The organism is Chryseobacterium sp. MEBOG07 (assembly GCF_021869745.1).
GTDB classification, from domain to species: domain Bacteria; phylum Bacteroidota; class Bacteroidia; order Flavobacteriales; family Weeksellaceae; genus Chryseobacterium; species Chryseobacterium viscerum.
Genome location: NZ_CP084579.1, coordinates 1,153,430 through 1,211,100 on the forward strand (window position 1 = coordinate 1,153,430; position 57,671 = coordinate 1,211,100).

The following is a 57,671-nucleotide window of genomic DNA, read 5'->3' on the forward strand; positions in this document are numbered from 1 at the left end:
TTCATCTTTATCCTCAATGACCAGGGCTTTAAAAAGTCCGTTTGCACTGATGTTGCTTTCCACGGCAACCACTTCACCTGCAAATGTTCCGTAGCTGGAGTTGGGCCATCCCGAAAATACAATAGCCGGAAAACCGTCAAAGATACACATGACGCGCTGCCCTTCTTTAACAAGCGGAAGGTCTACCGGTTTTATAAAAATCTCTACGGCATAATCTAGTGTGGTAGGGACTATGGTTCCTATGTTTTCACCCTCTTTTAAAACTTCGCCAATCCCTGTTTTGTTGAGTTGTATAACCTGACCGTCCTGCGAAGCAATGATGAAATATAGGCCCTGTCTTGCTTTATAGTTGGCTACCTGGTTTTCAAGTTTGGCGATATCTCCCTCACTGCCTTCAATTTGTCCCATGTTTTGAAAGCGGTCTCCTTCTATTTTACTGAGCTTCTCCGTATAATCCTGAATCACAGCATTCTGTTCAATTCCTATATTGATAATTTCTTGGCGGGTTTGGGCTGTTTTATTTTCTGAAGCTGTTTTTTTGGCGATGGCATTCTGATAGGAGATATTTCTCTGTTGAAACTGGGTAAGGGAAACTAAACCTTCATCATACATTTTTTTCTGCCGGGTAAACTGATCCTCGGAGAGTTTAAGCTCATTGGTAGCTGCTTCCAGTTCAGCCTCTTCACCGGTAAGTTTGTTGTTTAGCTGGCTGATTTTGATCTTTAGCTGGCTAAGCTTTAGCTCTCTTGCTGAGTGTAATGCCTGAAGCTGGCTTTTAACAGTTCCTACTTTAGCTTCATAGAAATTCCTGACTCCTTTTTTAGCATTTACCTGCTCTTGTGTTCTCTGTACTAAAAGAGGATCCAAATAATCTTCTTTAATCTCTGAAAGTTGCAGCAAAGTATCTCCTTTTTTTACATAATCTCCATTTTTCACATTCCATCTGATAATTTTTCCTGGAATAGGAGAGTGGAGTTGTTGCGGACGCTGTTCCTGATAAAGAGACGTTACATTTCCTTTTACTTTTATGTTCTGGGTCCAGGGAAGGAATAAAGTAATAATTCCCCCAATGAAGATAAAAAAGAACCATCTTTTTACCCTTGATTTCTTATGGATATGATATATTTTGTCAAATGACTGTAATTCCATTTTACTGTTATTTTTGATATGTTTTTAAAGTGCCGTTTTCCAGATGAATATGCTGATCGGCATATTGCAGAAGTTCAGGATCCTGTGACACAATAATTATTGTCGTTTTTTCTTTTATCTGTTGGAGATATTGTATCATTTTATCCTGATATTCTTCATGGATTCCCACAAAAGGATTTTCGAGAATAATGAGCCTTTTTTCTCCAAGAAGAGCGCGCAGAAGCAGTATTTTTTTCTTTGAACTGAAAGTGATTTCAGAATCAGTCTCGCTTACCTCAGTGAAGAATCCACTGCTGAACATACTGGAAATATTTTCTATTCCTATATTTTCTGAGAGTTCAAGAATATCTTCCGTATGGCTTTTGGAGTTGCCCAATATGATATTCTCTTTCACCGTTCCCTGAATGATTTTCATATTTTCAAGGTACAAGCCTATATTATTTCTAAATTTCTGCTTATCAATGTTTTTTAAAGGAATTCTGTCCAATAGTATTGTTCCTGAGCTGGGCTCGAAAAATCCTGTGATCATATTGAGAAGCAGTGTTTTTCCAGCTCCCAACTTACCTGTTAAAACCGTAATGCTGTTTTCCCGAATTTTAAAATTCAAATCTGAAAGGATAGAGCTACTTTCATTAAATGAAAAACTAACATTTTTAAATTCTATCTCTGTCCCCTTTTCTTTCTGAGATAATACAATTTCACCGTTAGGCTCTTCTTTAAGCTCTGTGATTTTTGAAAGTTTGGCAAAAGAGGCAATAAGATCATAGTAACTCTCAAGACTTACAATCAGTTTTTCTACCGCAGACATAATGCTTAAAACAACAATCTCTGTGGCAATAAAGGCTCCGATATTCAGTTTCTGATTGATCAGAAGATTGGTCCCAATAGCTAGCATGGCTAATGTAATAATCACTTTAAAAGCGATAATGGTCTTGTACTGGAATACAAGAATTTTAAAATGAGAAGTTCGGTGCTTCAGATATTCTACCACTCTCTCATCGGTTCCTTTTAAGTGGGGGTAATTCTCAGAATGCATTTTGAAGGTCTTCACAGATCCTGCAATATCTTCTATCCAGGCGGCGGTATCATATTTTTTGTTGCTCTCTTCAATACTTGATTTGATCCCGTTTTCCATAGTATAGCGGAAGATAATCACCACAGAAATAATCACCAGTGCTCCGAAGACCAAAAACCAGAGGTGATAAAAAGAAAGCAAAAGAATTCCGAAAACAATCTGGATCAAAGCAGTGGGAATTTCCAACAGAATTTTTGAAATTCCTTTCTGCAGATTTTGAATGTCAAAAAAGCGGTTGACCAGCTCCGGGAGATAATATTTTCTGGTATAAGAAAGATCTGCTTTGGGTATTTTATCTGCGATAGCGATAGAAAATTCTACAAATATTTTCTGCTGGATTTTTTCAATAATCTGTATTACCTTTAACCTGAAATATCCGGCAAGCCATGTTCCTGCAACGACAAAAAAGATGAGAATGTAAATAGACGTTGCCATAGTAGCTCCAATCACAAAACTTACAATGGATTGTATTCCCAAGGGAACACTCAATAAGACAAGACCGTTGAGGATTGCATAAAAATAAATATTTGTGACATCCTTTTTTTCTTTTGTAATGTAACGGATCAGTCGTTTACCCTGTTCATTTGCTGTTATTTCCATTTTTCTTATTTAGTAGAGTTTTATGTTTACCCGCTTTGTATCTTTCAATAAAAAGAGTAATATTATTTTATAAAATATAGAATAGGAGGCCTTTTTTAGATCGCTTACATAAGATATCTGATATCAAAGATTCTCTGACACAGATAAAAATGATTGATAAATAAATACTTTTTTTAAGCCAGACTTAATGATCTGTTTTGATTTTTTACTATCAATTCTGCGAGGTCTTATTTTTTCTGAATTCTGAAAATCAAGGTTTCCGTGTATTGTGAATTTTATCTGAAAACTCATGTCATATATCTCTGTTATTTCGGGGTTTCAAAGATAATAGATGGGATTTGTTAATATTCTTATCTACATTAGAATGGGATTAAAATGTTATTAGAATATGGGGCTCGGATTTCATTTTTTTATGATCATTATCATATTATTCATAGATTCACCGCTTTGAATCTGAGAAGATCGTCCCTAAAGTTGCAGAATGAATTAAAAGTTCGACAAATTTCTTTTTAACCTTGTTCATTTTTAGTAAATTTGTCAACCTTTAAATTTTTAAATAAAATAATAAAAATAATATGAATCTTCACGAGTATCAATCAAAAGAGATTTTATCAAAGTATGGAGTAGCTATCCAACGTGGTTTCGTTGCAAACAACGTAGATGAAGCTGTAGCAGCTGCTGAGAAATTGACTGCTGAAACTGGAGCGCAGGCTTGGGTTGTAAAAGCACAGATTCACGCAGGTGGACGTGGTAAAGGTGGGGGTGTTAAGTTCTCTCCAAACATGGATAAACTTAAAGAAAACGCTCAGAACATCATCGGAATGCAGTTGATCACTCCACAAACTTCTGCTGAAGGTAAATTGGTAAATTCTGTATTGGTGGCAGAGGATGTTTATTATCCTGGAGAATCTGAAACTAAAGAATTTTATGTTTCTATTCTTTTAGACAGAGCTGAAGGTAAAAATACAATCGTATATTCTACTGAAGGTGGTATGGATATTGAGCACGTTGCTGAAGTAACTCCTCATTTGATCCACAATGAATTGATTGATCCTACTTTAGGACTTCAAGGTTTCCAGGCTAGAAAAATTGCTTTCAACTTAGGTCTTGAAGGGAATGCTTTCAAAGAATTCACAAAATTCATTACTTCTCTATATAACGCTTATGTAGGAATTGATGCTTCTCTTTTCGAAATCAACCCAGTTTTGAAAACTTCTGATAACAAAATTATCGCTGTAGATGCTAAAGTAACTTTGGATGGTAACTCATTGTTCCGTCACAAAGATCTTGAAGCTCTTAGAGATACAAGAGAAGAAGATCCTATCGATGTTGAAGCTGGTGAAGCTGGTCTTAACTTCGTAAAACTAGACGGTAACGTTGCTTGTATGGTAAACGGAGCTGGTCTTGCAATGGCAACTATGGATATCATCAAATTGTCAGGTGGTAACCCTGCTAACTTCCTTGACGTAGGAGGTACTGCAGATGCTCAGAGAGTACAGACTGCTTTTGGAATCATCTTAAGAGATCCAAACGTAAAAGCAATCTTGATCAACATCTTCGGAGGTATCGTAAGATGTGACAGAGTAGCGCAGGGAGTTGTAGATGCTTACAAAGCTATGGGTAGCCTTCCGGTTCCATTGATCGTAAGATTACAAGGAACTAATGCTGTAGAAGCTAAAAAACTAATTGACGAGTCTGGTCTTCCGGTACACTCTGCAATTACTTTAGAAGAAGCTGCAAACAAAGTAAAAGAAGTTTTAGCATAATCTAAAATTTTCAAATAAATAAGAAACCGTTCCATTTTTGGAGCGGTTTTTTTATTGGATAAACACATATCGGCGCAAAATTTTATCATTATAATTTTCTCGCAGACCACACGGATTACGTAGATTTTTATGTATCTGCGTAATCTGCAAAATCAGCGTGAAAAATGAAGTATACAATTTTATCGGAGATAAAATCTTTGCGTCTTAAAACCTTAAAAAGTAGTGTGGAAGAATTAATTGCGCCTTTGCGATATCCAACTTTTATTAATAGTCTAAAAAAAGACCACTTCAAAATTTGAAATGGTCTTAATGTTTTTATAAATAATCTTACTTATCCTGATGACTTTCAGATAGAATATTATCTCCACTTGTAATACTGATGCTCGTAGGAGTTACCAACAGAATTTTATCTGCATCAAAGCGTTCTTTAATGCCTAAATATGCTTTACTTCTAACCTGCGCAAGATTGGCCCCTATTTTTATCCAGAACTTCACCTGAAGATTAAATGCACCTTGTTTCAGATCTGTGAAGATCACTTCTACTGTATCTAACTTATCTACATTATCAAGATTTTTAACGACATCAAGAATTCCTTTCTGTGCTTTGCTGATATCTTCATCGGCAGGGATTTCAAAATTTAAAATAATCCTGCGTTGTGGCGAAGCTGTAATATTATAGAAAGGAGCATTGAAAACGACCTGGTTGGGGATATATGCTTTCTTCCCATCATCGGTAAGAATTTTGGTGGTTAAAAAACCAATTTCCTGTACCGTACCGGAATGCGCTCCGATGGTAATATAATCTCCCACTTTATAGGCTTTGTCAATACCGATCAGCATACCGGAGAATATACTTGAAACAAGATCTTTTAAAGCGACTCCGGCAATAACCCCTGCTACTCCTAAACTTCCGATAAACTTCCAAAGAAAACCACTGAAACCCATTATTTCAAGGGCTATAAAGGTTCCCATCAGCATGATCAGAAATCGAAATATGCTGATTAAAGTAACCAGAGAACTTTCTTTTTGGCTTTTAGGGAAAAATTTGTGAAATAGTTTTACGGCGGCCTGACTTAGATATTTACTGGTAATCAAAAAGAACGTAAATACTAAAATGCCGACAATTAGTTTTGGGGTAAGTTTTGCAAAAGTTACATACCAATTCTCTAATACCTTGTACACCAAGTCAATATAGGTGAGTCCGGTTTTCTCCATGAATAAAAATTTAGTTAAATATATAAATTTTCAGCAAAAAATTTGCCAGTTCCAAAAAGTCTACTAAATTTGTAGACTATAAAAGAGGAATATTATGTCGATCAAACTAGGAGATACAGCACCCAACTTTCAGGCAGAATCATCTTTAGGTGATATCAATTTCTATAATTATTTAGGAAATTCATGGGGAATTTTATTTTCGCACCCGGCAGATTATACTCCGGTATGCACTACAGAATTGGGCTATACAGCAAAATTGCAGCCTGAGTTTGATGCCAGAGGAACAAAGGTGATAGCGTTAAGCGTAGATGGAGTAGAAGACCACCAAAACTGGGTGAAAGATATTAATGAAACGCAGAATACAAATGTATTGTTTCCTATTATCGCAGATAAGGATAGAAAGATTTCTGAACTCTACGATTTTATTCACCCGAACGCATCAGCTACCGCTACTGTTCGCTCTTTATTGATTATTGATCCAGACAAAAAAGTAAGACTGATTATTACCTATCCGGCCTCTACAGGGAGAAATTTTAATGAGATCCTTAGAGTGCTGGATTCTTTACAGTTGGTAGATAATTATCGCGTGGCTACACCTGTTAATTGGAAAAATGGTGAGGATGTTATTATTCCGCCCACCATTTCTACAGAGGAAGCCCGGAAAATATTCCCAAAAGGGGTAACGGAAATAAAGCTGTACTTAAGATATACCCCGCAACCTAATACATGATTTATTTGATTTTTTATAGTTTAGTTTTAATTTGTACGAAAATCGCCTCGAAAAATTTTTCGAGGCGATTTCAATGTATACTTATGTATGTATAGTAAAGTGTTTGATTACTTTACTTCATTAACAACTTGCTTAGCTTTAGAGGTAGGTAAATAAATACTAAACCCTAGGTTAAAAGTAATGTTTGATGTTAAACCTTGATTTCCAAAACCTGTAACACCAGCATATTTTACTAAACCTTCTAGACCAATATTTGGAGTGATAAAGTAAGAATACCCTGGTCCTGCACCAAAGTCAAGACCTGTTGTAGAGTTACCTCCTTTGCTGATAGAATAACCACCAACACCTAAGTTACCTTCGAAAAACCATCTTCCGTGGTGTAATAAGTTATTTACTCCTTGTTCTCCAGGAGAAAGATAATAACGTCCTAAAGCTCCTACGCCATAATCAAACCTAGTATTAGAGGTATTAGAAGATTTGCCAATGCCTAAATTAACATATCCCCAACAGCTACGTTATCTTCGATAAAATAAGCTCCTTTGGGTTGTAGGTTAATTTGGTATCCACCACCTGTATTCAGTCCAAAATTACTTGTTGCCAAGCTGCTTCCTACCATCCAATTACCTTTCTGAATCTGAGCGTTTGCAGTTGCTGTTAAGCCTGCTACGGCTAATATCCCTGTTAAAATAAGTTTTTTCATAATTTATTATTTTAATAATTAAATGTTTATTATTCACGAATTATAGAAAAGACAATAAATGTGCCATACTCTTAATTTTACGTAATTTTTCTAAATAAACGTTAATATTGTAAGGTGGATTTATTTTATTTTTTTAACATATTTAATGGTAATATCGTAACGATAAATATTCTTTGAAATAAAAATGATAAAATTTTATGATAAAAATTTAGTAATGAAAATGCTTGCTTTTTCCTTCTTTTGGCTTTCTAATATTGTTATATAAATAAAAGAATGATAGAAATAATAAGACCGGCAATAGTAAATTTGATTCCACGCTTGAATGCTTTGGTCTTAGGATTGAACATCCAGAAACTTGAAATTACAAAAAAGAAAAGAGAAACTCCGAAGAACACACTTAACGGGGAGATCGCATCTTTAGACTGAGATTTGTGAAGAGAAACCATTTTATCTAGTACGAAAGGTAATTCCTTCTTAGTATACTTTGCCTTTCCGGTTGCGCTGTCATACGTTCCCTGCTTAAAATAAAGAACACTTCCTTCTGTTTTCTCTACTTCAAGACCTTTCATCTTCAGCTCTTTTTTCAGTTCTTTCTCTGAAAGGTTGGCAGCGATGTTTTTTTCATATTTCTTTTCATTCTTAAGAAAATCTGTGTCTCTGTAAACCAGAAGAATTCCGCTTAATGCATACACAGCCATAATACCTGCAAGGAAATATCCCAGATAACGGTGGGTGATTCTCATAAAGCTTCTTGTGTCTTTAATCTTGTCCATATCTTATTGTTTGTTTTTGTTTTTAAATTTCAAAAGTGGAAACTGCAAAAATGCAATTTCCACTTTTAATGAAAGAATTATTATATAAAGAATTCTAAAGTTTGTACGTCAAAGTAAAATAATAGTTTCTCGGAGTGATTGGGTTCACAGAATAATTTTCGTGAACATTGTAGTTCACAACATCAAACAGGTTCCCCACTCTTCCTTGGATAGAGAACTTCTTCCACTCGTAGCCAACTGATACAGAAACTGTTGTGTAGTCTTTTAGATCAAACATTCTACTCACATTGTTTCTACTAGTGTTTGTAGATTTTGTGTCATTCCATCCAGCGATTCTGTCTCCAATGAAGTAAACTCCAGCTCCAACTTTTAATCCTTTTACATAGTTTGTAAATTTATAGAAAACGGAAGCATTCGCTGTTGTAGCAGGTGTTCTTACCAATCTTTGGTTTTCAACATATCCCTTTTCAGGAGTGTCAGTATAAACGGAATTGTTATAAGAGAAACCTCCGATTATAGATAAGTTTTCTGTCGGATTTCCTGTAATATCTAATTCAACACCACGGCTTCTCATATTTCCTGCAAATTCTTTAAGATTCGTATCTGTTGAATTTACCGGAGCTCCGTTTGGAGTAGAAGCGAACCAATAGGTTTGATAATAATTATTGTACATAATCTGGTAAGCCGTTAAGTTAACAGCTAAAGCATTGTTCCAGAAATTCTTTTTAACACCAATTTCGTATTGATCAACTGTTGATGGTTTTATGCTTTGTCTTGATAAAGTAGCTAACTGATTTTGAACTTGCGCAGCTGGTTGATTGGTATTTACTGTATTAAATTGATCTGAAGTATATCCTGCATTTGAAGCAAATGAGTTAGTATACGTTGCAAACACTGAAAGGTTTTCATTAGGAGCATACACCAACCCTACTTTTGGAGAAAATGCATTGTCCGCAGTTGAGGAATTGGATACTTCAAATTTTTCATTTGCCGTAAAACGAGTAGTCAATGTAGGCATATTTTCTACATAAGACCATCTTAAACCTGCAATAACTTTAAGTTGTTTTGTTAAGCTAATGAAATCTTGTGCATATACCCCGATTCTTCTTGTGTTAATTCTGTTTCTTGTATTAAGGGTAGAACTTGGCATGTCAACACTTCCCCATGTTGAAGGATCATCTAAGAATAAAACATTAGAAGTAGCACCTAAAGTATAGGTATAAGCATCTGCCTGGCTGTAATCTGCATCAGCACCAATCAAAACTTTATGGTTGATTTTTCCTGTATTGAATTCACCGTTTAAGTTTACTTGTGCAGAAGTATAGTTTTGTTCATTGTACGTTTTACCAAAAGGTCTGTTCCATGAAAGTCTGGTAGCAGTAGGCGAGCTGTAGCCCCATTGTACTCTTTCAGAAGAAAAATAATCCTTAGTATAGTTTTGGTAAGAAGCATTAGCATTCAAAGACCATCTTTCGTTAAATTGATGATTAAAAGTTACATTCGTAGAAGCTTGCTGTACGTTTTGATATTGCCAGTCAGTTCCGAAGAAAGCATTTCTGGAAACAACATCATTCAACCTATAGCTTTGGTCTTTTTCAGTAATAGATCCAGTCCCGAAATCCGGGGTGAAATTATTTTTAAGATAATCTGCCTCAACAATTAATTGAGATTTTTCACTTAAATTAAATAAGAATGAAGGATTGAAGTAGTATTTTTCAGATTGTACAACATCTCTGAAACTTTCAGCATATTCGTAAGTTCCATTTATTCTGAAAGCAACATTCTTAGATAGTGGTCCGTAAATATCAACTGTTGGTTTGTAAGAATTCCAGCTTCCACCATTTAATCCTACACTTCCGCCAAAATTGAATTTAGGCTTTTTCGTAATCATATTAATAATACCTCCGGCAGCAGTATTTCCATAAAGCATTGCGTTGGCTCCTTTTAATACTTCCACTCTTTCAAGACCACTTACTTCAGGGAAAACTCCACTGTTTATCCTTGCTCCATTCTTGAAAATATTGTCATTTCCTAAGATAAAACCACGTCCACCAAAACTGTCCTGAGAATTACCTCGGGATGAAGTAATGTACATTCCGTTTATATTCTGAAGAACATCACTCAACTGTTTTGCCTGCTGCTGCTCAATAATTTCATGAGTAACAATGGCAATAGGTTGAGGGGTTTCCATTACCGTCAAATTAGATTTTGTTGAAAATGGCTTTGCCTGGTTTGGATTTCCTGTTTTATGAAGATTAATATCCTCAATGGTCTGAGTTCTGATGGTATCTGCTTCAGCATTTTTCATCTGCGAACTCGCTGAAACAGCGATAAATAGAAGACCTAAAGAAAGTAATTGTCTTTTCATATTATTTTTATGTAGAACAGTTTTAAATAAGGCGCAAATGTAAGTATTTGTTTAGAATAGATAAAAATAATTTTATGATTTAAATCATATTCTGTTAATAATGGCATGGATTATTTCTATAGTTACTTTATACGAAGGGATAGAGAATTTTTTATGAATATATTTGTTAAAAATTATAATATGCAATTGGTAAAAGCAGGGCTTTGTGCCTTTGGAATGAGTGGGAAAGTTTTCCATGCACCCTTTTTAAAGGAGCATCCGGGATTTTCTATTTCTGCAGTGGTAGAAAGAAGTAAAGAAGAGTCAAAAGAAAAATATCCTGAAGCAACCATTTACCGCTCTGTTGAGGAAATGCTTCAGCAAGCAGATATAGAGTTGGTCATTATCAACACTCCGGTTCAGACACACTATGAATATGCAAAAAAAGCATTGGAAGCAGGGAAAAATATCATTGTAGAAAAACCTTTTACAGTCAATGTTTCCGAGGCTGAAGAACTTGTGCAGCTGGCCGAAGAAAAAGGATTGTTCTTAAGTGTATACCAAAACCGAAGATTTGACCGTGATTTTTTACAGGTACAAAAGATATTAAATGATCAGAAAATAGGGAATATTAAAGAAGCTGAAATCCGTTTCGACAGATTCCGAACGACACCTAGTGGAAAACAGCATAAGGAAAGCCCGGATCAGGTAGGTTCAGGATCGCTTCATGATCTGGGATCGCATCTTGTAGATCAGGCGGTACAGTATTTCGGATATCCTGAAAAATTGTTTGCCGATGTATTTTCTATGAAGGGAAAGGAGTTTGCGAATGACTATTTCGAGATCCTGCTATTCTATAAAAATGATCTGAGAGTAAGACTAAAATCTTCGGTTTTCAGTAAAGAAGCACACTATGCTTATACTATTCATGGTGACAAAGGAACTTTCTTACAGGAAAGAACCGATAATCAGGAAAACGAATTGGTAGCAGGAGCTATTCCCGAATATGGTAAAGAGTGGGCTGAGCCGTTAAAAGGAACAGACGGAATTTTAAATGTCTTACATGAAAATTCTGAAACAGAAAGAATACTGACCGTCAGTGAAGCTGGAAATTATATGAATTATTACCAGCAGATTTATGAACACATCGTTTTTGGATATGCGCTGCCATCTCCGGGGAAAGAAGTTATTCAGAATATGAAAATCATTGATGCTTCCCTGAAAAGTGCAAATGAAGAAAGAGTAATTGAATTATAAATTATGATTTATGAATTATGAGTTGGAGAATAATAGCGGTTGTCAACTTTATACCAACTCATAATTCATAATTTTTAATTCATTATTACTAAAGGATTTCCTGAAGTTCCAGCCACTTCATTTCATACTCTTCTAGCTTTTCAGAAATAGTTTCCAGCTCGGCAGATAGTTTTGCAACTTTTTCATATTCCGTTTCATTATTAAGCTGATCCATTATTTTAGCACGCTTTTTTTCAAGTTCTGGCATTTCTTTTTCTATGGTTTCCAGTTCACGTTGTTCCTTAAAAGACATTTTTCTTTTTTAGAAACAGGTTCAGAAACCTCTTTTACTGCTACTATTTCTTTTACAGGTTCTGGCTGCTTTGATACTGTATTTTTTTCTAAGGCATCCTCACGGCTTTTAGCTTCTCTGTATTCTGAGAAAGTTCCAACAAAATTTCTGATTTTTCCATCTCCTTCAAATGCAAGAACATGGCCTACGATTCTGTCCATGAAATATCTGTCGTGGGAAACAATAATCAAACTACCCTGAAAGTTGAGCAAGAAATTTTCCAGAACAGTCAAAGTTGGAAGATCCAAATCATTGGTAGGTTCATCAAATATCAGAAAGTTGGGATTCTGATACAAAATATACATCAGGTGGAGCCTTCTTTTTTCACCTCCTGAAAGTTTGGAAATAGGTGAGTATTGCGTTTGGTCATCAAATAAGAATAGCCTCAAAAATTGCGATGCAGAGATCGTTCTTCCGTTAGCTAAAGGGAAGTTTTCGGAAATTTCTTTGATAAAGTCAATTACTCTTTCCTCTTCTTTATATTTCAGTCCTTTTTGTGAAAAATATCCGAATTTGATCGTTTCTCCGGTTTCAATTTCTCCGGAATCCTTTGGCTCAAGACCTTGGATAATATTCAGTAATGTAGATTTTCCAGCACCATTTTTTCCTACAATTCCTACTTTCTCACCTCTTTGAAACTGATAACTGAAATCTTTTATTAATAATTTCTCGTCATAACTTTTAGAAATATCTCGAAGTTCCAAAATTTTATTTCCGAGTCTTTTCATTTCAAAGTCGAGTTCCAGAGATTCTTTTCGGGTATCGGTTTTAGCTATTTTTTCAGTTTCGTAAAAGTCTTCTTGTCTAGACTTTGATTTTGTAGTTCTGGCCTTAGGCTGTCTTCGCATCCATTCCAGTTCTTTTCTGTAAAGATTATTCGCCTTGTCGATTGTGGAATTCATATTGTCCTCACGAATCATTTTGTTCTCAAGATAAGTCGCATACGAACCATTGTGGAAGTATAGATTTTTATCTTCCATTTCCCAGATAATGTCACAAACGCTGTCAAGGAAATACCTGTCGTGAGTAACCAGAATTAATGTTATTTTGGCTTTGCTTAGATAGCTTTCAAGCCATTCTACCATTTCTACATCAAGGTGGTTGGTTGGCTCATCCATGATCAAAAGAGTGTGACGGTGCTCGGCTCTTGTTTCAGTTAACAATTTTGCTAAAGCCACACGTTTGATCTGTCCTCCGGAAAGTGTTCCCATTTTAGCTTCCAGATCTGTGATTTTCAACTGAGAGAGAATTTGTTTCATATCATTCTCCAGGTCCCAAGCTTTATGAATTTCCATTTCAGCCAGAGCTTTTTCAATGAAATCATAATCTGTTGAAAGTAATGATTTATGATAATTTTTTAAGGCCTGAATGGGCGCAGAATCAAGTGTCATCATAAATTCGTCAATAGTGAGATGAGAATCAAAATCGATTTCCTGGTCAAATAAGACTACCTGAATATCCTTATTGATCATCACATTGCCACTGTCTGCAATTTCTTTCCCCATTAATATTTTAAGAAGGGTAGATTTTCCGCTTCCGTTTTTGGCAACAATGGCTATTTTATCACCTTCATTGACATGAAAAGAGATATTTTCGAACAAAAATTTGATGCCATAAGATTTAGTAAGGTTTTCTACAGAAACGTAATTCATTGGAATGTAATGGTTTGATATTGATTTTGAATTGAACTGCAAAAGTACGAAAATGTAGCCTAAAATTTTCCTGAACCTCTTTTATAAAATGAATATTTATAATTTTTTAATAGACTGTGTCCATTGTCTGAAAAAACTATTCAGTAAATTTGATAGCCTATAATTTAATTAACACAGTAAAAATATTAATATAAAAATCTGATTGAAGTAATGAAAAAAGTAATTGTCGACATGGACGGGGTAATGGCAGATGTATATCATCAGCTGGTGCAATTTGAAAAAAGAGATACAGGAAGAGAAATTCCAATCAGCGATTTGACGGGTAAACCTGAAATAGAGTCTTTTCCCAATGGAAAAAAACACGTTAATGAAGTTGGGTTTTTCAGAACCTTACCTGTAATGAAAGGAAGCCGCGAAGCGATGGAATATCTGAATAACAAATACGATCTCTATATTGTATCTGCAGGAATGGAGTTTCCCAATAGCTTAAGGGAAAAATACGACTGGCTGGCAGAGCATTTTCCATTCATCACCTGGGAACAGATTGTTCTTTGCGGAAGTAAAAAAGTGGTTTCCGGAGATGTAATGATTGATGATTATCCAAAAAATCTGGATCATTTTTCAGGGGAAAGATTAATATTCACCCAGCCTCATAATGAGCTGATAGAAAATGATACTTATAAAAGAGTGCATTCCTGGGAAGAGGTGATGAATATCCTTTAAAATTATCAAAGAGATAGTTAAAAGCTGGAAGTGCAAAGATGGAGGCTGGAAGTTATATAAGACAGATTATTTCTGAAAGCCGATATGAATTATGCGGTCAGTATTAATTCCCATCTTCCTGCTTCTAGCTTCCTTTGGTATTTTTAATCCAGTGTCAGTCTTTTTAACGACCAGGAATTTCCATTATAAATATCAATATCCACTTTGGCGTTGATGCCATGAACGATACCGTTTTCTGTGAACTGCCAGAAATCCCACTCATCATCCGGAGAAGGAGAGGGGACATCATTGTAATTGGCCAGCCATAAAGGATACCCTTCGAACTCACCTTTCAGAAAATCTTTATAATAATGATAATACGTATAAATGATAGGTTTTTGACCATACGTATCTTCCACGATTTTACACCATACTTTCAGGTCTTCAATCAATTTTTTATTGGTCTTACGCTTTGGGATTTTTTCAATATCTAAAATAGGAGGCAGGTCGCCGCTTTCCAGTTTTACATTGTTTAAAAAGTTATTAGCCTGAATAACGGGATCTTCATCAGCTCTGTAAAAATGATAGGCACCACGGATAAGCTCATGTTTTTTGGCACTTTCCCAAAATTCATCAAAATGTTTATCAGCACTTCGGTTTCCCATTGTAGCACGCATTACGACAAACTCTAATGGAATTGTTTTATTGCCAATACTGAGACTGTCCCATTTGATATCTTCCCTGTTTTGATAATGAGAAACATCAAAACCATACGTCTTATCCAGATTACTGCTTAGTATTCTCTGAATTCTTGCCGCTTCCTTTTCACTGTTGTGAAGTTTTTTGTGCTTAAACTTATTAAAGTACAACGCATAATAATAGCTTACAGACTGCTTTAAATAAAATCCGGTTCCTATCAATGCTACGATCAATATTCCCAATATTACCCATCTTCGGAAAAAATACTTCTTCCGTCTTGATTTATGGACCTGTTTGGCAGTTTTTTTGGTGTACTTTTTTGGTGTCATAAAGTTTTGCAAAACTAACTTTTTTCACTGCTAAATGCTAAAATAAAATCAGTAAATTTGTGTATTATGGAAACACGCGAAAAAATCATCATTATAGGAGGAGGATTTGCGGGGCTGCAGCTTGCAAAAACATTGAATAACAAGAACAAAAAGGTTATTGTTCTGGATCGGATGAACCACCATATGTTTCAGCCGCTTTTTTATCAGGTAGCCTCAGGAAGGATAGAACCTTCCAACATTTCTTTCCCCTTCAGAAAGATTTTTCAGCAATCCAGAAACACACAGTTTCGGATGACAGAGGTGAAAGAAATAGACCCTGCCAGCAATAAAGTCATTACCGACGAAGCCGAATTTACATATGATAAACTCATCATTGCAACGGGCTGTAAAACCAATTTTTTCGGAAACAAAGAATTAGAAGGAAGAGCTTTTGGGATGAAAAATACCCAGGAGGCCATCAGTATCAGAAATCATGTACTGATGACCTTTGAAAAACTTATCATTGAAAAAAGCAGAAGCGATGACGGAAACTGGAATATCGTGATTGTAGGAAGTGGGCCCACCGGAGTGGAGCTGGCGGGAGCTTTTGCTGAGATGAAAAAAGATATTCTTCCCAGAGATTACCCTTATATGAACTTTGACCATCTGAAGATTATTCTGGTGAGCTCTACCGAAAAACCACTTGCTGTAATGAGCAGTGAAGCACAAGAAAAATCGGAAAAGTATCTTAAAGATCTTGGAGTAACTTTTCTGAGTGGAGAAGTGGTAACAGATTATGATGGGGATAAAGTACACCTTAAAAGTGGAAAAGAAATTTCGTCCAACAATGTAATCTGGGCTGCTGGAGTTACCGGAAATGTTGTAGGAGGTTTCCCGGAAGAAAACTTAATGCGAAACAGATATATTGTAGATCGATATAATAGAATCAAAGGGTACGACAATATTTATGCTATCGGAGATATTGCCTATATGGAAACACCAAAGTATCCACAAGGGCACCCTCAGGTGGCTAATGTAGCCATTAATCAGGCAAAAAATTTAGGTAAAAATCTATTAAAGAAACATCAGGACGAATGGAAAGAATATGAGTATGATGATAAAGGCTCTCTGGCGACCATAGGGAAGCATAGAGCCGTTGTAGATCTGCCATTTGTCAAGTTTCAGGGATTTCTGGCTTGGTATTTCTGGATGTTTCTCCATTTAATGCTAATTTTGAGCGTTCGAAATAAACTGGCCATATTCTTCAACTGGATGTGGAGCTATATCAACAAAGATTCTTCTTTAAGATTAATTATTATACCTACTAAGAAAAACGGAACATTACAATGAGAATTGACATAATAAGCGTACTTCCTGAACTGATGGAAAGTCCGTTTAAAACCTCTATTTTGAAAAGAGCGATGGATAAAGGGCTGGCGGAAGTACATTTTCATCAACTGAGAGACTGGGCAATCAATAAACACAGGCAGATTGATGATGAACCTTACGGAGGTGGAGCAGGAATGGTCATGATGATTGAACCGCTGGATAAATGCATTTCAGAACTTAAATCTCAAAGAAATTATGATGAAGTGATATACCTTACCCCAGATGGAGTTACTTTGAATCAAAAAATAGCCAATACGCTTTCTATAAAAGAAAATCTAATCTTTCTTTGCGGACATTACAAAGGGATAGATCAAAGAGTAAGAGACCTTCATATTACAAAAGAAATTTCAATTGGTGACTACGTTCTTACAGGAGGAGAACTGGCAGCATGCGTTCTTGCAGATTCCATCATAAGATTGCTTCCCGGCGTTTTGAATGATGAGCAGAGTGCTTTGACAGACAGCTTTCAGGATGATCTTCTTTCACCACCAATTTATACCAGACCCGAAAGTTATAAAGGACTGGATGTTCCTAAAATTTTACTGAGCGGGAATTCTGGAAAAATTGAGGAATGGCGTCATGATGAAGCTGTAAGAATTACCACAGAAAAACGTCCCGATTTACTTTAAATCAAATTTGCCGGGATTTATTTGATTCTGGCTAACCTATTTAATCCCGTGTGCTATTAAGGCAAGTGGAATAATATTTGTTGCAAATATGATAGGTATGAAAAATATTAATATTTCTAATTTTAAATTAATATTTTATTTCTCTTATTCTTGATTTAGTATATTGTTTCAATTTTGACTAATATAGCAAAACTCTCGAATGATTGAAAAATTAATTTATTTTGGCTTATTTCATTGGTATTTTTATTATATTTGAATTGTTTTTTTATTGAAATTTATTTATTCTTATAGACGTTTGAATCAACGGGATTTGAAAAAATAATGGATTTATATCTTGAAATAAAAAGAACATAATAAATTAAAAAGTATAGAAATTAGTGTAGATGGAGTTGTTCTCTTTTTATAATGTTGAAAATTTATTTTTACCCGATCCGAAACCTGTCCACAAATTAGATCCTACCCGGTCAGGATTAAGGAATTGGGATGAAAAGAGATATAATAACAAGCTTTTCAAAATCTCCCATGTATTTCAGCTGATGAAGGAGGATAATGGGGTAATGCCATTTGTAATAGGATTGTCTGAAGTTTCCGGAAGGAAAGTTCTGGAAGATCTCGTGGAGATGGAACCCTTTAATTCGCAATATGGAATTGTACATTACAATTCTATGGACGAAAGAAAAGTGGATGTAGCCATGTTATATGATAAAAATAAAGTAGAGGTAATAGATTCAGAGACCATTACTTTCTTTTTTGAGATAGTGAATAAAAACACAGAATATTACGACACAACCAGAGACGTACTTTTTTCGAAAATTAAATATAAAGGAGAAATTATTAATGTCTTTATCGCGCATCTTCCCTCTAAACGCGAAAAAGATGTCAATAAACCGAAAAGAACTTTTATATTGAATGAAGTCCGGGAACGGATTATGAAATTAGTAAATGCTGATAAAGAGCATGTCATATTGTGTGGTGATTTTAACGAAAACCCGGATGATGAAAATTTAGTGCAGATTCTTTATGACAATCAGCATGAGAAGGTTTTAATGAATCCTTTTCAGCAATTGTTTTCTTCTAGAAATTATTCTACTTTTCATTATAAATCTGGATTGCTGTATGATCAGATCATTATGTCAAGATCTTTACTTGATAATAAGACGCTGGCTTTTCAGGATGCCCATATATTTAATTCTGAAAACATAAGCAGCAAGGCCAGAAATTTTGAAGGACGTCCTTTCCGAACTTATGCCGGTACACGGTATTTGGGAGGATATAGTGACCACTTTCCGGTTTTTGTAAAATTTAAGAATTTACAGTAAAAAACATAAATAATAAAAAAGTAGAAAATGAAAAATTCGAGCAACACAAGCTACCATTTGGATTCTATTGACAAAGAGATTATCTACATGTTGATGGATAATGCCAAAACTTCCTTAGCCCACATTTCAAAACATGTTGGGATTTCAACTACTGCGGTACATCAAAGAATCAAGAAACTTGAACATGCAGGAGTTATTGAAAATTCAATATCATTCCTTAATCCTAAAAAAATTGGATATAAGGTGACTTCCTACATTGGTGTATTTCTGGATCAGCCAAGTCATTATCCAGATGTGGTAAAATCTTTACATGATGTGAATGAAGTAGTAGAAGCTCACTATACAACAGGAAATTACACAATATTTCTAAAAGTTCTTTGTAAAGATAATGATCACTTGATGCAGATTCTTAGCAAAATTCAAAAACTAAAAGGAGTAACACGAACAGAAACTTTTATATCTTTGGAACAAGGTATTTACAGACAATTGAAAGTATAACGATATGAACATAGCCCAATATTTGGATTCAACTTACTTGAAAACACCAGAACAATCAGGTATTTCCCATGAAGAAACACTTCAAAAAGACAAAGAACTCACCCAGGAAGCTATTGAGAATGATATTTTTGCCGTGATGATTCGTCCGGATTATGTATCTGAGATCAAGAAATATATTCAGGAAAGAAATTCAAATGTTGCAGTAGGAACTGTGATAGGCTTTCACGAAGGCACGTATTCAATTGATGAAAAGCTTGCAGAAGCCTCAAAAGCAATTGAAGATGGTGCAGATGAATTGGATTTTGTAATTAATTATACTGCTTATCTGCACGGAAATATAGAATTGGTAAAAGAGGAATTTGTAAAATGTACGGCATTATCCCTTGAACATCATAAAGTTGTAAAATGGATTATTGAAATTGCAGCACTGACTGATGAGCAAATTGCTGATCTTACTAAAAATATATCTACCTGGGCAGAAGAGAACTTCTCCGAAAATGACTGGTCAAAAATTTTTGTTAAATCTTCGACAGGATTTTTCAAAACTACCGATGGGAAACCTAATGGAGCAACCTTTGAAGGGGTTACCATTATGCTTAATAATGCAGGGAAACTTCCTGTAAAAGCAGCAGGAGGTGTAAGAACTCCTGAAGATGCTGAGAAAATGATCAGTATGGGAGTTAAAAGGATAGGTACCTCTTCGGCTTTAGCATTAATTAAAGATGAAGCTTCATCAGAAGGATATTAAATATAAAATTCAAAATATAAAAAAACCATCAGTTTAACTGATGGTTTTTGTTTTATATCTGTGCCTGATATTCTTCGTAGAACTGTTGGGTTTCTTTGATTAGGCTGTTCATTTCTTCCAATGTGAAAACTTCCAGGAACTTTTTTCTGAAATCCTTGAAATGAGGAATTCCTCTGAAATAATTGCTGTAATGCTGTCTCATTTCAATCAATCCTAATTTTTCTCCTTTCCATTCTGCACTCCACTCCGCATGTTGGCGGACTGCCAGTAATCGGTCTGATATAGTAGGAGCGGGTAAGTGTTCTCCTGTTTTAAAGAAATGTTTGATTTCATTAAATATCCATGGATAGCCAATAGCAGCACGTCCGATCATAATACCGTCACATGCGTACTTTTGCTTATATGCTAATGCTTTTTCAGCAGAATCTATATCACCATTTCCAAAAATTGGAATTTCAATATTAGGATTTTGTTTAATTCTTGAAATATGTTCCCAATCTGCTTCACCCTTGTACATTTGACCACGGGTTCTGGCATGTATGGTAAGAGCTTTGATTCCTGTTTCCTGAAGACGTTCTGCTACTTCATCAATATTGATGCTGGTGCTGTCCCATCCTAAACGGGTTTTAACAGTTACAGGCAGGTGGGTAGAGCTTACAACGGCTTTCGTAAGACGAACCATAAGGTCAATATCTTTCAAAACTCCAGCTCCAGCTCCCTTGCAGACAACTTTTTTTACAGGACACCCAAAATTGATATCTACCAGATCCGGATTTACCGTTTCAACAATTCTGGCAGACATGGCCATAGCTTCTTCATCTCCACCAAAAATTTGTATACCAACGGGTCTTTCATAATCGAAGATATCCAGCTTTTTACGGCTTTTAATAGCGTCACGAATCAATCCTTCGGAAGAAATAAATTCCGAATACATTAGATCTGCACCGTGCATTTTACACAAACGTCTGAACGGAGGATCACTTACGTCTTCCATCGGAGCCAGCAAAAGTGGAAATTCCGGCAGTTCTATGTTGCCTATTTTTATCATGATGCAAATTTACGAAATTCTGAAAAAACAATATTTTGCTATTTATTATATTGTTTGTTGTTTTACGTTTGTTTGTTTATTTAAGGAACTTTAAGATATTTTGTTTAAATTTTATTATATATATTTATCTGATTTTCAATGTTTTTGTTGATTTATTGAAAATTATTTTTTATATTTAGTGTAATAAAAATTAATGATATGAAAAAATTCTATTTTATTTGATGGCAATTTTAGCTTCATCAAATTTTTATTCACAAGTGAACGTTTCTGCTACAGCAGGAACAGCTACAGGAACCTATACTACGTTAAAGGGAGCATTTGACGCTATTAATGCGGGAACACATCAGGGAGCAATTTCAATCAGTATCACAGCTAGTACAACAGAAACAGCAACTGCCAGTTTGAATGCCAGTGGTGGAGCAACCATCTACACCTCAGTTGCGATAAAACCTGCTGTAGGAGTTACGGCTACAATTTCTGGTGATCTTGCCAGTGCCCCTTTAGTGAGAATCCAGGGTAGTAATATTACTTTGGATGGAAGCAATGTTGCTTCAGGAACAACAAGAAACCTTACCCTTACTAATACCTCTGTTACTGCACCGCAGGTACTTACATTTATTGCAGCTTCTGCGGCGGTGGCTAATAGCAATATTATGGTTAAAAACCTGAATATTATAAATGGTATCAATAGCTCTTCAGCTTTAGTCATGTATGACGGAGCTACAACCCCTGTTGGAGGCTTCTTTAATAATGTTACCATCCAGAATAATTCTATAAAGAAAGCTTATATGGGAATTTATTTATTTGCAGCCACAGCAGTAGGAAACGGAGCAAATACATTGGTTACCGGTAATGATATAAGTGCTTCCGGAGCAGATGCCAATCGTCTTGGAGGAGTGTATGTACAGGGTGCAGACGGAGTGACCGTCAGCAATAATATTATTGGTAATTTTGAAACTGCCAGTACCGAAATCAAAAGAGGGGTCTGGTTTGCTACTGCTACTGTAAACTCTTCAATTATTTCAAATACTATTACCAATCTCGGATATACCGGAACATCTACGGGTGGAGCTTCCGGGATTACCGTTACCTCCGGTAATACAGGAGCATCTGCGGTAGCCAATATTATCATAAGGGGAAATACTATTTCCAATTTTACTTCTAGTGGAACAGGAACTCTGTTTGCGGGAATTTATGCGGGGGGTGCGCTAACAGCCGGACTGACCATTGATAATAATAAGATAAATGGTATAAAAAATACCAATATTGGCGGATATGGAGCTCAGGGAATTTATCTGGCAACAACAAGTCTTATAGCTAATACGTTGGTTTCTAATAATGTAGTGAATGGTATAGCTGGTTATGGATATGCAACGACTGGTGGAGTCAATGATAACGGAAACGGAATTGTTATTGCCGCAGGGGGAGGATATAAAGTATATTATAATACAGTTGTCATGGATGTTAACCAGACTGTTGCAGGAAGACCTTCTGCGTTTAATATTACCAGCGGAGTAACCGGTTTAGGAGGTATTGATGTGAGAAATAATCTTTTTGTAAATACCCAAACCCAGGCAGGGGATAGATATACGATTTATGCAGGAGCGCTCAGTAACGTTTTTTCTACTATTAATTATAATAATTTCTATTCTTCCGGGACAAATCTGGGATATATTGGAGGTCTTGCAAAAGCGACACTTGCTGATATTCAGTTAGGATTTGGTGGCAATGCAAACTCTCTGAACGTTCTGCCTGTGTTTGTATCTGCTACTGATTTCCATGTGTCTGCTACCGGAAATGCAGCTCTTGATAATAAAGGAACTCCTGTGGTAGAAGTAACATTAGATGCAGATGGGAATGTACGAAATGCTCTCACTCCGGATCTTGGAAGTTTTGAATTTACAGTTGCTGTACTAGCGGTAAATGATGCTGCTAAAAAGAATACTGTAAGCTTCTATCCGAATCCAGTGGTAGATTATCTTTATATCAATAATGACAGTAGAATCAAAGATGTTGAAGTATATAATGTTTCAGGACAGAGAATTCTTAGTGAAACAATCAATGCTGAAAAAGGTTCTGTAGATATGAGACGTGCTCCTGCTGGAGTTTATATCTTAAAAGTAAATGCAGAAAAAGGTTCGCAATCACTGAAAGTTATTAAAAAATAAAATATAACTCATAACAAAAGAGAATCCCCAATAGTGATATTGGGGATTTTTTATTTAAAAAGTAACCATTAATGCTAGAAACTTGCCTTTACCTGCATACTTCCAATGTGAATTGTTCGTTCACCTGAATTTCTTCCTTCGTAATTAAGATTCAATTGGATAAACGAGTTGATGGCTTGTTGAATAAATACACTCCATACCTGGTTTTTCCCAGGCTTCAGACCATCCAGCATCTGGTTTCCTACAATACTGAAATTATTTCCTGTAAAATTATTGCTGATGAATGAGAAGTTTCCACGGATGGAAGTCTTTCTACGCTCCCATTGGATAGTTCCTGTAACATCAAAAGCTTTAAGAAGCTCTTCACCATCTAATCTTTGTTTCTGACGGAAAGCAGAAGACAATTCTGCCTGAATAGCATCCGTAAATTTATATGTCGCCTTAGGTTTGGTTTCAAAATTATTAAGACGATAATCTCTTGTCGCAAATAATTGTGAAGAGTTTTTGATATCATGAACAGAATTTTCCCAATCGACCCTGAATTCTTTATTGAACCAATATCCAACATTCAGAAAATGAGAAACCTGCTCACGCTCTTCATTACTGAAATTAGCATTAATAAGGTTATCATTCGTGATGAGTCTGTAGTTTCCGTTCCATCCTGATTTATCAGTCGGATTGAACTGTACGGAAGCAAGGATATTCTGATTTTTAAGGATTTGATCGCTGTTCTTTTCAAAAGGATTCAACACAAGAACTTTATCTTTTTTATAGAATGAGTTTTGAGAATTTAATGAAATATTGAAATTCCAGCGTTTTAGAAATCCATTTTCTGAATTGAAAACAATAGCCGGATTTACAAATAAAGCTAACTGTATTTTATTTTTATTGGAAGGAATATACCTTACAGAATTGGTGTAGACACGGATATATTGTGCAAGATCGGAATATTCGGCAATTTCAAATTCGTCCAGCTGCTGAATACCATCTCCGTTATAATCCGTCCATTTATAAACTCCCTGTCCGTCTGTAACTTTGATGTACTGGAATTCCCTTTGTGCTTCCTGTCCGTTTCCAAGCTCGTAGAAAGCCTGAAGACGCATACCGTTTCTGAAAAGCTGTTGATTGTAAAGGATATTTCCAACAACGAAGTCATTATTTCGGGTTACATTACCTTCCGGACCGGAGTAGAAGAATTTTCTGTAATGGATTAAAGCATTTAAAGTAGTTCTTTCTGTTTTGATGATCTGGCTCTCCGCCATGATCCCCAAAATATTGTTCATATTCTGAAGTCTGTTGTCACGCACAGAGTCGTTATCTCGCATGTATACTTTTGCCAATAACTTTGTTCTTGTACTGTCACCGATTTTCTTTTGTAAAAAGAGCTCTTTCCAACTAAAACTCGTGACATCCATAAGTTGGGTGTCATTGTATTTTTTCTCGTTATGCTCCATACTTCCGCCGATAGTCCAGCTTCCTTTTTTACCGGTAAACTCAGTTGAAGCCCCTCCACGGATGAATTTAGTGTCCTGTAAGGTTGCATTGGTATTCAAGTAAGATAGATTCCCTTTGGTAAAGAATTTTCCTGTAATCCAGCCGAAGTCCAGGTCATTTTTAAGTCCTTTGTAAGAATTTTGCTCGTTCAAATAATTGACACGATAATTTAAAGTAGATTTATTATTCCATTTATTCAGGAAGCTGAAAATAAACCTGTTTTGAGTCTTTTTGTTAAATTCTTGTGCAAGGTTAAAATCTCTGGAGAATTCCACATCGTTGATACGGTCCAGAATATGAAACTGTTTGTCGATGTATTGATATTCAAAACTTGGAGTACCTTTCCATGTGTTTTTTGTAAAACTTTTATTCCCGAAGATACGCCATGCATATCCCATATTCTGATCAGAATCTTTTGACGAAAATAAATTGACATCATAATTACTCAGGGAAATATCAGCGCCTATCTTACCTTCATTCAATAAATACTCAGAATTCACTGAATATACCTGTGATTTCTGAGGGGAAGGAAGTTTTCTTACCGCTCTGTAGTCTCCCGCATTGGGTCCTACATATTGGAAAACACGTCCGTTATTGGTAGTCTGTGCTATTTTGTAATCTCCAAGATTAGCCCCAAAATAAGTAAAAGAGACCTGATAAAGTGTTAAATTAGGATCAGTGGAAAACTCGTAGAAATTTCCGGCTGTGTTTAATTTATATAAAATTTTATTGACGTCATACTCGGTGACCACTCCCGATGGTGCATACATGAGATCAGGATTGTTTCCTGCATCAGCAAGGATCTGCTCATCTTCTTTGGAAAGACTTAAAGAAAGCGGTGCATTTTTGTTGTCATTTTCCATGAACCAGTTAAGTCCCACTTTGAATCTTTCTCTCTGATGTTCAAGCTTTCCTGTAAATAAATATCTTGAATAATTTCTATTGGCGTAGTTATAAGAAATCGTAATGAAATTCTGCTGGAAAATAGGACGGAAACTGGTAAAGGTAACTTCACCCGTATTATAGTTGATGATATAATCCTGGTTTTCTCCACGTTTCATTAAGATCCCGTCAATGAAAACCTGTTCGGAACCTGAAATCAAAGTAATAAACTGTTCTCCGTTTTTACCCGTCATACGATAAGGTCCCTGGTTACCTTCAACCCCTTGAAAACGAATTCGGTGGAATTCACTTCGTGCAACACCGGCAGAAATATCTACAAATGTTTTATTTTCTTTCCCAAATTCTGTCTGAAACTGAAGTCCCATACTCCTTCTCTGGTATTTCGCGAAATAATTTTTAGCTTCTACAAGATCAAGATGCCCGGCTCTGAGGATAGATTTTTCCTTAATATTAAGCTGCATATAGATCTTGTCAAACTCTTCCAAAGTTTGGGTATACCCGTCAGCCTGAATGGGAAGGTTATGATCTGAAATACTGGCTAAAATGGTAACATCTTTTGATAATCGCCCTGAGATCTGAAGATCCATGGAACTCTGTACAGACTGTCCCTGATTATTCCCAAAAGTGATCCCACGGATAATAGAACCTTTTGAATTAAGTTCTCCTAAAAATCTCTTTTTATCATTTTTTGCTAATACAGCTTCATCAATAATGATCTTGTTGTGAGTTCTTATGAAATCAAGAGTATCTTTTGCAAAGATGTCCTGTTCCAGCCTTGCAGCGAGAATACTGTCTCTTTTAATGCTGTCTTCAGGAATGTTGGGATTTTTCCATGAAAATACCTGAGCATTTCCTAAAAATATGCCTAAAAAAAATAAAACGAATAGAAGAATAAAATTCCGCAAGTCCTGAAAATAATTGGTAAAAATAGCTAAAAAATGTTAATACTAAGATGTTTAGAATTATTAACAGAAATTTAATCCAAATATTGTGAAGTCGTGAAAAATCAACGTAATTTAGCCCCCGAAATTATTAATAACAGAAAATTTTTAAATCATGAAAAAACTTTATTCGTTTGTAGCGGCTGCTATGTTTGCTGCTACTGCCTTTGGACAAACCACTCTTTTATCAGAAGATTTTGGAACTACCAATACATTACCAGCTGGCTGGGTAAGCACAAGTACCACTAATGGATGGAATGGAAATACAACTAATCAATCAAATAATTCAGGAGCTTCAGGAGGAACGAACGCTGTATTCGTTGGAAATGGTTCTAACGGAATTACCCATACACTAACTTACTCTTTATCTACAGTTGGATACAGCAATGTTAATATTATCTGGGCTGGCAAGGGAACTAGTACTTTTGCTCAGAATATTACTTTTCAATGGAGTACAGATGGTACTACTTGGAATAATGTAACCTATACGTATACCAAAAATGCTAATAGCTGGGCTCTTGTAAATGGTGGGGTAGCGATTCAGTTACCAGTACAGACAGAGAATGCAGCTAGCTTAAGCCTTAGATGGTCTTCTGTTACCAATAATAACGGAAACTACAGAATTGATGATGTAAAAGTAGTAGGTACTGCTGCTTCATTAGCAACACATGAAATTAAAGGAAACAAAAATTCATTTGTTAAAAATACGGTTGTAAATAATGATATTACTTTCGGAACTAAATCTGATGTTAAAATCTTCAACATTGCTGGCCAGGTTGTAAAAACAGCTGTTGTTTCTGAAAACCAATCTTTGAATGTTTCTGACCTTAAAGAAGGAACTTACATTGTAACGGGAACTGTAAACGGTAATTTTGTTTCAGAGAAAATTATTAAAAAATAATTCGTTAATTAACTAATTGTTAAATATATAGCGCTATTCAAATTGAATAGCGTTTTTTTTGTAGTTTTACGAAGTATTAAAAAAAATTATTTTCATGAAAAAGATCTTTACTATTTTAGGATTAATTTCCGCGACTGCATTTATGAATGCTCAGATTGTGATTAATGAAGTCTACGGAGGTGGAGGAAACTCTGGAGCAACATTAAAAAATGATTTTGTTGAATTGATTAATAGAGGAGCATCGTCAGTTACGATTACAGGTGCATATTTACAGTATACTTCGGCTGCAGGGGCTTTTGGACCAAGTGGGAGTAATACCAATCCTCTTAATAATAAGTTGGCATTACCATCAATTACTTTAAATCCGGGACAAAAATATCTGATTCAGTTAGCTGTTGGGAATGGAGGGACTCAAAATTTACCTAATCCTGATTTTGCTCCAAGTGGAACTAGCTTTCCTGATCAACCTTTAGCCCTATCCGGGACGGGTGGAAAAATTGCATTGACAAGTGATAGTACAAGCCCTACCGCAGCAAATGGATCAAATGTTATTGATTTTGTTGGTTGGGGAACTGGTGTAAGCTTATTTGAAGGTACTGCAGCAGCTCCTGCAACTACCAATACAACATCTATTTCTAGAACTAATGGTATCGACACTAATAATAATAATGTTGATTTTACTGCTGGTACTCCAACTCCAGAAAATTCGTCTTCAGGAACGCTAGCTGTTATAGATACTAAAAACGCGAAATCAGGAAGTTTCGTAAAGAACTCTTTTGTTAAAAACAACGAGATCGTTTTCGGATCTGATGTAAAAGACGTAAAAGTTTTCAATATGTTCGGACAGCTTGTAAAAGAAGCTTCTGTAAAACAAAACGGAACTGTAAGCGTTGCTGAGCTGGCAAAAGGAAACTATGTCGTAACAGGTACAGTAAATAACCAACCGATATCTCAAAAAGTTCTTAAAGACTAATCTCTTTTAGATAAAAATATAAGGAGCCGCTTCATAGAAGCGGTTTTTTTTATGTAATTATTTGTTGATTTTAAATTTTTGTATGGCCTTTATTTCTTAATTTGGTGGTATTGTTTTTGATATTTTTATCACAAATCCATTTCTAAAATTAATACGATGAAAAAAATCTTTACTCTTGCCGGACTTCTTTTGTTAACCTCTTTTTCAAATGCACAGATTGTGATCAATGAGATCTATGGTGGTAATGCCAATTCAGGGGCTGTGTTGAAAAATAATTATATTGTCCTTAAAAATATCGGAACCAATTTGGTTTCTTTGACAGGGGCGAGCATACAATATGCACCAGCGATAGGTGCTTTTACCGAATATCATACGTTACCAGACTTTACTCTGGGACCTGAAGAAACATATTTGATTCAGGAGTCAGCAATTGATGGAGGTACCGAAAATCTACCTACACCAGATTTTATTGCGACGACAATAACTAATTTTGACGGAACACCTAACAAATCTTCCGGATTAAGAATCTCCAGTATATCAGGAAAAATAGCTTTAGCCGGAAATATAGTGCAGGTAGCAGGACCTTCTGCATCCAATGTCTTGGACTTTGTGGGATACGGATCCAATGCTGATCAATTTAAAGGAGATGGACCAGCTCCTTCTCCAACTACCACCACCGCTATAAAAAGAACATTAGTAGGGAGTGATAATAATATGGCTGACTTTTCTCTGGAAGGCAGTGTGAAATCCGGGTTTGTACAAAATCCCTTTATCAAAGACAGTAGAATTGTCTTCGGAACCGAGGTGAAAGATGTGAAAGTATATGATACATACAGACAGGTTGTCAAAAAATCACCTACAAAACTAGCCTCAAGTCTTGATATTGCCGAGCTTCCCAAAGGAACTTATATTGTAACCGGAACGATCAATAATATTCCGATTTCACAGAAAATTATAAAAGATTAGTTTTTAATAATAAAGAACAGCCTGTATTCACAAGCTGTTCTTTTATTTTAATATAAGATATTAATCGTTGAAATTTAATCCACAAAGATATCCACAATAGTCTTTTTACTTTTAATAAAGCTTAATACCAGCCTCTTCTTGCTGCATTGATAATTGACCCAAGATTAAGAATCAGGGTATATCTGATCCGTTTTCCATAATCTTTAAAGGAAGGTTCAAATCCTAAAGAAGACTGTATTGGGAAATAAACTTCCAGGAAATCCGGGATAATTCTTACTTTAACTCCAGTATCCCATATGAATTTGGCAGGAAGATCTTTATTTTTATACACTCCGGCATCAGCATACACATGGAATATTTTCCAGATACTTGAATCTACATTTGCAGAAGTAATCCATTGGTTGACGGTTCCCGGGAGAAAAGATTTGAAACCACCATCTGCTAATATAAACTGTTGTGAAAGAAGTCCGCTGCTGGCACTTTCTCCCAAAAGGGTATAAGAGAATGAGTAGTTTGAAACCCTGGAAATACCATAATCGAAAAGATTGTTTCGGGTATCGTTTCTCATGAAATATCCGGCAAATAAACGTAAGCTCAGCTTTTGTTTAGGTGCAAATTCCCATCTGTAGAAGCCTTCAGCAGTTATTTTATTGAAGTCTTCCATTCCCTGAGCGCTCAGACTGAAACTTTTTTCATGGATCATCTGACTGTCACTGTAGCCATACCCAATACTCCAGAGATTATATTTGCTGTAATCGTTATTGGCAATCATCAAAGGGCTCAGGTCTCTTTCAAAATAATTATATGAAATACCTACGCTTCTACTTACTGTACTTCTCGGATTTTTTCTGAAATTGATACTTGACGCAATAGAACTTTTTCTGTAGGCCAACCCATAATCATAATGGAAATAAGAACCGGAAACACCAAATGTTAAGCTTCTGATAATACTTTCAGCGGGAAGAAAAGAGTAGGAAACTGCTCCTGAACCCGTCAGCTTTCCTGTTCCTGTACTATAAGTCGGTGTAACCGAATACAGGAATTTTTGGTCAAAGAAAGATTGGTTTTTTAAATTAACTCCCAAGAGAAATTTATCATACGTATTGTTGAAACGTACTCTTGGACTGATATAAATTTCATTGTATTCCGGATTCGGAATATCTTTTATTAATTTAAGTTTAATTTTTTTTGCATTGGAAAATATTCCTTTCGCATACAAAAAGTTGTCCCTGTAATTGGATTCAGGGAAAATGTAACCACTGTTTAGTGTGACTTTATAAATATTATCTGAAGCAGGAAGAGATACAGTGGTGATATGCTGATTTTCTTCAGTATCTATCCAATACGCTTTCTTTTCTCCTTCTTTAGTTTCCGTTTCCAATTTTACAGGAATGGAAACATCGGTATTTTTAGCAATTCTTATCTGAAGAGAATCATTTTCTTTTCTAATATTCTTTAGCCTAAAATCAACCCTGTTTTTCTGTTTGAAAAAGTTGGAAAGATAAGCCGTTGATTTATTCTTTTCAGAAAGAGACGTCAGAAATTCATCAGGATTAATTTTTTTTCCGGAATTCTGAGAAATATAATTTTTTACAATATCATTGAAGTGGTCATATCCCATTTTATCTGCTGAATAATTAAAAAGGCTTCCTGTTTCAAAGCTGCTGATAGCCATGTCATTGAAATTACTCAAAACAGGAAAGTGCTCGTCAATCTTCTGATCGAGGTTCTGCAGCATGATATACTGATAGGAGAGTCCATAGCGGTCCAACAGCTTTACTTTGGATGCGTGGAATAATTTTAGAGGCTTGAGCCCGAATATTTTAGTCTCAGGAAGTGTACCTAAAAGTTTGCTGTCGGCATAGAATTTTTTCAGATACTGAATTTCCAGGTAGGATTTTAAACCATTTTTGAACCAATGATCTTTTTCCTTATCGGCGATAACGTTTTCATCAAGAATTTTCTTGGCAATGATTCCAAAATAATCCAGATCGGTCTTTTCAGCATTCGTAAATAGCTGGAATCTGAATTTCAGGAACGTAATATCATTATTTCCGAAAAAGTCTTCTTTAGCCCTGAATTTATCAGAAATAAAAATACTCTTCGGAAGAAAACCGAGTCTTTCTTTGAGGAACTTTAAGTGTAAAGGAAGATAAAATTCCAGATTTTGTTTTTCCTCTGGCTTCAGATTGTATCCAAACTTAATTTCAGTTTCAGATCCGTCAACATTGGTTTTTATGGAAGGATAGCCAGTAGGCGAAATCAAAAACTCAGGATCCGAATCAAGAGAACCCCTGAATGAATTCATCTGAGTCTGTGGAAGATTACCTTCAACAAAATTATTGACAGGAACATCAAAGTTTATGGTCCAGAAAGTATTGAAACTTACCTGTTCTTCAATGTCATGGTAGTTTCTTTTGGAAATATTGTCCGGATCAAAATGATCCGGAACAATAAAGAAATATTTTAATACAGTATTCTGAGCGGATGTGCCGTATCCCGTAAATGTTTTATCGGGAAGCTGCATCCGGTATTGCAACTGTAAAGTGACGCTTTCGCCAGGTTTTAATACATTTTTCAGAGGAATAAAAAGATTTTCGTCTGAGAGGGTATTAACAGGAATAGCTTCGTTTTCAGAATTTTTAATATTCAGTTCAAGAAGTTTTCCCAATTGATCACTTTTTGCAAAGTGCAAATCGTTATTTCGGTCTTCCAGTTTTCTGTAGACTAAAGAAGTTCCGCGTTTATTGTAAGCGGAAACCCAATTCAAGAGTTTTATGGTCTGCAGGTCTTTTTCAGAATGATTGTAATAAACAATTTCCTGACTGACATCAAGGTTCTTTTTGTCAGGAGACAGTTTAGCTTCAATATATATACTGTCTGTCTGTGCAGAAACCTGTACAACTCCCCAGAACAAAATAAGGCAAATGCTGATCTTTTTCAAATATCCGTGATAAAGACCAAATATAACTTATTTTGTATACACTTTATAGGATTTTAACCCTGAATTGCTTTTTTTTCCAAAGAATTAATATAAGCATTCCATCCCTCTGTCTTGTAAGTGATTGCAGAAGCTTCTGGATTATCAGATTTATAGATTCCTCTTCCTACGATAATAAAATCTGTATGAAGTGTTTTGAAAACATGTTCCGGTGTATTGTACTGCTGTCCTTTACCATCTCCGGAATCTGCTATGTTTACCCCTGGAGTGAATAATAAAAGCTCTTCAGGAATTTTATTCTGAGATACACCGCCAATTACATTAGGGTGAGATAAAGCTATTTTTAAAGCTTCCTCACGATAGCTTGCAGTTGTTAATGCTCCTTTAGAAGACATTCCAACGATGGCTACTACTCCTACATTATTGAAACAGTCTAACGATTCAAAACCTCCGATCACCTGAGACGTTACGAAATCTGCCCAATCTGTAATTTTGAAAACCCCGCTTGTGAACTGAAGTTCCTGAGTGTTTCCAATATCAGCAAATTTTCTGTCTTCCATTAATAAGAACTGGTGTTTTGCGGCAATTGCTTTTAAAGGAGTGATTGTTTTTTCGTATTCAAAATCAGAAATAATATCAATATGTGTTTTTAAAGCAACGATATGCGGACCTACTTTTTCAGCCAGTTCCAACAACTCGTGAGTAGTGGTTACATCTGCAGAAGCAATAAGGTTTGATTTTTTTGCTAATGCTGCTTCCAGTAACTTCTTTGAAACGGAGTGCTGTGCATTCTGAAGTTTTTGCTCATAAGAAGATCTGGTTTCTTCTTCAAACTGAATATGATTCCCCTGAAGGAAATCCTGGATTCTTTTTACTTCTTCATCCGACAATTCACCGGTTTCCTGAAGAATATCACACACTTCCGAAATATTGAAAAGAGTGTGTACTCTATAACCTTTGCTTTCTAACAACTGTTTTCCACCTTGCTCTCTGTCCAATACCACCACAATGTCAGAAACTTTAAGGTCTTCCTGTTCTATTTCAGGAATGGTTTCCAGCAAAGACTTTCCTGATGTGATCACATCTTCTACCAAAAGACAGTTCTGCCCTTTCTGGTAAATTCCTTCAATCAGTTTTTTCGTACCGTAGCTTTTCGCTTCTTTTCTTTTAATAATTAATGGAATGTAGCTTTCCAGAGACATGGCAGTAGCCATAGGAAGAGCAGCATAAGGAACTCCACAGATTAAATCAAAATTATCCAATGGAAGCATTTCCAATAAATAATTAGCAAGATTTTTTAAAATTTTAGGATCTGAAGCCAAAGGTCTTAAGTCTACATAAAAAGGACTTTCGATACCACTTTTTAAGGTGAACCTTCCAAATTTGATGATGCCTAGTTTGTAGCACTCTAAAAAGAATTCTTTTTTACTTTCCATTATTTTTTATTAGATATTGCAAATTTAAGGAATTGAAATAAGGCTTAAAAATTTATCGTTCATTTGTAAATAAAAAACCACCCCGGATTTACCAGGATGGTGTGAAAAATATAATAAACTGTTATTTTACGATTTCTGCATCAATGACTTGAGCACCGCTGTATCTTCGTTCGGCTTCCCATAATAAAAACTTGTCAACCTCTTTGATGAGCTTAGGAATCGTCAGTGACAATACTGCCAGGTCGTCCATGACTCCAAGTACGGGAATGACAAATTCAGGAAGCAGGTCAATAGGGGAGAGTACATATAAAATTCCCAGTAAAGGAAGAATAATGTCTATGGATTTCATTGGATAAACTCCTTTTCTCCACATTTTGACCATTCTGAAAATATCAGGGATCTTTTTTATAAAGCCCTTGTGATTGATGGCTTCTTTTGCAAGATTTAATTTTGAATATTTCATTTTGTGTTTGGATTTAATAAACTTTTCAACGCTATTAATTTCACAAATCCTGTACCAACAAATTATAAAATTTAGTTAAAATATTATTTGATGATATTGTCAATGAACTGATGCACAGTCTCTGTGTTCCAATCTTTTGTAGCATCTTCTTTAATGAGGATTCTGCCGTGCTTATCCAAAAGGAAAGTCGTAGGAAATACTTTGGGAAGAATCTTCTCAGAAATCGGACTTTGAGCAATATATACAGGAACGCTGTAATTATTCTCCTTCAAGAATTTTCTTACATCCTCTTCCTTATCATTCATAGCAATCAGGACAAAATCTACATTGTCTTTTCGGGAATCATACAGTTTCTGAATAGATGGCCATTCTTTTCTGCACGGAGGGCACCAGGTTCCCCAGAAGTTAAGAAAAACTCCTTTATCCTTAAAGTTTTTAAGATTCGTACTGGGAACATTGATTCCTTTAAGCTCTATATTGTAATCCTCTTCACTGATATGAACAGCATTTTCAATAGTTGCGACCGGTAAAAATGTATCCTTCAGAAAATTCCTTATTCCCGGAACAAAAGCAACGATACCGATAACAACAATTAATACAAGATAAATGATATTTTTTTTCATATCTCTTTTTTATAGCAGATCTAAAATTTCCTGAACAGCATCTTTCCCTCTGTTTTTGGCATAATATATCTGCAGATCATTATAGAACATATCTTTTGGATAAGCTTCAGGGTCTGCTTTATATTTCATCAGGAGCTCATATCCATATTTCGGACGTGGACCCCATGAATTTTTTACATTCAGGTCTTTGTCGAGAATAAGTACTTTAGGAATAGATTCCGTACCATTGGTCAAAAACTGATTGATTAAACTTTTATCGCTGTCTCTCAGGAAAACTCTTACTTCATTATTTCCTTCAAAAAATCTGAAAAGAGCAGGCACTGTTGCGCTTGCATCTCCACACCATGCTTCAGAAATGATTAAAATCTTTCCGTCAAAATTTTTGGCAGCAAGTTCTTTCAGCTGATCTTCATCCGGAACGTATTTTTTTACCGTTCTGTCCATTCTCTGAAGACCCAGTTCATAATATTGTTTATAATCAGCCTCCTGCTGGTTGGCAGGGGTCTCTAATCTTTTTTTTGCGATTTGAAGATATTCTTCAAAGGAAATTCCTTTATCCCAGTAATTTTTCATTACCAAAAATATTTATGTTAAAAATTATTGATATTTCTTGTTTTGTTGATCAAAAACAGGTCTGCCAATACAAATGCAGCAAGACTTTCCACTACAGGAACTGCTCTTGGAACCACACAAGGGTCATGACGTCCTTTTCCTTCTACGATCACAGGATTTCCCTCCTTGTCAATACTGTCCTGAGGTCTCAGAATAGTGGCCACAGGCTTGAAAGCTACACGGAAATAGATGTCCATTCCGTTGGAAATTCCACCCTGTATACCTCCTGAAAGATTAGATTTTGTGGTAAAATCTGTATTGAAAGCATCATTGTGCTCTTTTCCTGTCATTTTGGCACCACAGAAACCGCTTCCATATTCAAAACCTTTGCAGGCATTGATATTCAGCATTGCTTTTGCCAGTTCGGCCTGAAGTTTTGAAAATATAGGTTCACCAATTCCCACAGGAACATTTTTAATCACACAGGTGATTGTTCCTCCGATCGTATTCCCTTCTTTTTTGATCTCCTTGATTCTTGAAATCATCTTTTCAGCTGTTTCAGCATCAGGACAACGCACGTCATTGCTTTCTGTTTGAGAAAAATCTAAAGCCTGATAAGGTTTTTCACAGAAAATATCACCTACAGAAGAAACGTAAGCATTGATCTCAATATCTGATAAAAGCTGTTTTGCAAGAGCTCCTGCCACTACCCAGTTCATTGTTTCTCTTGCAGAAGATTTTCCGCCACCGCGATGATCTCTGAAACCAAACTTCTGGTCATAAGTAAAATCAGCATGACTCGGACGATACGCTCCTGCAATATGGTCATAATCTTTTGATTTCTGATTTTCGTTTTCAATGATAAAACCGATTGGGGTACCCGTTGTTTTTCCCTCAAAGATTCCGGAAAGAAACTTTACTGTGTCGCTTTCTTTTCTTTGTGTAACGATTGCCGACTGGCCAGGCTTTCTTCGGTTCAGTTCATATTGAACCTTATCGAGATCTACCGTTAAACCTGCCGGAAAATTATTGATGATACCGCCGTAAGCCACTCCGTGACTTTCTCCAAATGTTGTAAGACTAAGAAGATTACCTAATGTGTTGAACATAATACAAAATTACCTATTTTTCTTCAGATAATAAAGTTTCTGGATTTGTTCTATTTATCAGTGTTTTTGATATTATTAATAACTTTTTCCGCTTCCTTTTTTTCATCAAAAGTCATTTTTTTCCAGATAAATCCTTTTTTGATATCCTTTTTGTCAAAAAGCTGTGGGAAAATACCTGCTTTAGCATCATCGAAAATATAGAAAGGGGTGATAGCGGGAAGGGGAGTATCAAAACTATAAGGGTAATTATGGGAAACATTAAATTTAAAGTTTCCGACTTTGAATGTGTCGAACTGTTGATATTTGTATGTTGAAGGCTTGTAAAGCTGTTCTTTTTCAAATCCTGTCATAAAACTTCCCACTCGGAAACTTGGAATATATTTTTGGATAAGTCCAGGAAAAGATATCATTGAAATGAAAAATACACTGAGCGCCGAAAAAACAAGAATAGATCTTTTTTGATTAAAATATTCGTGAAACAGGACAAAGAATATCACGAAAAAGACATCTATAAAAAATCTGTACTGGGCTGAAAAAGCAAGGATCAATATACTTTTTATCAACAATGAAATACAGATGAGGGTAATGAGCTTTCTTTTTTTGATCCATGCGAATATTGAAAAAATACCTAAGCTCAGAACAAAAAGAATATTGATTTTTGATTTGATCCCTTCAAGAAAGAACCAGTTTTTAATATGATCGGCAGTTGAAAATTTCTGAATTTCCTCATAAGAATATTGCATGTCATATGTTTTCATGATTGCAAATTGTGAAGACGTTTCTAAAGCTTCATGGTTGGGCTTCCAGAACATTCCTAGATCACCTATTGCTACAGGAAAGACAGGATAACCGAATGTCCAAATGTTTTTCATGAAGAACAATAATAAAATTGAAATCCCAAAAAGCAATTGTTTAAAACTTACTTTTAAAATAAAAATGGCGTTTAGGAAAACCAATATGGGCAGCCAAATCATGGTGGGCTTTATGGTAAAAACGAAAATTGAGAAAGCAAAAAGAAGTGGTGTTTTCTTATTTCCGGCTATAATTTCATTTAAAATAATTAGGGAGAAGATAATGACGGGAAGGTCGGGACTTGGTGATTGTGAAAACAATAGTAATATTGGAAGGAAACAAAGGTGTATCCAATTTTTTCTTTCAATACTATAAAAAGTATAGATAATCAGTAATACAGCATTGATTCTTAAAAATGGGTCTGAAAAATTTGAAAACCCGGCCTGAAAAATATGCCAGATAGACATCTGCCCTAAGGTGAGATCTACATTAGAAATTCCTCTTATGAGTCCGTATTCTGTAAGCCATTGAATAGTGGGGATATAGTATCCGAAATGATCTAATATATAAGGGTAAAATGAACCTGCAAATATGATAATAAGACTTATACCACTCATTAATATGAAATCTCTCTTTGAAAAAGTATAGAATTCCTGATAGAGTTTATTTTTAAAGAAAAAGAATAATCCCAATATTATAGAAGGTATTTCAACATAGATATTTAAAGGAATGAAAAAAGAGATAATAGTCCATACCAGGCCTATTCCCAGGATTCCTGATAGGATTTTTCCAGTGATTCCTTTATATAGTATTCCGGAAAAATTTCCCATGATTTCTCCCCAGCCCATTAAGACTGGAATGATGAAAATGGAAGAAAGCAGAATCAATAGCATAAAAAAAGATTGCTTAAAAATAAGCAATCTTTATATTGTATTGGGAAAATATTTATTAACGAGGTTGTACCCTTCCGTCTTTTCTATCCTGTGATCTACCAATGGTATAACCGGTTGCACCGCCTACAACACCACCAATTACAGCTCCAAGACCTCTGTTTTTCTTAGCGATAAGCGCTCCGGCAGCAGCCCCACCTACGGTACCAATGACGGTTCCTTTGGCAGCTTTACTCCATCCTTTTTTCTTAGTGGTTCCTTGTGAAGTACCGCTTCCGTTATTGGCATAAGTTCCATTGCTGCTTCCTCCTGAATTGGAATTGGAGCTTCTGTCTCTGTATACTGTTCGTGTCTCTCTGATCACCTGTGGTTTTGAATTATTTTCAGCAGTAGCTTTTGCTTTTTTGCTTTCTGATAGGCTATCTGCTTTTTTCTGGGCTTCATATACCAGTTTTTCTTTTTCAATGGCTAGTTTTTGTTTCTCCATTTCAAGTTGTTTAGCTTGAAATTCAAGTTTCTGTACTTCCAGTGATTTCTCGGCAGTTCTGTCATCTTTCTTGCAGGCTGTCATTAATAAGACGGATAAAAATCCTGCTAATACTATCTTTCTCATAATTCAAATTTTAATAAGATAAAGCCAAAACGACTTTGATTTTAGTTGTATTTCCAATTATGAAGCCAAATTTTAGTTAATGAGTGTTAAATTTGGTAAAGGAAAAGTGAATTAATTTTAAATACTGGTCAATTTTGTATTGTTGGTGGGGATTCTATGTGTTTCGTATTGAAATTTGGTTTTATGCTAAATAATTCGTCAGAGAGGAAAAATTGATTCTTTAAGCAAAATCTTTCATCGGTTTTTAAACTGTTCAGGAAATTTATCAGGAACATTTGTAAATTTTAATTCATGAATAATTTTTATCGAATTCATATAAGTTGATTAATTTTGAGTACCAAATACTTTTAATATGAAAAAAACAATTTTTACAGTATCAGCATTTATTGGATTGCTGGCTGTTGCAACATCGTTTTCCTCAAAGGAAGTTGTAGCCTGTTCAGGAATATCTGATATTACACCAAAAGCTCAGACTTATAAGATCCGTTATGGACTTCTTTCAAAAAGTGGAACAAAAATTCTTTCAGGAAATTATGATGTGGGAAGTTTTCTTGCTGAAAACATGGCTACGGGAGAAGTGTATGATACTTATTACAGTGGTGGATTTCAATCTGTTCCGCAATATTATGATGGTCTTCCGGCAGGAACTTACACTTTTTCTGCTATGCAGGGGCAGGGAGGCTGGGTAGGTTATGGAACAGTAGTTGCTACAGTTTCTGACGCGCAGGTAGATTCTGATGGATATATTACCGTGTATATTCCGATCATTTGGGAGGAATAGACTTGTGAGCCCAAAAATATTTAGCTACATTTACGCTTTCCAAAAATGAAGATTTTTAGTCAATAGATGATTTTTTGTGTTTTTTATTTTTATTAAATATTTTTTATATTAAATAAAAACTAATACTTCAATGTATTAATTAAAATTATTCACATTAATTTAATCTTCAGTATGCGGCTTTATTCTTATGAAGAATATTCATTCTTTTGTTCCGATAATGTACCGTGTTTCTACTTAAAGAAATAGGACAATAAAGGTCATATTGAATGATTCTACAATATTCTGTTTAGATTTTTCTAAATAGATTTTTTCATCATTTGTGTTTTTTAGGCCTCCGTTAGGAGGCCGTTTCTTTTACTTCAAGATTTATGAATCTATACCTATAGTAAATGTTTGGATACTGGTAGTTTTGATGCTAAGGACATTTTCCTTCCCTATTTTATCAAAAAGACTTCCCGTTATGAGAAGCCTTTTGTTATATATTATTTAATGTCGCCTTTATTTTACTGATTATACGGTGTTTTCTGTCGATTTGGTAATTAAGAAGTTCATAAATCTCATCTGAGCTGGTAAAAACCTTTGGAACAATCTGGTTATTGATTTTTTTGATTCCCCGCCTTCTCATTGTATCATGTATCACTCTGGCAAATGATTCTTTTGCACTTTGTTTTGCTGTTTGCTGAGAAATTCCATTAGAATGAAGTCTGTATAAATATAAAGGTTCTTTGATGTATTTTATCTCTCCCTGCTCCAGTATTTTTAAATATAGATCCTGGTCTACTGCATTTTTCAAATCAGGATTAATTCCCGAAGTTCTTATATAAGTTTCTTTCTTAAATATAAAAAAATGAGCAAACTGGGTAGGGCAGTTGAAGAAATATCGATTATTATAAATCTGCTTGGTGCCGGCATACACTCTTTCAGGATCAAGGTTTTCATCACAAAGCATCATCTGGGAATAAGCGGCTACAAGATCATCTCTGCTGATGAATTCCTGAGTTGCTTTTTCCAGAGCTTCTGGATAAAGAGCATCATCCGGATCCAGAAAAGCGCACAAATCTCCCTGAGCATAGCTCATGCATGCAGCTTTGGTAAAGCCGCAGCCTTTATTGCTTGTATTATGATAGAGTTTAAAACGGGAATCATTTTTGATCAAAGATTCTATAATCTCCACTGAATTATCTGTAGAAGCATCATCAATAATAATCACCTCCCAGTTTTCATAGGATTGATTGATTAAAGAATGATAACATTCCTTAAAGTACTTTCCATTATTATAGTTGGCTATAAGTACCGAAAAATTTATCACGTTGTTTTGAATTAATTATGTAAAATTATAAAATAAAATACGTGAAAAACATATCCTTGATCATCGTGTATCTGATATTTTTTTATTATATTTTGGAAGTTATGAGTATGAACTGTGTATTAATTATCGTTTATTGATGTTAAATGGGTAATATATTGGTAAATAATTATATAGTTAATGATTTGTGGATGCTGTTTATTGTCTTTTTTTGAGAATTAGCGTCAATAGGCTGAAAGATCTTCATTGAAAAGAAATAATAATTTTATGATTATACTCATAAAATAAGAAGAAAGAGTGGTATATATTTGGGTAGAAATTAATAGATAAAATAATTTTTATCTCTGATATAAAATTTTTTTCATCATTTGTGTTTTTTGAGGCCTCCATTTATTGGAGGCTTTTTTTAATATTGAATCTTAAAAATAATTTCATACATCAAAGAGTAGTCTGACATCAGATAGTTGTTTCAAATTTATTTATTTTTTATTCCGGCTGATATTCCTTTTCATTGCTGACAGGATGTTTAATTTAATGGATCAATATAAGTAAGAAAGTATGCCAATTTGTAGTTTATCCTATTTCTTATTGGCAGAGTGAATATTTGAAAAACTTTATACTTTGAATATTAATTTTATTTTATTAAAATGTAAATTAATTTATTTTTAATACTTTTGCCGGAGTGTTAGATTTATCTGAAACTATTATAGGTAATTATGAAGGGGTTTTTAAAGTATCAGTAAAATCGGTTTAAAATACTGAATTGATGAAATTGTTGCTGCAAGAATAAATTAATTTTTTTTCCAAAAATTAATATTCTTGGCACGATTTTTCAATATAGAAATGTAACTCATGTTTAATTTGAGTTTTCATGGTTATTAGTTTTTATCCTCGGAATTTCCGAGGATTTTTTTTTGTCTTAACATGATGTAGCTTGTAAATGTAAACTGATCAATCCAATTTTTGAATAAAATAGTTTTCTAGCTTATCGCATTCTGTAGTAGGTATTCATGTCTTTTTGGAATAGAAGATCTTATTTAAAGAATGTTTTTGCAAGAGTTCGAGTGAGATCTTTGACGATAGATGTATATTAAAAATAAAAATCCCCACCGGATAGTGAGGATGTTGATTATGGTAAGTTGGATAAATCGTCTAATTTGATTTCTAAAGCCCGGACTTCACCGCTGTTATATTGATCTTTTTTATCAAGTAAGGATCCTAAATAAATGATGAGTGAGTCAATTTGTCTTCTTGAAATAAAAACATTTTCTCTTTGAATTTCCTCTTCTATTTCTTCTACATATTCAAGTTCTTCATCATCTGACCTGTCTTGTATTTCTTTTTCATATTGCATTGCTGCTAATAATAAGCTTTTTTCTTCAGGGGTAAAGTGTATCATCAATATTTGATTTTAGTCCTACTAATATACAATTATTTTAAAGGGGGATTATTTAAAAATCCGGCGGTGACTATTATTTTTCTTTGGATTCTTTAATCCCTTTTTTAACTGCGTACTTTATTAACATGTAAAAGCCATAAATGCTACCTAAGGCAATTAATAGTAATATGATTGCCGAAATTATAATATGAGTTGAGGATAATGATAAAAACATGGTTATATTTTATTAGATATGAATGTGATTTTTCGCAAATATAAAAATATACAGGTGATTAGCTTATAGTAATCTAAAAAAAGAAATAAATGGCTGCACTTTTTGTCGATTATTGGAAAAATAGAAAACAAAGAAACCTCTAAATAAATTAGAGGTTTCTTGTGAGGTACCTAGCGGATTCGAACCGCTGTAGATGGTGTTGCAGACCACTGCCTAGCCGCTCGGCCAAAGTACCATTTTTACCATTTTTGAGGTGTGCAAATATAGCAAAATTTCTTTATGAACAAAAGTTTTTAAGCAATTTCTTTCCTTCCAAGAGCTTCTATTTCGCTTTTTGCTTGAATTTCAGCCTGATAATTTTTGATGTTAATTACTCTAGTATCACTCCAGCTGTCATGCCAGCCATTTACCCCAAGAAATGATAGGCCATCAAAAGGAACAATTCTGGAAAGGCTTCTGTAAATAATTTGCTTGGTGGTTGGTTTCGTTCCATCTGTACTGATTACTTTGGATCCTGTAATATACTTTGCAACGGTTCTCCCATCTAAATAGTTTTCCATCAAAAAGTAATAAAGACAATAATTGAAATTTCCAATAAAGAGCTGCCATACTATATTTCCATTACTATAGAAGTAGAAAAACTCAATTGAAGTTACTTCATAAAGAAGATTAGAAGCAATAGAGAGGAGATAATTAATAACATATAGTATTATAAGATCCAGAAAATTATTAGCAAGTCTCACTAATGATGAGGCTTTATTATATTCAACAACATTTAGAATTCTTTTCATGGTTGGTTATTAGTTTTTTAGTTTTGTTTTTTTATTTAAAATTTTAAAATCCGTTTACCAATAACTTTAATGAAGCATTGGTATCAATAACGGCGGTGATTCCTGTATTGCTGAGGAGAATTTTACTTGGCTTAAGATTGAAAACTTTTCCGTTCATCTTTAAACCTTTATAATATTCTTTGTTAAAGGCTTGTTCAATACTTTTTCTCGAAGTCTCTTCCATTTCCTGAGTTGGAATACCATATTCTTCTTCAATCATTTTTACGATTTTCCCCTGAAATAAGAGAGAGGCCGTTTTCTGCAGAATATTGGTGGTTTTCAGTTTAAATTTGGTTTCCGATAAAACAATTTTTCGTTTCGTTTCATCATACACAGGGATTCCGGAAATAATGGAAGTTCCTTTTATATAACCATCAGTCTGAGCCTCAATGACGACTCTGTTATCAACGCCATATACTCTGATATCCGTTACTTTCACTTTAGAATCACGGATATCAAATTCCTTGTTCAGGAAGGTTTTTCTGGCCATATTACTAGCTTCTGTAAAAGGAATATTGGCGGTGGTTTGTAAGATAAACTTATCCGCAACAGTAGGAGTGGTATTAAAGTTAGCAACACTGGTCACCGGCAAAGATGCGGCAGGCTTACTTCCTGTAAAAGTTTCGGAATAAATATCAACACCAAGAATCGCACTGATCTCATTTCCGTAAAATTTTAAAGGAGTGATATTCACTGTCATTGGGCTTACTTTCAACCATGTATTATATTCTTCCGAGATATTAAATGGCTGCAGAAAAGTATTCCAGGCCATTAAGGCATATTGCTGGAAATTCAATTGCGTTGCCATTTGCTGGTCTATTGTTTTACAGAATTTTTCCTGCTGCTCTTTTAAGCTTTTTTCAACGATGGAAGTAATAGGAATCTGAATTCTTCCATAATCCAGAACAGGTTTGGTCACCCATCTGAAACCGTTGGGTTGTGTATTGGTGGTAATGGTCCAGTTATTTTTAAATGTAACGGTGGTATTGAATGACATTACCGTTTCAAAAGTAGTATTCTGATACGTATATACGCCCAAAGTACCAATCCCTTTTTCTGCCCATATTTTTAAGGGAACTTCAATTAAGAGATTCTGACTGGTTCCGCCTACCAAACGAATAGGTCTGGTTTTCCAGACTTTCACTTTAAACTGATCATTGTTGTTGTCTGTGTAAGAATCATCCTGATAAACAAGATCTTTCACAGAAGCATTGATCATATTACTGAGCTCCGAAAGAGGAATGGTCACAGGCATGGTAATACTGGACTTTATCTTTGGAAAGTTATAACTTGCCAGCTGATTATCGACGCTATTCTGCCCAAAAGTGCTGATTCCTGCTACTAAAAATAATATTTTAACGAATTTCAATTTGTATGTTTTTTTAATGAACGAAAATAAGAATTTTAATTTTCCGGTTTAAAGCTTTTTTCCAGCTCAATGCTGGCGCCTTTCATTTCTCCCTCCATGGGTGGAGCTGTTTTCGTGATTTTTAATTTTATATAATCGATCTGTGGAAAGCTGTCGCGAATTTTTGAAATCATTCTCCCGGCTACGTGTTCCAGTAATTGGGATTTTATTTTCATTTCCTTGTGGAGGATATCGTTGATATCTGCATAGCTTATCGTATCATTCAGATCATCAGATTCTGCCGCTTTCCATAGATCGGTATGAAGTTCTACGTTCAGGATATAATACGTCCCGATAATGTTTTCTTCAGGGAGTACGCCATGGTACGCATATATTCGTACATCTTCAAGATATATTTTGCTCATTGCTTCAGATTTTATCAAGCAAAAATCGTCTTAATTCTTCAAAATCTGAATTTATTTCTACAGTTTTTTTCTCCTTTTTCATCAGTTCATTCAATGATTCCGGAATTCTAATCTGGGTATGAATTGCTTTTTCCACTGCATCGGGGAATTTCACCGGGTGAGCAGTACCCAAAATAAACCCTTTTTGGTCAGGATTTTCTTGCAGATATTCTTCCATTGCAGTAAATGCAACGGCACTATGAGGTTCCAGAATATATCCGTATTTCTCGTAGACTTCTGTGATGGTATTCATTGTTTTGTGATCATCAATGGAGTAGGCTGATATTTTATTTTTTAATACTTCAAACTGATGCACGAAAAGCTCCAAAATCCTTACGAAATTGCTTGGATTGCCCACATCCATAGCATTGGACAGGGTATGAACTGCTTTTTTTGGCTGATAGTTTTCGGTTTTAAAATAATCAGGAACCACGTGGTTGGCATTACAGGCTGCGATAAAATGGCTGGCCGGCAAACCTCTGAAATGAGTTAAAAGTCCGGCACAGATATTTCCGAAATTTCCACTTGGGACACAAATTACAGGTTGTTCTTTATGATGCTGGATCCATTGTTTTAAGGCGATCAAATAATAAATCTGTTGAGGAAGCCATCTCGCAATATTAATAGAATTGGCAGAAGTAAGAAACAATCGACTGTTGATTTCCTCATCCGAAAAAGCCTGTTTTACAAGATTCTGACAGTCATCAAAACTGCCGTTTACTTCCAGCGCAGAAATATTTTCTCCTAACGCGGTCAGTTGTTTTTCCTGAACCGGGCTTACCCTGTTTTTGGGATACAGGATAACCACATTGATCTGTGGCATTTTATAAAATCCATGGGCGACGGCACCTCCCGTATCTCCAGAAGTTGCTACAAGAACAGTGACTTTTTTCTGCTGATCTTTCAGGAAATAAGCTAGACAGCGGCTCATGAATCTCGCTCCAATATCTTTAAAGGCTAGTGTAGGGCCATGAAACAACTCCAAAATTGATATCTGCTCACTGATCTTTACCAGCGGAATTTCAAAACTAACGGTTTCTGCAACAATTTCTTTTAATATTTCTGAAGGAATTTCGTCTCCTACAAAATCTTTCATGCATTTGTATGCAATTTCTTCGTTGGAATACTGATGGAGATTTTGAATAAATTCATCGTCAAACTGAGGAATGTTTTCAGGGAAAAATAATCCTTTTTCTTTCCCCTGACCTTTTATGGTTGCTTCTCTGAAATCGACTTTTTCCAGAGAATCTTTTAAATTATAATATTTCATTTCTGTTATTTTGTGGTTAAGTTTCTTCAACGATTTGAATGCCTTTCGGATTTATTTTTGAAACATAGACAAGACTTTCTATTTCAATCTCATCATAGACTGATTTCATCATTTGCGCGATTTTTTCTGCGGTTTCCTTTTTCTCTGCTAACATGAAAATGGAAGGTCCTGATCCGGATATTCCGCCTCCCAAAGCCCTCAATTGCAGACTTTTTTCTTTAATTTCGTCGAACTTCGGAATCAGAATACTTCGGATAGGCTCAATGATGACATCGTGGAGACTTCTGCCAATCAACGGAAAATCATTTTTCTGAATTCCTGCCACCAGTCCTGCAATATTTCCCCATTGCTCAACAGCACTTTTTAATGTGATATTTTTCTTTAAAATTTGTCTTGCATCGGAAGTTTTCACTTCCACCTGTGGGTGTACAGCGGTTACAAATAAATCAGGACTATTCAGGGGAATAATATCAATTGGATTCGTTGATTTTACCAATGTAATTCCCCCATAGATACAAGGTGCTATATTATCGGCATGGCGTACTCCTGAAGCCAGCTCTTCACCAAACATGGCAAAATGAATCATTTCATCCTTTGACAGCTTATTTCCTAATAATAGATTGGCTCCAAGGGCGGCTCCGGCGGCACTTGCCGCACTGGAGCCGAGCCCGCTTCCGGGTTTTATATGTTTATGGATAATGACCTCAAAACCGTTTTTCAGATTAAAATATTCCTGAATTTTTAATAAGACAACACCCGCAACATTCCTTGAAGGTTCTTCAGGAAGTCCAAAAGAGTCAGTATGTTTTATAATAATTTCCGGAGTTTCCAATAATCTGAATTCCATCTCATCGTATGGTTCATGAACTGCCATACCTAAGATATCAAATCCGCAGACCAGATTGGCAACAGTAGCGGGTACTTTTAATTTTACTTTTTTCATAATTGTATTTTTAAATAGAACGAATAATATCTGCGAAAACTCCGCTTGCTGTTACGTCAGCTCCGGCTCCGGCTCCTTTTACCACCAAAGGCTGTTCAGAATATCTGAGAGTTTTAAAAATGACGATATTGTCCTTACCATAAAGATGAAACAGATCACTGCCCGGAGCGATATGCTGTAAACCTACTTTTGCTTTTCCATCTTCAAACTCTGCGACGTATTTTAATATTTTGCCTTCATTTTTAGCATGATTCAATAAGTTTTTAAAATGATCTTCATATACTGTAAGCTTTTCATAAAAATCAGCAACGCTTCCCTGCATACATTCTTCCGGTAGAAAACCTATATTTTCAATCTCTTCAAACTGAAGCGGGTATCCGGCTTCTCGTGCAAGGATTAAAATTTTTCTTGCTACATCAGTTCCCGAAAGGTCAAGTCTTGGATCCGGTTCTGTATATCCTTCTTTCTGAGCCTGAGCTACTACTTCAGAGAATGTTCTGCTGCCATCATACTCATTAAAGACAAAATTCAATGTTCCACTTAAAACAGCCTGGATAGATTGGATTTTATCTCCGCTTTTGATAAGATCGTTGATCGTTCCTATTACCGGAAGTCCGGCTCCTACATTAGTTTCAAAATAAAAATTGCAGTTGTGGTTCCTTGCTGCATTTTTTAAAGATTTATATTTTTTTATATCTGAAGACGCTGCAATTTTATTACAAGCTACGATATTAACACTTCTTTTTAAAAGGCTTTCATAGATTTCCGGTAGGTCAGAACTTGCGGTCACGTCAACGAAAACTGAGTTTCTGAGATTCCTGCGTATAATTTCCTCAGCAAATTTTGATGGAGAGGCTTTTTCGCCCTCTTGATTCCATGTAAGGTACTTTTCATAAGATATTCCATTATCCGAAAACAGCATATGACGGCTGTTGGAAATCCCTGCAATTCTCAGATTGATCAAGAAGTTTTCTTTTAAAAAAGCATTCTGATCATAAATCTGCTGGATCAGTTTTGATCCTACATTTCCAGTTCCGCAGATATAGACATGGATCTGTTTAATTTCAGACTCAAAAAACTCTTCATGAAGTACATTCACCGCTTTTTTGCTGTCTTTCTGAGAAATGACGATACTGATATTTCTCTCTGAAGATCCCTGTGCAATCGCTCTTATATTGATTCCGTTATTTCCCAGACATCCAAACATTTTTGCGCTTACACCACTTTTACTTTTCATACTTTCTCCTACCAGCGCTACAATGGAAAGGCTGGTTTCAATTTTTACAGGATATACTCTTTTCAAATTAATATCATCGGCAAAAGAAGAATTAATTGCATTTTCAGCGCGTAATGCTTCTTTCTCATCAATCGCAATGGTGATAGAATGTTCTGATGATCCTTGTGTAATGAGGATTACATTAATTTTTTCATGACTTAAACACTGAAAAAGTTTGGCGGAAATTCCCGGAATTCCTACCATTCCGCTGCCTTCCAGTGTGAGCAGGGCAATACTGTTCATATTGGAAATGCCTACCGCAATCTGTTTTTCATGATCGGATGATTTCAGCTGGGGAGAAATTAAAGTTCCCGGAGCGTCAGGATCAAAAGTATTTTTGATGATCAAGTCTATATTCTTAATCATAACCGGCTGAATGGAAGGTGGGTAAAGTACCTTCGCCCCGAAATGAGAAAGTTCCATCGCTTCATGATAAGATATTTCTGCAATAGGTTTAGCATTGGAAGCAAGACGTGGGTCAGCGGTCATCATTCCGCTTACATCTGTCCAGATCTGAAGTTCTTCAGCTTGTATAGACGCCGCTATAATGGATGCTGAATAATCAGAACCGCCTCTTCCTAATGTTGTTGCATTGTTTTTTTCGTCGCGGGCTATGAAACCTGGTCCTACGATGATACGATTCTGATTTTCATTCAGAAACTTGATAATATTATTTTCTGTGCATTCAAAATCTACTTTTGCATTGGTAAAACTGCTGTCTGTTTTGATCAGATCTGCAGAGTTCATCCAAACACAATCTAATCCTTTGTGCTGAAGTCTTGCTGCTATAATTTTTGAAGACAGAAATTCTCCATAGGATGCAACTTTATCTTTGATTCTGTCCGTAAGTTCACCAAGAACAAAAATTCCACTGTAAAGATCTTCGATATCGTTGAAATGCTTTTTAACAAAGCTTAACCAGGAACTTTGTTCTGCAATTGAGAACAGTTCTTTGACCAGGCTGATATGTTTTTCTTCAAGATTCTGAACAATCTGCATATAACTTTCATCTTTAATGGAAGCATTTTCTGCTGCTTTGATCAGCTGGTCGGTAACACCATGAAGGGCTGATACGATCACAACAACCTTGCTTTTTAAAGATTCACTTTTTATGATATTTTCTACCAGTAATATATTCTGAGAACGGGCGACTGATGTTCCGCCAAATTTTAAAATTTTCATCAATTATTTTTTTGAAGTTGGGTAAAACGAAATGTTGCCTCTTTAAAAAAAAGAGTACAGGTACCGGAAATAATATGTGAAAATTTACCCCGTTATGGGGTAGTTGTTGTAGTTGTGAATGTAGAAACAGAAGATCCGCCTGAAATAGGTAATTTCAGGGCAGAAATATCAGATATGTTTCTTAATAAACTCATTGTTACGGAACAAATGTACAAATTATTTTGGAACAGCCAACTTATTAGCACAATAAAATATATTTCCTTTTTTAGAGATATATTTTGTGTAATTGATTAAAAATGTTATATTTATCAGATTAACTAATAACGAAATAACCATGAAAAATTTAAAGAAAATTTCTCGAAAAGAGTTAGGACAAATCAGTGGAGCAGCATTCAGATGTGATGGATGTCCTACTGGTGGAGGGGATGGCCCAGGACCTAACTTTGCGCATTCTTGCGAAGAATATGATGCATTACCGGGACGCTGCAAATCCTGTGTATTCGTAAGTTCACTATGTATCTATCCTGAAGGCTAATCAAAAAAAATAATATGAAAAATTTAAAAAAATTAAACCGCCAAAATCTGAAATCAATGAGTGGGGGAGATGTGAATAACTGTTTTGAAAATTGTCCTGCCGGACCCTATGGACCAGGTGAGCCTAGATCATGTGATGATTATAATGCATTACCGGCATGTTGTAAAGGAAGGGTGATGGTAAGCTTTGAATGCTTCGGTCCTTATTAATTTTTAACGACAAAAAGTTTGTTGTTCTTTTATTACCAAATACTAAAATTATTACAATATGAAAACAATTAAAAAATTATCAAGAGAGGATAAAAAAAGTATCAAGGGTGGCTTCACTGATGTTCAGATTGAAGCATGTGGAGGAGAACAATTTGTATGTTTCCGTGGAGGAGGAAAATGGGGATGCTGGCTGAAACCGGGAGGAACCTGCTATGCACCAATGCTGTAAGTATTGGCTGCTTGTACTATCCAATGGGAAAAATCAAAACTTAATTTAAAAATTAAAACGACTATGAAAAATTCAAAAAAACTAAACAGAGCAAATTTAAGAGCTATTATTGGAGGAGGAGATACCTGTGCTGTAGATCTTGATTGCGGGCCAAGAGGTTGTGCAATATGTACAGATTTGAGAGGGCGTAAAGTTTGTTTTTACTTTTTTCCTTATGATCCATCTATTCCGGGGAGCTGTCCAGTTCTTGAGGGCTAGAAAGATCGTAAAGAGTATCAATTTGTTGTAAAAATATCAAAATCAGAATTTAATTAAAACTACTATGAAAAATTTAAAGAAATTAAACAGAAAAGAACTTGGTACATTGAATGGAGCAGCAGGTCCGTCAAGATGTGCAGGATGCCCTCAGCATGCTACATTTGGAGATGGCCCGGGATTTCAATATTCATGTGCAGCCTATCAGGGATTGCCTGACTATTGTAAGATGTGTGTCTTAGTAAGTATGGAATGTGTTGACGGAGGAGTTTCTTAAAAAATAATTTAGATTTTTATGAAAAACTTAAAAAAATTGAACAGAAGGAATTTAGAACAAGTGAAAGGCGCTGGCGTTTCTCGTTGTGACGGTTGTCCTACCCACCTTGTTTTTGGGCCGGGTTCATCCAGTGATCCTTCGTGTGAGGCCTATTGGCATCTGTCAGAAAACTGTAGAATGTGTGTGATGGTAAGTGTAGATTGCTTTGTTGCGATTACTGCTGACTAAAATAAAAAAGCACTGTGAAAACAGTGCTTTTCAATTATTTTATGCTTTTGGAAAGATCAAGCATAGCCTCAATCGGCTTTAATGCTTTTAATCTTAATTCTTCTTCGATAAGAATTTCCGGAAGCTCGTATTTCATACATAAATACAATTTTTCCATTGTATTACGCTTCATATAGAAACATTCTGAACAGTTACAGCTTTCATCAAAAACCAGGGCAGGGATCAATTCCTTGTGAGGAGCACGTTTTCTCATTTCGTGTAGAATTCCTTCTTCTGTGGCAATGATAAACTTCTGACAGTCGTCTTTTTCTACATAATCTAATAGGGCAGAAGTGGAGCCAATAAAGTGAGCAAGTTTCAATACGGCTTCTTCACTTTCAGGGTGAGCAATCATTTTTGAATCCGGATTGTCAGCCAGCTGTTGAGCAATTCTTTCCATTGAAAAAGCTTCGTGTACAATACAGCTTCCATCCCAAAGGATCATATCACGTCCTGTTTTCTTAGACAAATATCTTCCCAGGTTTTTATCCGGTGCGAAAATAATAGGTCTGTCTTTCGGAAGTGCTTCAATCACTGTTTCAGCGTTTGAACTTGTTACGATAATATCACTTTCTGCTTTAGTTTCTGCATTACAGTTGATGTAAGTGGCAATTAAAGCATTCGGGTGCTGTTCACGCATTTTTCTTAATCCTTCTCCGGAACAACCGTCTGCCAGAGAGCATCCGGCCATGGTATCAGGAAGAACTACTTTTTTAGTTGGGTTCAAAATTTTTGCAGCTTCCGCCATGAAGTGTACTCCACAGAATACAATCATGTCAGCATTCGTTTCTTTTGCCTGTCTTGCCAGCTGTAAAGAATCACCCAGGAAATCAGCAATATCCTGAATCTCCCCCGGTTGGTAATAATGGGCAAGAATGACAGCATTTTTTTCCTCTTTAAGTTTAAGGATGGCTTTTACCAGTTCTTCTCCCTGAGGAATGGCAATATCTTTTATATCCAAAAATCCTCTGACAGGAATTGCAGATTTAGCTTTTTCTAATGTTTCGGTACTCATATCAACCTCAATTTTTTATTATCAGAAGCTAGAGGTTAGAAATTAGAAGTTAGATTTTGAGTGTAATATTTTACTCCCATCCTCCTGCTTCCATCTTCCAGCCATTAATTACTGATAAAACTTTTTATTAAACTTTCTATTTCTTCTTTAGCTGCATCAAGATCTTCATTAATCACGATCTTGTCAAACTCGCTGGCGTAGGTCATCTCTTCTTCTGCCTTTGCCACACGGGTTTTGATGGTTTCCGCATCATCTGTGTTTCTTGAAATCAATCTTCGTTCCAACTCTTCAATGGAAGGCGGTTCTATAAAAATAGACAGCGCTTTTTCTCCAAAATATTTTTTTAAAGAAATACCTCCTTTTACATCTACATCAAAAATAACAACTTTTCCCTGATTCCAGATTTTTTCTACTTCAGATTTTAAAGTACCATAATATTTATCAGTATATACTTCTTCATATTCTACAAAAGCCTCTTCAGAAATTTTCTGTCTGAACTCATCAGGTGTCAGAAAATGATAATCTACTGTATGAACTTCGTTTCCTCTCGGTTGTCTTGTGGTACATGAGATAGAAAATTCCAGTTCAGAAAATGTTTCCAGAGAATGCTTTACCAATGTAGTTTTTCCGCTCCCTGATGGTGCTGAAAATATAATTACTTTATCCATTTTTTACAATTTCGGGTTACGAGGTCCGAGTTTCGGGTTCTTTTCTTAGAAATGACAACCACGCATCTCGTAACTCGTACCTGTATTACAATACGTTTAACGTTTGTTCTTTAATTTTTTCAAGGTCATCTTTCATCATCACTACCAGTTTCTGGATTTCTGCGTGATTGGCTTTAGAACCTAAAGTATTGATTTCTCTTCCGATTTCCTGAGAAATAAAGCCCAGTTTTTTTCCGTTGAAAGATTCATTGTCCATTACTTCTTTATAGTATTTCAAGTGCTGGGCAAGTCTTACCTTTTCTTCAGAAATATCAAGCTTCTCAGTGAAATAGGCCATTTCCTGGTAGAAACGTGTTTCATCCACGTTTTCAAATTCTTTTAAAGATTTCTGATAACGTTCTTTCACACTTACAATTCTTTCTTCTTCAAAAGGAATTACTTCTCCAAGATATTTATCAATATTCTGAATATTCCTGTTTAATTCTTCATGTAAATTGCTGCCTTCAGTCCTTCTGAATTCTTCGAATCGGTCAACGGCATTATTGACAATTTTTGCCAAAGATTCCCATTCACCTTCCGTCAATTCATCAGGTCTTGATGTGATGGCATCAGGAAGTCTTACCGCCATTTTAAGATATTCGAAATTAGGTCCGTCTGAAGCTATGTTTTTAAGTTCGTTGATGTAAGATTCAATTAAGTTTTTATTAATTTTTACATCATTAGACTCTTCAAGATTCTCAATATTGACATAGCAGTCTACTTTTCCACGGATAATTCTATCATTAAGAATTTTTCTGATTTCAAATTCTTTTTCTTTATAACGTAAAGGAATTTTGATATTTAAATCAAAGCTCTTGCTGTTCAATGATTTAATATCTATTGTAATTTTTTTTCCTTCAAAAACATCTTCGGCTCTACCGAATCCGGTCATTGATAAAATCATAGTTTTTTATTGTTCTACAAAGATAAACATTTAAGTCTATAGTTGGACTAATGTTGAATGGCTGGAAGATAGAGGCTGGAAGTGGGAAGATCGTTGTAAATATAAATTATATCTAATTTTAACATCCAGCCTCAGGCTTCCATCTTCCAGTAAATTAAATAAACTCATTTTCGTAAATTAGCGCTGTGAAAAAGAAAAATTTGATTTCTGTAGTAGGACCCACTGGAATTGGGAAAACGAGACTGGCCATTGATTTGGCTCAGCATTTCAATACGGAAATTATTTCCTGTGATTCCCGCCAGTTTTTTAAGGAAATGAAAATAGGAACGGCTGCACCTTCTGAAGAAGAGTTGGCTGGAGCACCTCATCATTTTATCGGAAATCTTTCAGTGGAAGAGTATTATTCTATCGGTCAATACGAAGAAGACGCTCTTCAAAAACTGAATGAACTTTTTAAAACTCATGACACCGTCATTCTTGTAGGCGGAAGTATGATGTATGAAAAAGCGGTAATAGAAGGACTGCATGATCTTCCCGAAGCGAACGTTGAAAATCAGGAGAAACTTCAATCCATTATGGAGCAGGAGGGTATTGAGAAACTTCAGGAAATTTTGCAGGAACTCGATCCCGAATATTTCAGTGTGGTAGATATTCACAATCACCGCAGGCTTTTGCGTGCTATAGATATCATCTGGCAAACGGATAAAAAATATTCTGAACATATTGCTGTTTCCCAAAATGGAAGAGATTTTAATGTGATCAGAATCGGAATAGAAGCTCCAAGGGAAGAACTGTATGACAGAATCAACCGAAGAGTGGATATTATGATGGAAAATGGATTGCTGGATGAGGTGAAGGGTCTTGAACAATTTAAAAGTCTGACGGCTTTGAATACGGTAGGATATGCTGAATTGTTCAAGTATTTTGACGGAGAATGGGATCTTGATTTTGCGGTTTCAGAAATTAAGAAAAACAGCCGCAGATATGCAAAACGTCAGTTGACATGGTATAGAAAGGCAGATGATATTCATTATTTGCAGTTGGGATATTCTCAAAATGATTTTGAAAACCTGCTTCAATGGATTGCGGAGCAGTTTCAGGAATAAATTTTACCTGAATTATTTTAAACCATGAAGGAGCTATTAAGGTGTTAAGAATATTAAGAAAGCTTCGCCTTATGAAGTATTGTCTTAAAAATCTATTTGATTTTTCTTAATTAAACTTAACAACTTATATGTTCTTAATGGTTCTCCTTTCATTCTGACGAAGGAAGAATCTCATTGATTGTTTTTAAAGATTCTTCATTCTACTTTGTTCCATTCAGAATGACAGTACAGATGATAATTAATGAGGGGACTTTAATATTGAAAAAATGCGGTCCTAAAAAGAACCGCACTTCAACAAATATAATTTAATTTACTACTTCCAACCGCCGCCTAGCGCTCTGTATAGATCTACAATGCTGCTTAATCTCTGTCTTTTAATGGAAGCTAGATTCAACTCTGCCTGTAGGGAATTTCCCTGTGCTGTAATCACTTCCAGGTAATTGGCTGAACCTCCTTTGTAAAGAAGTTGTGCACTTTTAATTCCATCTTTCAATGTAGTCGTTTGTTCTGTTGCTTTTTGTTCCTGAACTTTTAAGTTTTCATTGGAAACCAAAGCATCAGAAATTTCTCCTACAGCATTCAATACTGATTGACGGAAAGCCAGAACATTTTTCTCTCTCTGAATTTTGGCTACTGCAAGATCCGTTTTCAATTGTCTTTTCTGAAAAATAGGCTGGGTAATTCCTCCTAAAACTGATCCGAACAATGAGGCCGGAATCTGAAACCAGTTATCAATTTTGAATGAATTTACACCACCATTAGCTGTAATCTTCAATGCCGGGTACATATTGGCCTGTGCCACTCCTACCATAGCATTGGATTCTAATAAAACCAGCTCCTGCTGACGTACATCCGGTCTGCGGCTTACCATAGCTGCCGGAAGTCCTGCAGTAATATTTTGAGGTAATGAAGTATCAGACATTTCAATCGTTCTGTTTACTTTATTAGGAAGTTCTCCTGTCAGAATGCTCAATGCATTTTCCTGAATGGCGATATTCTGTTCCAGCTGAGCAATCAGAAGTTCAGTTGCCTGTTTCTGTGCTGCTGCCTGCTGAACCCCTAAAGAAGTGTTATCACCGCTTTCCCACATTTTTTGTGTAATCATTAGGGTATTGCTGCTCAATTCAAGATTGGATTTTGCAATGTTTAATTGTCTGTCAAGCATCAACAGGTTGTAATATCCCTGTGCTATAGCTGCTACCACCTGAGTTTGAACAGCTTTTGAACCTTCATAGGTTTGAAGATACTGCATTCTTGAAACTTCCTGCTGGTTTTTGATTTTCCCCCAAATGTCAGCTTCCCATGAAAGGTTGAAGGCTGCATTGTAATCTTCAACATGGCTTTGTCCTAAAAATAAATTTAAGCTTTGCCCATTCATGCTGTTTTTCGAAGGTTTTGAAATCTGTCCGCTCACTCCGAAACCTACGTCCGGATATTGCATATATTTTGCCTGTTTCAGTTTTTCCTGTGAAGAAGCTACCTGCTTTAAGGCAATCTGAAGGTCATAATTATTTTTAATTCCTTTTTCAATTAATCCTTGTAAAATAGGATCACTGAAAAACTGTTTCCACTCCAGATTGGCTATACTGGCAGTATCTGCAGTTGCGGTGTACTGGAACTTTTCCGGAAGAGGAAGCTCGGGCTCTGTATATGCCAGTTTAGACACACACGAAACAGAGCCTATAGCCAGTGCAAATGTTAGAATAATATTTTTTACTCTTTTCATAGTTTTTAAACTTTTAATTGAATACAAAACTTAGAGAGGTTTTTGTTGATGCAAAAATTGTCTTTAGTAGGAGAAAATAGTTAGCTTTTTTAAACCATTAAGAACAGGTAGGAGAATAGTTACCCCTTTGTGATCTTAAAATTTTCTCTAAGTTTTTGTAATTCATTTTTTATTAGTGACTAGCAGCTAAAAGTTCTTCCTCCATTTGTTTTTTCAGAAGTCTTTTCTTTTTTCTGCTTGGCATTTTTTCATGCAGATACTGGAATACGACATACATTACCGGAATAATGAAAATCCCGAATACTACTCCTGTAAGCATTCCTCCTACGGTACTATAACCGATAGAGTGGTTTCCTTTTGAAGAAGCACCCTGTGTCCATACCAATGGAAGCATTCCCACGATGAAGGCAAAAGAGGTCATTAAGATCGGTCTCAAACGTAATCTTGATGCCTGAAGTGCAGATTCTATCAAGGTTTTACCTGCTTTTCTTCTCTGTACGGCAAACTCTACAATCAGGATGGCATTTTTGGCTAATAGCCCGACCAGCATGATCAATCCTACCTGTACGTAAATGTTGTTATCTATTCCTGCTAATCCTGTGAAAGCAAATACTCCGAAAATCCCTGTAGGAATGGTAAGAATAACGGCAAACGGAAGAATATAGCTTTCATATTGTGCGGCTAGTAAGAAGTAAACAAATAAGATACTCAGGAAGAAGATAAATGAA

The 57,671-nt window shown here is 35.4% G+C and carries 53 protein-coding genes and 1 tRNA gene (2 of these 54 running past the window's edge); 21 read left to right on the forward strand and 33 right to left on the reverse strand.

Annotation, left to right across the window (positions count from 1 at the left end; translation table 11 throughout):
• Both LF886_RS05290 and LF886_RS05295 read right to left on the reverse strand, forming a co-directional pair.
• On the reverse strand, positions 1 to 1,149 hold the 5' portion of the coding sequence (locus LF886_RS05290) for an HlyD family secretion protein (RefSeq protein ID WP_236853029.1). 165 nt of this gene lie to the left of the window's left edge; only the first 1,149 of its 1,314 coding nucleotides appear in the window; the start codon lies at positions 1,147 to 1,149; its stop codon lies beyond the left edge, outside the window.
• 7 nt (positions 1,150 to 1,156) lie between these two features.
• Positions 1,157 to 2,824 (reverse strand): peptidase domain-containing ABC transporter, encoded by a 1,668-nt coding sequence (locus LF886_RS05295; RefSeq protein ID WP_236853031.1) that lies wholly within the window; start codon positions 2,822 to 2,824, stop codon positions 1,157 to 1,159.
• A 575-nt stretch (positions 2,825 to 3,399) separates the two neighbouring features.
• On the opposite strand from LF886_RS05295, the gene sucC reads away from it, so the two are divergent.
• A complete protein-coding gene (sucC, locus tag LF886_RS05300; RefSeq protein ID WP_103233118.1) occupies positions 3,400 to 4,590 on the forward strand; it encodes an ADP-forming succinate--CoA ligase subunit beta in 1,191 nt (396 codons plus the stop codon).
• Positions 4,591 to 4,917: 327 nt separating this feature from the next.
• Here the strand turns inward: sucC and LF886_RS05305 are convergent, their stop codons facing one another.
• Positions 4,918 to 5,805, reverse strand: a complete 888-nt coding sequence (locus tag LF886_RS05305; RefSeq protein WP_236853032.1) for a mechanosensitive ion channel family protein — start codon at positions 5,803 to 5,805, stop codon at positions 4,918 to 4,920.
• Between the two features lie 94 nt (positions 5,806 to 5,899).
• Between LF886_RS05305 and LF886_RS05310 the strand changes: the two genes are divergently transcribed.
• Positions 5,900 to 6,535 carry a peroxiredoxin gene (locus LF886_RS05310; protein WP_236853034.1) on the forward strand — a complete coding sequence of 212 codons (636 nt, stop codon included), beginning with the start codon at positions 5,900 to 5,902 and terminating at the stop codon, positions 6,533 to 6,535.
• 487 nt (positions 6,536 to 7,022) lie between these two features.
• On the opposite strand, the gene LF886_RS05315 is transcribed toward LF886_RS05310, so the two are convergent.
• From LF886_RS05315 to LF886_RS05325, 3 genes are all read right to left on the reverse strand, one after another.
• The gene (locus LF886_RS05315; RefSeq protein WP_236853036.1) at positions 7,023 to 7,235 is read right to left on the reverse strand and encodes a hypothetical protein; all 213 of its coding nucleotides are present in this window, start codon (positions 7,233 to 7,235) and stop codon (positions 7,023 to 7,025) included.
• A 257-nt stretch (positions 7,236 to 7,492) separates the two neighbouring features.
• Positions 7,493 to 8,008 (reverse strand): hypothetical protein, encoded by a 516-nt coding sequence (locus LF886_RS05320; protein ID WP_103233122.1) that lies wholly within the window; start codon positions 8,006 to 8,008, stop codon positions 7,493 to 7,495.
• Positions 8,009 to 8,102: 94 nt separating this feature from the next.
• Positions 8,103 to 10,376 carry a TonB-dependent siderophore receptor gene (locus tag LF886_RS05325; protein ID WP_236853038.1) on the reverse strand — a complete coding sequence of 758 codons (2,274 nt, stop codon included), beginning with the start codon at positions 10,374 to 10,376 and terminating at the stop codon, positions 8,103 to 8,105.
• Between the two features lie 180 nt (positions 10,377 to 10,556).
• Here LF886_RS05325 and LF886_RS05330 point away from each other — a divergent pair, with 180 nt between their 5' ends.
• A complete protein-coding gene (locus LF886_RS05330) occupies positions 10,557 to 11,612 on the forward strand; it encodes a Gfo/Idh/MocA family oxidoreductase (RefSeq protein WP_236853040.1) in 1,056 nt (351 codons plus the stop codon).
• Positions 11,613 to 11,700: 88 nt separating this feature from the next.
• Here the strand turns inward: LF886_RS05330 and LF886_RS24085 are convergent, their stop codons facing one another.
• Entirely contained in the window at positions 11,701 to 11,904 is a 204-nt protein-coding gene (locus LF886_RS24085) for an ABC transporter C-terminal domain-containing protein (RefSeq protein WP_410685441.1), read from the reverse strand.
• Entirely contained in the window at positions 11,868 to 13,595 is a 1,728-nt protein-coding gene (abc-f, locus tag LF886_RS05335) for a ribosomal protection-like ABC-F family protein (protein ID WP_410685443.1), read from the reverse strand. The genes LF886_RS24085 and abc-f overlap by 37 nt, the downstream gene beginning before the upstream one ends.
• A gap of 210 nt (positions 13,596 to 13,805) precedes the next feature.
• Here abc-f and LF886_RS05340 point away from each other — a divergent pair, with 210 nt between their 5' ends.
• Positions 13,806 to 14,318, forward strand: coding sequence for a 5' nucleotidase, NT5C type (locus tag LF886_RS05340; protein ID WP_236853042.1), 513 nt, complete (start codon positions 13,806 to 13,808; stop codon positions 14,316 to 14,318).
• Positions 14,319 to 14,461: 143 nt separating this feature from the next.
• Here the strand turns inward: LF886_RS05340 and LF886_RS05345 are convergent, their stop codons facing one another.
• Positions 14,462 to 15,325, reverse strand: a complete 864-nt coding sequence (locus LF886_RS05345; protein WP_236853044.1) for a glycoside hydrolase family 25 protein — start codon at positions 15,323 to 15,325, stop codon at positions 14,462 to 14,464.
• 66 nt (positions 15,326 to 15,391) lie between these two features.
• On the opposite strand from LF886_RS05345, the gene LF886_RS05350 reads away from it, so the two are divergent.
• The 5 genes from LF886_RS05350 (at position 15,392) to deoC (ending at position 19,887) form a co-directional block, all read left to right on the forward strand.
• Positions 15,392 to 16,654: an NAD(P)/FAD-dependent oxidoreductase gene (locus tag LF886_RS05350; protein WP_236853046.1), complete on the forward strand. Its 1,263-nt coding sequence runs from the start codon at positions 15,392 to 15,394 to the stop codon at positions 16,652 to 16,654.
• Positions 16,651 to 17,322, forward strand: a complete 672-nt coding sequence (trmD, locus tag LF886_RS05355) for a tRNA (guanosine(37)-N1)-methyltransferase TrmD (protein ID WP_236853048.1) — start codon at positions 16,651 to 16,653, stop codon at positions 17,320 to 17,322. Before LF886_RS05350 ends, trmD begins: the two co-directional genes overlap by 4 nt.
• A 383-nt stretch (positions 17,323 to 17,705) precedes the next feature.
• Positions 17,706 to 18,641: an endonuclease/exonuclease/phosphatase family protein gene (locus LF886_RS05360; protein WP_236853049.1), complete on the forward strand. Its 936-nt coding sequence runs from the start codon at positions 17,706 to 17,708 to the stop codon at positions 18,639 to 18,641.
• A 27-nt stretch (positions 18,642 to 18,668) separates the two neighbouring features.
• The gene (locus LF886_RS05365) at positions 18,669 to 19,139 is read left to right on the forward strand and encodes an Lrp/AsnC ligand binding domain-containing protein (protein WP_103232653.1); all 471 of its coding nucleotides are present in this window, start codon (positions 18,669 to 18,671) and stop codon (positions 19,137 to 19,139) included.
• Between the two features lie 4 nt (positions 19,140 to 19,143).
• The gene (deoC, locus tag LF886_RS05370) at positions 19,144 to 19,887 is read left to right on the forward strand and encodes a deoxyribose-phosphate aldolase (RefSeq protein WP_236853051.1); all 744 of its coding nucleotides are present in this window, start codon (positions 19,144 to 19,146) and stop codon (positions 19,885 to 19,887) included.
• 52 nt (positions 19,888 to 19,939) lie between these two features.
• On the opposite strand, the gene dusB is transcribed toward deoC, so the two are convergent.
• Positions 19,940 to 20,935, reverse strand: coding sequence for a tRNA dihydrouridine synthase DusB (gene dusB, locus LF886_RS05375; protein WP_103232655.1), 996 nt, complete (start codon positions 20,933 to 20,935; stop codon positions 19,940 to 19,942).
• Between the two features lie 221 nt (positions 20,936 to 21,156).
• Between dusB and LF886_RS05380 the strand changes: the two genes are divergently transcribed.
• Positions 21,157 to 23,103 (forward strand): T9SS type A sorting domain-containing protein, encoded by a 1,947-nt coding sequence (locus LF886_RS05380; RefSeq protein WP_236853053.1) that lies wholly within the window; start codon positions 21,157 to 21,159, stop codon positions 23,101 to 23,103.
• Between the two features lie 74 nt (positions 23,104 to 23,177).
• Here the strand turns inward: LF886_RS05380 and LF886_RS05385 are convergent, their stop codons facing one another.
• Entirely contained in the window at positions 23,178 to 26,405 is a 3,228-nt protein-coding gene (locus tag LF886_RS05385; RefSeq protein WP_236853055.1) for a hypothetical protein, read from the reverse strand.
• A gap of 151 nt (positions 26,406 to 26,556) precedes the next feature.
• Here LF886_RS05385 and LF886_RS05390 point away from each other — a divergent pair, with 151 nt between their 5' ends.
• The 3 genes from LF886_RS05390 (at position 26,557) to LF886_RS05400 (ending at position 29,281) form a co-directional block, all read left to right on the forward strand.
• The gene (locus LF886_RS05390) at positions 26,557 to 27,342 is read left to right on the forward strand and encodes a T9SS type A sorting domain-containing protein (RefSeq protein ID WP_236853056.1); all 786 of its coding nucleotides are present in this window, start codon (positions 26,557 to 26,559) and stop codon (positions 27,340 to 27,342) included.
• A gap of 94 nt (positions 27,343 to 27,436) precedes the next feature.
• Complete coding sequence (locus tag LF886_RS05395; protein ID WP_236853058.1) at positions 27,437 to 28,315, forward strand: lamin tail domain-containing protein; 879 nt, start codon at positions 27,437 to 27,439, stop codon at positions 28,313 to 28,315.
• Between the two features lie 156 nt (positions 28,316 to 28,471).
• Positions 28,472 to 29,281, forward strand: coding sequence for a T9SS type A sorting domain-containing protein (locus tag LF886_RS05400; RefSeq protein ID WP_236853060.1), 810 nt, complete (start codon positions 28,472 to 28,474; stop codon positions 29,279 to 29,281).
• Between the two features lie 121 nt (positions 29,282 to 29,402).
• Here the strand turns inward: LF886_RS05400 and LF886_RS05405 are convergent, their stop codons facing one another.
• From LF886_RS05405 to LF886_RS05440, 8 genes are all read right to left on the reverse strand, one after another.
• Positions 29,403 to 32,225 carry an aminopeptidase gene (locus LF886_RS05405; protein ID WP_236853062.1) on the reverse strand — a complete coding sequence of 941 codons (2,823 nt, stop codon included), beginning with the start codon at positions 32,223 to 32,225 and terminating at the stop codon, positions 29,403 to 29,405.
• A 53-nt stretch (positions 32,226 to 32,278) separates the two neighbouring features.
• Complete coding sequence (gene pyrF / locus LF886_RS05410) at positions 32,279 to 33,658, reverse strand: orotidine-5'-phosphate decarboxylase (protein ID WP_236853064.1); 1,380 nt, start codon at positions 33,656 to 33,658, stop codon at positions 32,279 to 32,281.
• Between the two features lie 121 nt (positions 33,659 to 33,779).
• Complete coding sequence (locus LF886_RS05415) at positions 33,780 to 34,121, reverse strand: YkvA family protein (RefSeq protein WP_103232661.1); 342 nt, start codon at positions 34,119 to 34,121, stop codon at positions 33,780 to 33,782.
• An 83-nt stretch (positions 34,122 to 34,204) separates the two neighbouring features.
• Positions 34,205 to 34,744, reverse strand: a complete 540-nt coding sequence (locus LF886_RS05420; RefSeq protein WP_236853066.1) for a TlpA family protein disulfide reductase — start codon at positions 34,742 to 34,744, stop codon at positions 34,205 to 34,207.
• Between the two features lie 9 nt (positions 34,745 to 34,753).
• Positions 34,754 to 35,317, reverse strand: coding sequence for a thioredoxin family protein (locus tag LF886_RS05425; protein ID WP_103232663.1), 564 nt, complete (start codon positions 35,315 to 35,317; stop codon positions 34,754 to 34,756).
• A gap of 17 nt (positions 35,318 to 35,334) precedes the next feature.
• Complete coding sequence (aroC, locus tag LF886_RS05430; RefSeq protein ID WP_236853068.1) at positions 35,335 to 36,405, reverse strand: chorismate synthase; 1,071 nt, start codon at positions 36,403 to 36,405, stop codon at positions 35,335 to 35,337.
• Between the two features lie 50 nt (positions 36,406 to 36,455).
• Complete coding sequence (locus LF886_RS05435) at positions 36,456 to 38,090, reverse strand: LIC_10190 family membrane protein (RefSeq protein WP_236853070.1); 1,635 nt, start codon at positions 38,088 to 38,090, stop codon at positions 36,456 to 36,458.
• 55 nt (positions 38,091 to 38,145) lie between these two features.
• Positions 38,146 to 38,700 carry a YMGG-like glycine zipper-containing protein gene (locus tag LF886_RS05440; RefSeq protein WP_236853071.1) on the reverse strand — a complete coding sequence of 185 codons (555 nt, stop codon included), beginning with the start codon at positions 38,698 to 38,700 and terminating at the stop codon, positions 38,146 to 38,148.
• A gap of 352 nt (positions 38,701 to 39,052) precedes the next feature.
• Between LF886_RS05440 and LF886_RS05445 the strand changes: the two genes are divergently transcribed.
• Positions 39,053 to 39,481: a hypothetical protein gene (locus LF886_RS05445; RefSeq protein WP_236853073.1), complete on the forward strand. Its 429-nt coding sequence runs from the start codon at positions 39,053 to 39,055 to the stop codon at positions 39,479 to 39,481.
• Between the two features lie 475 nt (positions 39,482 to 39,956).
• Here the strand turns inward: LF886_RS05445 and LF886_RS05450 are convergent, their stop codons facing one another.
• The 9 genes from LF886_RS05450 to thrA form a co-directional block, all read right to left on the reverse strand.
• The gene (locus LF886_RS05450; protein WP_236853075.1) at positions 39,957 to 40,790 is read right to left on the reverse strand and encodes a glycosyltransferase family 2 protein; all 834 of its coding nucleotides are present in this window, start codon (positions 40,788 to 40,790) and stop codon (positions 39,957 to 39,959) included.
• A 1,126-nt stretch (positions 40,791 to 41,916) separates the two neighbouring features.
• Positions 41,917 to 42,186 carry a hypothetical protein gene (locus LF886_RS05455; protein WP_236853077.1) on the reverse strand — a complete coding sequence of 90 codons (270 nt, stop codon included), beginning with the start codon at positions 42,184 to 42,186 and terminating at the stop codon, positions 41,917 to 41,919.
• 378 nt (positions 42,187 to 42,564) lie between these two features.
• Positions 42,565 to 42,635, reverse strand: a tRNA-Cys gene (locus LF886_RS05460).
• Between the two features lie 58 nt (positions 42,636 to 42,693).
• Positions 42,694 to 43,191 (reverse strand): RDD family protein, encoded by a 498-nt coding sequence (locus LF886_RS05465; RefSeq protein ID WP_124535088.1) that lies wholly within the window; start codon positions 43,189 to 43,191, stop codon positions 42,694 to 42,696.
• Positions 43,192 to 43,234: 43 nt separating this feature from the next.
• On the reverse strand, positions 43,235 to 44,599 hold the full coding sequence (locus LF886_RS05470) for a DUF4403 family protein (RefSeq protein ID WP_236853079.1): 1,365 nt from the start codon (positions 44,597 to 44,599) through the stop codon (positions 43,235 to 43,237).
• Between the two features lie 35 nt (positions 44,600 to 44,634).
• Positions 44,635 to 45,003 (reverse strand): dihydroneopterin aldolase, encoded by a 369-nt coding sequence (gene folB / locus LF886_RS05475; protein ID WP_236853081.1) that lies wholly within the window; start codon positions 45,001 to 45,003, stop codon positions 44,635 to 44,637.
• A 4-nt stretch (positions 45,004 to 45,007) separates the two neighbouring features.
• The gene (thrC, locus tag LF886_RS05480) at positions 45,008 to 46,312 is read right to left on the reverse strand and encodes a threonine synthase (RefSeq protein ID WP_236853083.1); all 1,305 of its coding nucleotides are present in this window, start codon (positions 46,310 to 46,312) and stop codon (positions 45,008 to 45,010) included.
• A 16-nt stretch (positions 46,313 to 46,328) separates the two neighbouring features.
• A complete protein-coding gene (locus LF886_RS05485) occupies positions 46,329 to 47,255 on the reverse strand; it encodes a homoserine kinase (protein ID WP_236853085.1) in 927 nt (308 codons plus the stop codon).
• Between the two features lie 10 nt (positions 47,256 to 47,265).
• Complete coding sequence (gene thrA / locus LF886_RS05490) at positions 47,266 to 49,713, reverse strand: bifunctional aspartate kinase/homoserine dehydrogenase I (protein ID WP_236853087.1); 2,448 nt, start codon at positions 49,711 to 49,713, stop codon at positions 47,266 to 47,268.
• Positions 49,714 to 50,047: 334 nt separating this feature from the next.
• On the opposite strand from thrA, the gene LF886_RS24090 reads away from it, so the two are divergent.
• The 6 genes from LF886_RS24090 (at position 50,048) to LF886_RS05515 (ending at position 51,446) form a co-directional block, all read left to right on the forward strand.
• Positions 50,048 to 50,248 (forward strand): bacteriocin-like protein, encoded by a 201-nt coding sequence (locus LF886_RS24090; protein ID WP_410685449.1) that lies wholly within the window; start codon positions 50,048 to 50,050, stop codon positions 50,246 to 50,248.
• A 14-nt stretch (positions 50,249 to 50,262) separates the two neighbouring features.
• Positions 50,263 to 50,457, forward strand: coding sequence for a hypothetical protein (locus LF886_RS05495; RefSeq protein WP_236853089.1), 195 nt, complete (start codon positions 50,263 to 50,265; stop codon positions 50,455 to 50,457).
• 58 nt (positions 50,458 to 50,515) lie between these two features.
• Positions 50,516 to 50,686, forward strand: coding sequence for a bacteriocin-like protein (locus LF886_RS05500; RefSeq protein ID WP_153816328.1), 171 nt, complete (start codon positions 50,516 to 50,518; stop codon positions 50,684 to 50,686).
• A gap of 63 nt (positions 50,687 to 50,749) precedes the next feature.
• Positions 50,750 to 50,944 carry a hypothetical protein gene (locus LF886_RS05505; protein ID WP_236853091.1) on the forward strand — a complete coding sequence of 65 codons (195 nt, stop codon included), beginning with the start codon at positions 50,750 to 50,752 and terminating at the stop codon, positions 50,942 to 50,944.
• 64 nt (positions 50,945 to 51,008) lie between these two features.
• Positions 51,009 to 51,218 (forward strand): bacteriocin-like protein, encoded by a 210-nt coding sequence (locus LF886_RS05510; RefSeq protein WP_236853092.1) that lies wholly within the window; start codon positions 51,009 to 51,011, stop codon positions 51,216 to 51,218.
• A gap of 36 nt (positions 51,219 to 51,254) precedes the next feature.
• Positions 51,255 to 51,446, forward strand: a complete 192-nt coding sequence (locus LF886_RS05515; RefSeq protein WP_124535104.1) for a hypothetical protein — start codon at positions 51,255 to 51,257, stop codon at positions 51,444 to 51,446.
• Between the two features lie 34 nt (positions 51,447 to 51,480).
• On the opposite strand, the gene nadA is transcribed toward LF886_RS05515, so the two are convergent.
• The 3 genes from nadA to LF886_RS05530 all read right to left on the reverse strand — a co-directional run bounded on the left by nadA (position 51,481) and on the right by LF886_RS05530 (position 54,111).
• Positions 51,481 to 52,500, reverse strand: a complete 1,020-nt coding sequence (nadA, locus tag LF886_RS05520; RefSeq protein WP_103233140.1) for a quinolinate synthase NadA — start codon at positions 52,498 to 52,500, stop codon at positions 51,481 to 51,483.
• A 104-nt stretch (positions 52,501 to 52,604) separates the two neighbouring features.
• Positions 52,605 to 53,168, reverse strand: coding sequence for a guanylate kinase (gmk, locus tag LF886_RS05525; RefSeq protein WP_236853094.1), 564 nt, complete (start codon positions 53,166 to 53,168; stop codon positions 52,605 to 52,607).
• Positions 53,169 to 53,253: 85 nt separating this feature from the next.
• Positions 53,254 to 54,111, reverse strand: a complete 858-nt coding sequence (locus LF886_RS05530; RefSeq protein ID WP_236853096.1) for a YicC family protein — start codon at positions 54,109 to 54,111, stop codon at positions 53,254 to 53,256.
• Between the two features lie 185 nt (positions 54,112 to 54,296).
• Here LF886_RS05530 and miaA point away from each other — a divergent pair, with 185 nt between their 5' ends.
• Positions 54,297 to 55,217: a tRNA (adenosine(37)-N6)-dimethylallyltransferase MiaA gene (gene miaA / locus LF886_RS05535; RefSeq protein WP_236853098.1), complete on the forward strand. Its 921-nt coding sequence runs from the start codon at positions 54,297 to 54,299 to the stop codon at positions 55,215 to 55,217.
• A 313-nt stretch (positions 55,218 to 55,530) separates the two neighbouring features.
• Here miaA and LF886_RS05540 read toward each other — a convergent pair whose 3' ends face one another.
• Positions 55,531 to 56,943: an efflux transporter outer membrane subunit gene (locus tag LF886_RS05540; protein WP_236853100.1), complete on the reverse strand. Its 1,413-nt coding sequence runs from the start codon at positions 56,941 to 56,943 to the stop codon at positions 55,531 to 55,533.
• Positions 56,944 to 57,115: 172 nt separating this feature from the next.
• Positions 57,116 to 57,671: the end of an efflux RND transporter permease subunit gene (locus LF886_RS05545; protein ID WP_236853102.1), read on the reverse strand. The gene runs 2,627 nt beyond the window's last position; 556 of the gene's 3,183 nt are visible here — the last part of the coding sequence; the start codon falls outside the window, past its right edge — the gene reads right to left on this strand; the stop codon is at positions 57,116 to 57,118.

Excerpts from the sequence above, each read along its gene's own strand:
- LF886_RS05380 (WP_236853053.1), top strand. The coding sequence starts at position 21,157 with ATGGCAATTTTAGCTTCATCAAATTTTTATTCACAAGTGAACGTTTCT.
- thrC (WP_236853083.1), bottom strand. The coding sequence starts at position 46,312 with ATGAAATATTATAATTTAAAAGATTCTCTGGAAAAAGTCGATTTCAGA.
- LF886_RS05505 (WP_236853091.1), top strand. The coding sequence starts at position 50,750 with ATGAAAAATTCAAAAAAACTAAACAGAGCAAATTTAAGAGCTATTATT.
- sucC (WP_103233118.1), top strand. The coding sequence starts at position 3,400 with ATGAATCTTCACGAGTATCAATCAAAAGAGATTTTATCAAAGTATGGA.
- LF886_RS05435 (WP_236853070.1), bottom strand. The coding sequence starts at position 38,090 with ATGCTATTGATTCTGCTTTCTTCCATTTTCATCATTCCAGTCTTAATG.
- LF886_RS05400 (WP_236853060.1), top strand. The coding sequence starts at position 28,472 with ATGAAAAAAATCTTTACTCTTGCCGGACTTCTTTTGTTAACCTCTTTT.
- LF886_RS05390 (WP_236853056.1), top strand. The coding sequence starts at position 26,557 with ATGAAAAAACTTTATTCGTTTGTAGCGGCTGCTATGTTTGCTGCTACT.
- deoC (WP_236853051.1), top strand. The coding sequence starts at position 19,144 with ATGAACATAGCCCAATATTTGGATTCAACTTACTTGAAAACACCAGAA.
- LF886_RS05530 (WP_236853096.1), bottom strand. The coding sequence starts at position 54,111 with ATGATTTTATCAATGACCGGATTCGGTAGAGCCGAAGATGTTTTTGAA.
- LF886_RS05465 (WP_124535088.1), bottom strand. The coding sequence starts at position 43,191 with ATGAAAAGAATTCTAAATGTTGTTGAATATAATAAAGCCTCATCATTA.
- nadA (WP_103233140.1), bottom strand. The coding sequence starts at position 52,500 with ATGAGTACCGAAACATTAGAAAAAGCTAAATCTGCAATTCCTGTCAGA.
- abc-f (WP_410685443.1), bottom strand. The coding sequence starts at position 13,595 with ATGAATTACGTTTCTGTAGAAAACCTTACTAAATCTTATGGCATCAAA.
- LF886_RS05425 (WP_103232663.1), bottom strand. The coding sequence starts at position 35,317 with ATGAAAAATTACTGGGATAAAGGAATTTCCTTTGAAGAATATCTTCAA.
- LF886_RS05350 (WP_236853046.1), top strand. The coding sequence starts at position 15,392 with ATGGAAACACGCGAAAAAATCATCATTATAGGAGGAGGATTTGCGGGG.
- LF886_RS05320 (WP_103233122.1), bottom strand. The coding sequence starts at position 8,008 with ATGGACAAGATTAAAGACACAAGAAGCTTTATGAGAATCACCCACCGT.
- LF886_RS05325 (WP_236853038.1), bottom strand. The coding sequence starts at position 10,376 with ATGAAAAGACAATTACTTTCTTTAGGTCTTCTATTTATCGCTGTTTCA.
- LF886_RS05420 (WP_236853066.1), bottom strand. The coding sequence starts at position 34,744 with ATGAAAAAAAATATCATTTATCTTGTATTAATTGTTGTTATCGGTATC.
- LF886_RS05510 (WP_236853092.1), top strand. The coding sequence starts at position 51,009 with ATGAAAAATTTAAAGAAATTAAACAGAAAAGAACTTGGTACATTGAAT.
- LF886_RS05500 (WP_153816328.1), top strand. The coding sequence starts at position 50,516 with ATGAAAACAATTAAAAAATTATCAAGAGAGGATAAAAAAAGTATCAAG.
- LF886_RS05295 (WP_236853031.1), bottom strand. The coding sequence starts at position 2,824 with ATGGAAATAACAGCAAATGAACAGGGTAAACGACTGATCCGTTACATT.
- LF886_RS05360 (WP_236853049.1), top strand. The coding sequence starts at position 17,706 with ATGGAGTTGTTCTCTTTTTATAATGTTGAAAATTTATTTTTACCCGAT.
- LF886_RS05305 (WP_236853032.1), bottom strand. The coding sequence starts at position 5,805 with ATGGAGAAAACCGGACTCACCTATATTGACTTGGTGTACAAGGTATTA.
- trmD (WP_236853048.1), top strand. The coding sequence starts at position 16,651 with ATGAGAATTGACATAATAAGCGTACTTCCTGAACTGATGGAAAGTCCG.
- LF886_RS05415 (WP_103232661.1), bottom strand. The coding sequence starts at position 34,121 with ATGAAATATTCAAAATTAAATCTTGCAAAAGAAGCCATCAATCACAAG.
- LF886_RS05495 (WP_236853089.1), top strand. The coding sequence starts at position 50,263 with ATGAAAAATTTAAAAAAATTAAACCGCCAAAATCTGAAATCAATGAGT.
- LF886_RS24090 (WP_410685449.1), top strand. The coding sequence starts at position 50,048 with ATGAAAAATTTAAAGAAAATTTCTCGAAAAGAGTTAGGACAAATCAGT.
- aroC (WP_236853068.1), bottom strand. The coding sequence starts at position 36,405 with ATGTTCAACACATTAGGTAATCTTCTTAGTCTTACAACATTTGGAGAA.
- LF886_RS05445 (WP_236853073.1), top strand. The coding sequence starts at position 39,053 with ATGAAAAAAACAATTTTTACAGTATCAGCATTTATTGGATTGCTGGCT.
- thrA (WP_236853087.1), bottom strand. The coding sequence starts at position 49,713 with ATGAAAATTTTAAAATTTGGCGGAACATCAGTCGCCCGTTCTCAGAAT.
- LF886_RS24085 (WP_410685441.1), bottom strand. The coding sequence starts at position 11,904 with ATGTCTTTTAAGGAACAACGTGAACTGGAAACCATAGAAAAAGAAATG.
- LF886_RS05310 (WP_236853034.1), top strand. The coding sequence starts at position 5,900 with ATGTCGATCAAACTAGGAGATACAGCACCCAACTTTCAGGCAGAATCA.
- LF886_RS05365 (WP_103232653.1), top strand. The coding sequence starts at position 18,669 with ATGAAAAATTCGAGCAACACAAGCTACCATTTGGATTCTATTGACAAA.
- LF886_RS05315 (WP_236853036.1), bottom strand. The coding sequence starts at position 7,235 with ATGAAAAAACTTATTTTAACAGGGATATTAGCCGTAGCAGGCTTAACA.
- LF886_RS05340 (WP_236853042.1), top strand. The coding sequence starts at position 13,806 with ATGAAAAAAGTAATTGTCGACATGGACGGGGTAATGGCAGATGTATAT.
- LF886_RS05345 (WP_236853044.1), bottom strand. The coding sequence starts at position 15,325 with ATGACACCAAAAAAGTACACCAAAAAAACTGCCAAACAGGTCCATAAA.
- LF886_RS05395 (WP_236853058.1), top strand. The coding sequence starts at position 27,437 with ATGAAAAAGATCTTTACTATTTTAGGATTAATTTCCGCGACTGCATTT.
- folB (WP_236853081.1), bottom strand. The coding sequence starts at position 45,003 with ATGAGCAAAATATATCTTGAAGATGTACGAATATATGCGTACCATGGC.
- LF886_RS05440 (WP_236853071.1), bottom strand. The coding sequence starts at position 38,700 with ATGAGAAAGATAGTATTAGCAGGATTTTTATCCGTCTTATTAATGACA.
- LF886_RS05540 (WP_236853100.1), bottom strand. The coding sequence starts at position 56,943 with ATGAAAAGAGTAAAAAATATTATTCTAACATTTGCACTGGCTATAGGC.
- gmk (WP_236853094.1), bottom strand. The coding sequence starts at position 53,168 with ATGGATAAAGTAATTATATTTTCAGCACCATCAGGGAGCGGAAAAACT.
- LF886_RS05455 (WP_236853077.1), bottom strand. The coding sequence starts at position 42,186 with ATGATACACTTTACCCCTGAAGAAAAAAGCTTATTATTAGCAGCAATG.
- dusB (WP_103232655.1), bottom strand. The coding sequence starts at position 20,935 with ATGATAAAAATAGGCAACATAGAACTGCCGGAATTTCCACTTTTGCTG.
- LF886_RS05485 (WP_236853085.1), bottom strand. The coding sequence starts at position 47,255 with ATGAAAAAAGTAAAATTAAAAGTACCCGCTACTGTTGCCAATCTGGTC.
- pyrF (WP_236853064.1), bottom strand. The coding sequence starts at position 33,658 with ATGGAAAGTAAAAAAGAATTCTTTTTAGAGTGCTACAAACTAGGCATC.
- LF886_RS05330 (WP_236853040.1), top strand. The coding sequence starts at position 10,557 with ATGCAATTGGTAAAAGCAGGGCTTTGTGCCTTTGGAATGAGTGGGAAA.